This window comes from Tumebacillus permanentifrigoris, assembly GCF_003148565.1.
GTDB classification, from domain to species: Bacteria; Bacillota; Bacilli; order Tumebacillales; family Tumebacillaceae; genus Tumebacillus; species Tumebacillus permanentifrigoris.
On sequence record NZ_QGGL01000009.1, the window covers coordinates 56,808 to 112,254 of the forward strand.

The window sequence follows — 55,447 nt, forward strand, 5'->3', positions numbered from 1 at the left end:
TTGTTGAAGTTGTCAGCATGCAAAGTGACGACAGGCTTCATCTTGGCTAGTTGATCGGCACGAGCACTTTGCAACGGAGTTTGACCCCCGGTGAGCGGGTTGCCCAGCAGTTGCGAGCCGTCGAGAGTATCCCCTGCCTGTGCTTGCTGTTGAACGGGTTGGTCGCTCGCCAGTAGGGCTGCGGTCAACACGGATGCTTGCATCTGTGTGCCCGTCAACTGCGCGGTAGTTGTGTCAACTTGTGTTGATGTGCTCAAGACTTGGAGACTGTGCGCGGTGAGCGTCGTGGCTTGCAACTTTCCGAACAAAGGTTGCTTGTGCGTGCCTGCTCCCGGAACGTCCTGCGTCTCGCTCGAAGCTGCTGGTTCCTGGGTCCCTTCCGGTTGCAGGAGTTGGGCGAAGAGGGCTTCTACCAAGGTGGCCGCCTTCGGGCTCAAGGCGAGTTGTTGCGGGTTCTGCGTCACTTGCGTGACCAGGTTCGTCAGCGCCTGCCCGAAGTCGTTTAGCAGCTCCGGATGCCCAGCCAGCGTTTGTGCCAGCTGTTGATCTGGATGCTCCTGCAAGACCCCCAAAAGGCGTGCGGACGCTCCGAAGTTCTGTAGCAAAGCGGCCAAATCTCCATTGAGGAGGGACAAGCCATTTACTTGTACGGATAGCGTATTGATATCGAGCAGCGCGTTCCCAACTGGCGCCGTTTCCTTAGGACCATCTCCCGTTAGCACAGTCGGCGTCTGCTGGAGAGCCAGCGGATTGAAACCGCCTGCGAGTGCTGCGAGAAGCGTTGCCAAGGGATCTGTGCCTTGCTTTTTGTCAGCGTCGAGCGCTTGTCCGCCGAGGGTTTGCAAAAGCGTACCGAACGGAGACTTGCCACCATCTGCTTTACCGCTTTTCTGTCCTGCCGCGTTGGTAGTGGTTCCATTCGCGGAAGAAGTGGTTGTAGCTTGGATTTCCATTGTCTTTCACCTCCTTTCAAAGGATCAAGAGGACAGGATTTTGCTGGCGATGGCAGGGTCCATTTTTTCTAAAATGGCTGCCTTTTGCTCGTTGCTCATCTTGGCCAAGATACGTTTCGCTTCAGTAACAGACAATTGACCGATGATCAAAGCTGCCTTGGTAGCGTTCATCTGCGAATAGACTTGCGCCTGTTGCACATAGGGATCGACCGCCGTTGTAGCGGTATTGTCCTTTTGAGCATCAGGTTTTTTCTTGAGGTCTTCGATCTGCTTTTTCAGGCTCTCGATCTCCGAGTCCTTTTTCACCAAGTCGGTCTCGAGTTGTTTTTTCGAGCTCTCCAAGGATTGAACTTGGTCTTGAGCGTCTTGCAGTTGTTTTGCAGGATCAACTGCGGTCTTGTCTGCGTCAGCCACCGTTGGGTCGGCCGGCAGGATCTTGTTGATCACCGGTAACGAACGGGTGGCATGACCAATTTTGCCCGTGATGTCATAGCCTAGAAATTGCAGGATGATTCCGACGAGCAGAGCGGTGAACAGCATCGGGAGGATGATGATGTAAAACACCCATTCCAACCCACTGTAGCGACGTTCCGTCTCTTGCATGCTGTCTGTCACCCCTTTATACGTTGATGTCGGGTCACAGCGATCTCGTCTAGTGCCTCTTGCCCAATCTTGTTCAGAAAGACTTGATGTTCCTCTAGACGACGACCTTGGAGTTTCACCCACTTTTGCTCCTCCAGATAACTTTCCGTCATCTCTTGTCGCTTTTCGGTGCACTCCGACCTTTTTCCTTCTAATAGATGGTTTTGCCGCTCAATCTGGTTGCGTTGGGACAGCATAAACTGCAACCAATCTTGCAACTCCTGTGAGGTGGCACCATCCATCGTCAAGCTATGCAATTCACCAATCGATTGGTCGTGCGAATGCAGCAGCTCTTGGAGTTTCTGTTGCTCGGTCTCCAAACTTCGCAACGATTCACTGTACCGCCAATTCGCTTGCTGGGTTAGGCGGTTTTTGAGCCCGGTGATCTTGTGCAAGGATTCCATTCGAATGCTCATGCGTCAATTCCTCCGAACGTTTCGATCAGCATTGATTGGGTATGTTCCAAGTCCATTTTCTCGTGAACGTCTTGGGTGGTGAACGATTCGATGGTCGAGGCAAACTGAATTGCACGATCGATCTGCAGATTGCTCCCGCGTTGGTACGCCCCGATGTTGATCAAGTCTTCCGATTCCTTGTAGATCGAGGAGAGCTTTTTGACCGTGTTCGCTGCTCGGCGGTGTTCAGGCGTGACCAACTCGTTCATCACGCGACTGACAGAGGCCAACACGTCGATAGCGGGAAAGTGCCCCCGGTTTGCCAACGAACGCGAGAGCACGATATGACCGTCGAGGATCCCACGCACTGCGTCTGCGACAGGCTCATTCATGTCATCCCCATCGACGAGAACCGTGTAAAAAGCGGTGATCGTACCGCTATGACCAGTGCCCGCACGCTCTAAGAGGCGAGGCAACAAAGCGAAAACCGATGGCGTATATCCACGCGTGGTTGGCGGCTCACCGACAGCGAGACCGACTTCGCGCTGGGCCATCGCAAAACGTGTGACAGAGTCCATCATCAGCACCACGTCTTGGCCTTGATCTCGAAAGTACTCGGCGATCGAAGTGGCAACCATCGCCCCTTTGATGCGCACGAGCGGCGGTTGATCGGAGGTGGCGACGACGAGGACAGAGCGTTTCAGTCCTTCTTCGCCCAAGTCTTTCTCGATAAACTCGCGCACCTCGCGCCCCCGCTCCCCGATCAATGCGATGACGTTGATGTCTGCCGTGGTATTGCGGGCCATCATTCCGAGCAACGTAGACTTGCCGACTCCCGAACCAGCAAAGAGACCGACGCGCTGTCCACGACCGACGGTGAGCAAACCGTCGATACAACGAACACCCACGCTGAGCGGTTCCAAGATCCGCTTGCGAGTTAAAGGGTTTGGCGGCTGTTGCATGGCGCTGACATGTTCACGGCAATCAAGCGGCCCCTTGCCGTCGATCGGCTCACCCAGACCGTTCAAAACACGGCCTAGCAGGTGCGGTCCAACTGGAATCTGCAAGGAGCTACCTGTCGCCACGACATCGTGACCTGGGCCGATTGCACCGAGTTCACCGAGCGGCATGAGCAGTACGTTGTTCTCGCGGAACCCGACCACCTCTGCGTAGATCGAGGGGGCACCTTCCGACTCGATCGTACAGACATCGCCGATCGTGGCGACAGGGCCTTTGGATTCGATCGTCAGCCCGATGACTTTGGAGACTTTTCCGTTAACTTTTATCGTGCGAGTGCGATCGAGACGTCTGAGGTAGCGTTCGAGTTTCAGCGGTTGGCTCATGCTTCCAGGTTTGCAGCGACATCCTGCAAAGCCTTCCTCACCTCTTCCAACTGAGTGTCAATGCGGGCGTCGATGTTGCCAAAAGCAGTGTGCAGGACACAACCGCCTGCCGCAACCGCACGGTCGGGGATGATGACGAGGTCAGTCTGACCCGGAACGACCTTGCGCAAGACATCCCGGTTGTCGCGAACGAATTCGAAATCGTCTGGATGAACGCGAACTTCGACCTTGCCAGAATCGTGGATCTCTTCCAAAGCAGCTCGTACCACTTCGAGCACCCACGAACGATCAGTCTCGGATTCACGCCGCATGATCTTGTCAGCGATGGAACAGGCTAGGTTTACAATCATCGGTTCAGAAGCGTCGAGGTAGTGTCGACGATCCTCTTCCGCCAGTTGGTAGAGAGTTTGCACTTGGGCAAAAGCGTTCGCGTATTCCTGCGCGACCGTCTCTTGCGCAACCGTGTACCCTTCGTTGTACCCAACCCGTTTCGCCGCCTCTATTTCATTGTGCAAGATCATCTCCACGCGCGTCCGTTCTGCTTCCAAGAGACCTTGCGCCTGTTGTTCAGCCGCGAGGATGATCTGTTCTGCATCACGACGCGCCGCTTCCCGGATCCCTTGTGCCTCTTGCAAGGCTTCGAACTTGAGCTCGTCGAGTTCCGGATCGACTGACTGATGTGCTTCCCGGATCGGCTGGACATGGACGAAGTATGCGCCCTGAGTGACTTGAGCTTGGGAAGCCTTGAGAACCTTAGACAATGATATCGTCTCCTCCGCCGCGAGCGATTACGATCTCGCCGCTCTCTTCGAGACGACGGATGATGCCCACGATGCGTTGCTGTGCTTCTTCGACATCGCGAAGTCGAACAGGGCCCATGAATTCCATGTCTTGCTTGAAGGTTTCCACCATCCGCTTGGACATGTTGCGGAAGATGACTTCCTGCACTTCCTCGCTGGAGACTTTGAGCGCCAGGGCGAGGTCTTGGGTTTCGACATCGCGGATGACACGCTGGATGGAACGGTTGTCGATGTTGACGATGTCTTCGAAGACGAACATGCGTTTCTTGATCTCTTCCGCCAATTCCGGGTCTTGCAATTCGAGCGACTCGAGGATCGTCTTCTCCGTCGAACGGTCGACGCCGTTGAGGACTTGTACGATCGCATCGATGCCACCGCCTGTAGAAAAGTCGTGCATCGACATCTGGGAAAGTTTATTCTCCAGCACGCGCTCAACTTGGTTGATGACTTCTGGTGAAGTTCGGTCCATCAGCGCGATACGACGCGCAACATCTGCTTGGTTGTCTTGCGGTAGGGCAGATAGAATCATCGCAGCCTGTTGTGGATCAAGGTAGGAGAGCACCAGCGCGATCGTTTGCGGATGCTCGTTTTGAATAAAGTTCAAGATCTGGTTCGGGTCGGCTTTGCGCGCGAAGTCGAACGGTCTGACTTGGAGCGATGCGGTCAGGCGATTGATGACTTCGAGCGCCTTTTGCGAACCGAGCGCTTTTTCCAAGACGTCCTTGGCGTACTCGATCCCGCCTTGGGCGATGTATTCTTGGGCCTGGACGATTGAGTGAAATTCTTCCAATACGTCCTCGCGCTGTTCGAACTCAATCTTGCGAACGTTCGCGATCTCTAGTGTCAGTTGCTCAATTTCATCTTCACGTAAGTGTTTGAATACTTTCGAGGCAATTTCGGGACCCAAAGAGACCAGCAGCACGGCGGCCTTTTGACGACCAGATAGTTTCTGTTGTCGTGCCACAAGCAAGTCACTCCTACTCTTCTACCAACCAGGTACGCAACAGGTTGACAAATTCTTCCGGTTTTTGTCCAGCCAGTTTCTCCAGCTGTTTTTTCATCTTCATGTTCTCGGTCTCTTCTACGACTGTGCCCACATCGGTGATGCGCGGTCGATCGAGTACCGGGACCTCTGCCACTTTGCGTCGACGAGAGAATGCGTACACGCCGCCGCCCAGCAACACGAGCGCCGCTGCCATTGCACCAAGGAACCACGGTTGCTTGTAGAAACTTGTGGTGGTTGTGAACGGGTTCGCTGGGGTTTGGAAGGTTCCACCTGCAATGGTGATCGTGTTGGTTGCACCATCGTTGGTATCCCCGATCGCGGTCGAGACGAACTTGCGGATGTCTTCTTGCTTTTGATCGACGAGCGCCTGGTCCCCAATCAGTACGGAGACGGTGTACGAATCGACTTGGTATGGTGCCGATTGACCATTCTCATCGTAGGTATCAAAGTCACGGTTGGTTGTGGATTCCTTTTTCGACGAGGAGTTGTTGCCATTCGCCGCTGAAACGTTTGCCGGGACTTGACCAGGATTGTTGGTCTGCGTTCCCGTCACACCCGTTGCGCCGGTCGTACCTTGACTTTCCTCGTTGATCACGTGATCAGAGATCACGGCCCCGGTCGGATTGTCTTTTGGCGGCTCGACTTTATGGTTCTTCCAAGTGCGTTGATCGAAGTTCAGTTTCGCATGTACGACAACTTCTACATTGCCTTGACCCGCTAAACGCTCCAGTGAATTACGAATTCTATTCTTGGCTTCGGTCTCCACTTGGTTTTGAATCACTTGTTGCTTGGTCAGTTGCGGGTTGGTGGAACCGTCCGCAATCGCTTGTCCCGTCTCATCGAGCAGGCGGACACCATTCTGGTCCACGAGCGAGATGCCCTGCGGTGTCAATCCCGGTACCGAATGCGCGACCAATTGTTGGATCCCGGTGATCTGATCGGTCGAGAGCTTCACTCCATTATCGAGCAAGACGACGACGGAAGCCTTGGCATTGTCCTGCTGTTGGGAGACGAAGAGTTTCTTCTCCGGCAACACGAGGTTGACTCGTGCTTCGCGAACCCCTTTGAGCGTGAGAATCGAGTTCTGAATCTGCATCTCCGTAGCTTGCTTGTTGCGGACACTGAATTCGTTCTCGGTCATTCCCAAGTTCATGCTGCTGCTGTCAAACACGGAGTACCCGGAGTTGGTTGTGTTCGGCAAGTTTGCCATCGCCAACTTCATCCGCGCTTCGTCTTGGTATTGCTCTGGCACGGAAAGCGTATCGCCGCCAGTTTTATAGGGAATTTTGAGTTCGTCCAGCTTGGTGGTCACTTCGCCAAGCGAGGCAGGCGATTGATTGAACAAGATGGTAGTGTAATTCGGTCGCAATGCGAACCAGCTCAGAAAGGCCACCGTAAGAACGAACAATCCAGCGACGATGAGTAAATTGCGGCGCTGGTGCTTCTGGAGGTTTTTCCAGTAACCTGTGAGTTTTTCGAATATTGCTTTGATCTGTTGGTTCACAATGTCACCCCGTCATCACTTCTTACTCCCTATCATTACATCTGCATTCTCATGATCTCTTGGTAAGCTTCCATTGCTTTGTTGCGGATCTGAACGCCGAGTTGGAACGACATCGTCGCTTTCTCAGAGGCGATCATCACGCTGTGCAAGTCGGGAGCTTTGCCAGCGGCCATCAGTTCTGTCAGCTTGTCCGCTTCCACCTGCTGCGTGTTCACTTGTTGAATCGCGGAGTTAAGAAATTGAGAGAAGGAAGGCCCTTGGGTTTTCTTGCTATCTGTCGGTTGAAGTGCTTGTGCACTGCCCGTCCCATTGATCGGGAGAAGACTTGCAACGGAGTTAATCATTTAACGGGCTCCCTTCTATCTACCGATTTCGAGCGCCTTCATGGCCATCGATTTGGCTGAATTGATCGCGGTGATGTTGGCTTCATAAGAACGAGATGCCGAAATCATGTCGACCATCTCTGTCGAAATGTCGACATTAGGCATCTGGACGTACCCGTACATCGGCGAACTCGGGTTCTTCTCCGCATCTGGATGGCTCGGGTCATACATCAACTTGAAGGGAGCTTCATCACGGGTGATCTGCGTCACGCGCACACCTTGACTTGGTGCTTGTTGCAGTTGATCGTTCAGCGCGTCTTGAAAACTCGGAGCGACGCGTTCGCCGAACGTGACTAACTGGCGACGATAAGGCTGACCGTCCACGCCCCGTGTGGTGTTGGCATTCGAGATGTTGGAGGAAACGACATCAAGACGCAACCGCTGCGCAGTCAAACCTGATGCAGATATATTAATGCTGTCGAACATCCCCATGACTATCGCTTCCCTTCGTTAATCGCGTATTTCAGCAACCCGAATTTCGCATTGATCTGTTGTGTCATCGCATTATAGAGGATCTGGTTCTCCGCGAGGTTGGTCATCTCCACGTCAACATCGACGTTGTTGCCGTCGAGACGCAGTGTGGTGGTGTCTTCCTTAAACACCGACGGGCGCACATCCTCAAGCTTCGAAGAACCAATCTGCATGTGGCGGGCATCGGTCGTGCGACCTGCTAAGGTATCGCCGGACATCGCATCTTGCAAAGCCTCTTGAAACGAGACATCACTGCGTTTGAAGTTCGGTGTGTCGATATTGGCAATGTTGTTGGACAACACTTTTTGGCGCAGACTGGACGCGTCGAGTGAACGCTCCAGCAAGGAGATCGAACGGGATTCCATCAGAGACATTCATCATCACCCTTACTGTTGTAGATTTTATCGTATTTCACTTCGTTACGATACACGAAAATCCTGCATATTACGACAAACCGTTCAAACCAACATTCACCATTTTATTCCCCTATAGCCCATTTTACTAGGGACTTTCGCCCTGACTCGACAGTTTCCTGCCGTAAATATCATATTTTTACATAAAAAATATAAAAAAGAAGCCCGCCAATCGGCGAGCTTCCTTTTTTTGCGTGATAAAAAATACAAACTTTATACTAGCGAGACTTGATCGCTTCCAGCATTGGCATTAATTTTTCATTCAAAATCTTGATATGTGTGCCTTTCATGCCAAGCGATCTAGCTTCGACAACACCCGCGCTTTCCAACTTGCGCAACGCGTTGACGATCACCGAGCGGGTGATGCCCGCACGATCAGCGATTCGACTGGCCACCAGCAAGCCCTCACGACCGTTCAGTTCGGCAAAAATGTGGTCCACCGCTTCCAATTCGCTGTAGGAAAGCGAGGAGACCGCCATCTGAACGACAGATCGATCACGACCCTCTTGCATCTGACGGTCTACCGTCTTGCGCATCATCTCCATGCCGAGCACAGTTGCGCTGTACTCGGCCAGCACGATGTCTTCCTCGATAAACTCTCCGCTATGGCGGGTCAGAAGCAGCATCCCCATGCGGTCGTGACTCCCGTTGATCGGGACCATCGTCCAGCACCCTGCCTCGGTGCTCACCGCGCAAAACGGGGTGGCCTCCCGGATGTTTATGAGCGTGTGGTCTTCGCGCAGCAAGCGCCCCACGAAGTCTCGCGGAGCCATCGGCACACCCGACAGGTCGCGCGGCAGTTGGACGCTATCATACGTCTCCGCCAGCGCGTGTCCGAGCACCGCTCCTTCAGGATTGATCAGAAATACGTTGCAGTACAGGATGTCGCGCAACGTGCTGACCAAATCCCCATAACTTACTCGCATCCCATCAGCTCGTTGCAACAACCTGTTGATCACCCGCGTTTTGCTTAACAGTTCCATGACAGCCTGGTACCTCCTGTATACGCTACAGGATAAACTGGCTGAGATCCTTGTTCTTGACGATTCCCTCCAACTTCTCGAGCACGTAGGCTGGCGTGATGACGACTTTCTCCAGCAGGACGTCCGAAGCTTCGAACGAGAGGTCTTCCAACAACTTCTCCAGCAGGGTGTGCAATCGGCGCGCCCCGATGTTGTCCGTTTCTTGGTTGACCGTCGTCGCCAATTCGGCGAGTTTTTGAATCGCTTCCTCGGTGAACTCGACTTTGATGCCCTCGGTTTCAAGCAATGCAATGTACTGCTTGAGCAAGGCGTTTTGCGGTTCGGTGAGGATGCGGCGGAAATCGTCCGCAGTGAGGCTGGTCAGTTCGACACGGATCGGGAAGCGTCCTTGCAGCTCCGGGATCAGGTCGCTCGGTTTGGAGATGTGGAAGGCCCCTGCGGCGACAAACAGGATGTGGTCGGTCTTGACCGGTCCATACTTGGTGGTTACGGTCGAGCCTTCCACGATCGGCAGGATGTCGCGCTGTACCCCTTCACGGGATACGTCGGGACCACCCCCGCGCTCCTTGCCCGCGATCTTATCGATCTCGTCGATGAAGATGATGCCCGATTGTTCGGCGCGGTAGACCGCTTCAGTCGTCACGTCGTCCATGTCGATCAGCTTTTGGGCTTCTTCTTGTGCGAGCAGCTTGCGGGCTTCCCGGACTTGGACTTTGCGCTTCTTGCGACGCTTGGGCATCATGTTGCCAAGCATCTCCTGCAAGTTGTTCACCCCAAGCCCTTCGAGTCCAGGCATATCCATCATGCCAGGGCTGTTGTCCTCGACTTCCACTTCAACGAGCTGATCTTCCAACTCGCCACGCTCCAACTGTTGACGCACCTCATTGCGCTTTTGGCGGATCTCATAAGTTTCCTGTGCGCTTTCGTCTTGTTGAATACCAGCATTGCCACTAAAGAGCATTTCTAACGGGTTTTTGAAATTTTTTGTTTTTGCTGGATCCGGTACCAAGACGCTGACGAGGCGTTCTTCAGCCAGACGGCTGGCTTTTTCCTTGACCGCTTCCATGCGATCCTGTTTGACGATCCGAATCGCAGTCTCCACGAGGTCGCGCACCATCGATTCGACGTCACGGCCAACGTAGCCGACTTCGGTGAACTTGGTGGCTTCGACTTTGATAAAGGGAGCACCGACCAATTTCGCCAGACGGCGGGCGATCTCCGTCTTCCCAACCCCGGTCGGACCGATCATCAAGATGTTTTTCGGCGTGACTTCATCGCGAATGTCATCTGCGAGCAACGAACGACGGTAGCGGTTGCGCAAAGCGACGGCAACCGCTTTTTTGGCAGGCTTTTGACCGACGATGTAGCGGTCGAGTTCCTCTACGATCCGACGCGGTGTCAAGGCACTTTTCATCACAGGCTGTCTCCTCCGATCTCTTCTACAATGATGTTGTCGTTGGTGTAGACGCAGATGTCCGCCGCGATCTGCAAGGCATTGCGCGCCACGTCACGGGCCGATAAGTCCGTATGTTGCATCAAGGCACGACCTGCCGCCAACGCGAAACTGCCACCAGAACCGATCGCGATCAAGTCGTCGTCTGGCTCGATCACTTCTCCGTTGCCAGAGACGAGCAACAGCGTATCGCTGTTCATGACGATCAGCATCGCTTCAAGGTTGCGCATCATCTTGTTCATCCGCCATTCCTTGGCGAGTTCGACAGCTGCGCGTTGCAGGTTGCCGTGGTATTCCTCCAATTTCGATTCAAACTTCTCAAAAAGGGTAAAAGCGTCCGCGACTGCGCCGGCGAACCCAGCGACCACTTCGCCCCGGTAGAGGCGGCGGACTTTTTTCGCTCCGTTTTTCATGACCATATTCTGTCCAAACGTCACTTGACCATCACCCGCCATCGCTGCTTGCCCGTTACGGCGGCAGGCGAAGATCGTTGTGGAATGGAATTGACTTGCACTCATCTTGGGTTGCTCCTCTCTCTTACGCCCGCGGATGGGCATTGGTATACACGCGTTCGAGGTGTTCACGCGCTGTGTGGGTATAGATCTGCGTGCTCGATAGCGAACTGTGTCCTAGCAGTTCTTGGATGGCGCGCAAATCGGCACCGTTGTCGAGCAGGTGCGTGGCGAACGTGTGCCGCAGGGTGTGTGGGCTGATGTGTTGCAGGCCCGCACATAGTAGTACGTATTTATCGAGAATTCGTCGCACACTGCGGTCAGATAATCGCGTGCCATTTTTGTTCAAAAAAACGGCGTGTCCAGCGACGCCTCCGCCTTGTTGCCAAAGCGTGGGGCGACCGTAGGCAAAATACGCTTGCAACGCTTGCAAGGCTTGACTGCCAAGCAGGACGAGCCGCTCCTTCGATCCCTTCCCGAACACCAGCGCCATCCCTTGGCTCACGTCGAGGTCAGGGACGTCCAACGCCACCAATTCACCCACCCGCACGCCGGACGCATACAGAACTTCTAGCAGTGCCTTGTCGCGCAGTCCCAACGGCGTCGTGGTGTCAGGCGCGCTCAACAAGCGTTCGATGGCGTCTTGGTAGAGAAAGTTCGGGAGCTTTTTCTCCAACCTTGGCGACTGTACCGCTTTGGCGGGGTTTTTCTCCACCCATCCTTCGCGGCGTAAAAACTCATACAAGGAGCGCAACGCCGAGAGCTTGCGTGCGATCGTGCGCTTTTCCCGGTCACGGCTGAGCCGCCCCATGAAGGTGCGGACATCCACATGGGTGATGGTGGCAAAATCCTGAATTCGTTCGGCCAGCATGAACTGAATGAATTGCTCGATGTCAGAAAAGTAATGGTCGAGCGTGTGTTCGGACACGCGCTTCTCGACGGCAAGGTACTGCATGTACAAGTCCACTTGGTGTTCGATGTGGGCCGGCCAGTGTTGCTCTTCCTCCATCGGCGCTCCCCTGCCTTTCCTGCATCCCTATGTATAAAAACGTACCCGTATGCAAGTACGCGAAAAGGCGTTTCGTTCGTTTATGAACTCGAAACACCTTTTCGCTTTTCCTGCGTTTAGACTTCGTGTGTAGTCGTAAAATCAGCCAGAGCAGCGAGGGCGCGCTCCGAGATTTTTTCGTTTTTCTCCACTTTGTTGCGGATCTTTTGCCCCAGCGGTGGTAACAGGCCGAACGTGGCGTTCATCGGCTGGAAGTTTTTCGCGCTGGTGTGCGTGATGTAGTGCGCGAGCGAACCGATCGCAGTTAGGTGCGGGAAGACCAGCGGCTCCTTGCCCTCAAGCAACCGACTGGCGTTGATCCCCGCGATCAGACCGGCAGCAGCAGATTCGACATACCCTTCCACACCTGTGATCTGCCCGGCGAAGAACAGGTTGTCCCGGTTCTTGGTCTGGTAGGTCGGGCGCAGGAAATTCGGCGAGTTGATGTAGGTGTTGCGATGCATCACGCCAAAGCGCACGATCTCCGCGTTCTCCAAGCCAGGAATCATCTTGAACACTCGCGACTGATCGCCCCATTTCAGGTGGGTCTGGAACCCGACCATGTTGTAGAGCGTTGCAGCCGCATTGTCTTGGCGCAGTTGCACGACCGCATATGGCGTCTTGCCCGTGCGCGGGTCAGGCAATCCGACCGGCTTCAGCGGGCCGAACAACATCGTCTGCAGACCACGCTTCGCCATGACTTCGATCGGCATACAGCCTTCAAAGAAAACTTCCTTCTCAAATTCCTTGAGCTGCACCACTTCGGCGGTGATCAACGCTTCATAGAAGGCGTTGAACTCTTCCTCCGTCATCGGGCAGTTGATGTACGCTGCTTCGCCTTTGTCATAGCGAGACGCCACCCATACTTTATCGAAATCAATCGTGTCCTTGGAGATGATCGGAGCCGCCGCGTCATAGAAATACAGGTACTCCTCACCGGTCAGTTCAGCGATCGCCTGTGAGAGCGCGGGCGAGGTCAACGGACCGGAGGCGATGATCACGATGCCGTCCTGCGGGATCTCCGTCAATTCTTCGCGGATCACGTTGATGTTCGGGTGATTGTTGACACGCGACGTGACGTTTTCGGAAAACGTGTCACGGTCAACAGCTAACGCACCACCAGCCGGAACGGCCGTCTGATCAGCGGAGGTGATGATCACCGAATCGAGTCGGCGCATCTCTTCCTTCAGGAGGCCGACAGCGTTGGTGAGCGATGCCCCACGCAAAGAGTTCGAGCAGACCAGCTCGGCGAAGTTTTCGGTTTTGTGTGCATCCGTTTTGCGAACCGGGCGCATCTCATAGAGGTTGACTTGGTGTCCGCGTTGGGCGATCTGCCAAGCCGCTTCTGTTCCGGCAAGACCTGCTCCGATTACGGTTATCGGTTTTGTCATGAGGTTTGTACACCCTTCCTTCTTCAGAAAAAAGCACAGGGCTGCGATCAGCCCTGTTTGCTTTCAACAACTTCAATTTCTTCCTTGTGACTGCATTCAGCAGAGGAGCAGGCTAGCGTTTCCTTGCCTTCGCCGCCCTTGCCCGAACGCTTGATCACCAACGGTTGGGAGCACTCCGGGCAGTCCTTGCCAGCCGGACGATCCCAGATGATAAAGTCGCACTCCGGATAGCGGTCGCAGCCATAGAAGACACGACGACGCTTGCCACGCCGCTCGACGAGCTGCCCTTCCTTGCACTTCGGGCACCCCACACCAATCTCTTTGAGGATCGGCTTGGTGTTCCGGCAATCCGGGAACCCCGGACAGGCGAGGAATTTGCCAAAACGGCCGTGCTTGTAAACCATCAGGCGACTGCACTTTTCGCACTCGATGTCAGACACTTCGTCTTCGAGCACGACGTGTTTCATCTCTTCCTCAGCGATCTTCAGATGTCCTTCGAAGTCCCCGTAGAACTCCTTGAGCACCTTCACCCAGTCGATGTCGCCCTCCTCGACTTCGTCGAGGTTGTGCTCCATGTTCGCCGTGAAGTCGACGTCGATGATCTGTGGGAAGAACTCTTCCATCATCTCATGGACGATTTCACCGAGTTCGGTCGGGACGAAACGCTTCTCCTCAAGCAAGACATAGCCGCGCTTCTGGATCGTCTCCAGCGTTGGCGCATAGGTGGACGGACGGCCGATGCCGATCTCCTCCATCGTCTTGACGAGGCGTGCTTCGGTGAAGCGCGGTGGCGGTTGCGTGAAGTGTTGCTTGGGATCGAGTGCAGGTACTTTCAGCACTTGGCCCTCTTCCAACGGAGGGAGGAATTTCTCGTCCTCATCCTTGCCTTCCTTGCCTTCGTCGTTTCCTTCAATATATAAGGTCATAAACCCAGGGAACTTGATCTTCGAGCCTGTCGCCCGGAGCTTGACGTCACCTGCGGCGATATCAACGGTCATCGTATCGAGCACCGCGGACGACATCTGCGAGGCGACGAAACGGTCCCAGATCAGTTTGTAGAGACGGAACTGGTCACGGCTCAGGAATTCCTTGACCTTGTCCGGGTGGCGAGTCACGGAGGTCGGACGGACCGCCTCATGCGCTTCCTGCGCCCCTTTGGACTTGGTGCTGTAGTTGCGGGTCTCCGCCGGGTAGTAGTCAGCGCCGTACTCTTCGACGATGTACTCGCGGGCTTCTTCCTGTGCGACTGGCGAGATCCGAACGGAGTCGGTACGCATGTACGTGATCAAACCGACCGTTCCTTCGCCCCCGATGTCAATCCCCTCGTACAGCTGTTGGGCGACCGACATGGTTTTCGCAGCACGGTAGTTCAACTTGCGCGCCGCTTCCTGTTGCAGGGTGGAGGTCGTGAACGGTGCCGATGGGTTGCGACGGCGTTCCGTCTGCTTGACGCTCTGCACGCGGTACTCGACGTTCTCCATCAACCGCAAGACTTCCTGTACATCCGCTTCCGACTTGAGTTCTCGTTTGTCGTCGCCAACTCCGTGGAAACGGGCTTCGAACTTGGATTTGTCCGTCTGGAAGTTCGCCGTCAAGGTCCAGTACTCTTCTGGAGTAAACTCGCGAATCTCGTTCTCCCGGTCGATAATCAGGCGACAAGCGACCGACTGCACCCGACCAGCGGAGAGACCTTTTTTGACTTTCTTCCATAATAATGGACTGATTTGATAACCTACGAGGCGGTCGAGAATCCGACGTGCCTGTTGGGCGTTAACCAAATTCATGTTGATCGAACGCGGGTGCTTGAACGCATCCTTCACCGCATCCTTGGTGATCTCGTTAAAAACAACCCGGCACTTACCGCCGGTGTCCACATCCAAAATATGCGCCAGGTGCCATGCGATAGCTTCGCCTTCGCGATCCGGGTCAGCCGCCAGAAAGACTTGTTTGACTTTCTTGCGTGCGTCACGAAGCTCTTTGAGCACATCGCCTTTGCCACGAATGGTTATATATTTCGGAGAGAAGTCGCTCTCCACATCGACACCAATTTGAGACTTGGGCAGGTCGCGAACATGGCCCATTGATGCCTTGACCACATACTTTTTGCCTAAATACTTCCCGATGGTTTTTGCCTTTGCCGGAGACTCGACGATGACCAAATAGTCAGCAGCCACGACTCTCTCCCCCTTTCTATATCGTCTTGTAAGCAATATGTACCAATATATAATACCTTATCCACATTTGTCACGGAGTTTGTACGCCCTTGCCTAACACTTTATTCGTTTTCGTTCGCAATTTCAAGATGGGGCGTTCGAGATGTACCGACCCCCCGGTCGGGCGGTGATCAGCCCTAGCAACTGCAAGCGCAACAAATGAGCATGCAAAAGACCCGCCGAAAATCCAGTGCTGGCGAGCAGTTCGTCGAGGTGTCGTTCAAAGGGGCCAAGGATTTGGAGGATGTGACGAGCTTCTGGAGTCAGGTCGGTTGGTGTCTCTCGTGAGGAGACAGAAACAGCGGTGAGGTGATAGTCTTCGAGGATGTCTTGCGCGGTGCGGATCAGCTTGGCACCCTGTTGGATCAGGCGGTTGGTGCCATCGCTTTGCGTGGAGGTGATCATGCCAGGGATGGCGTAGACATCGCGCCCTTGTTCCAGCGCGAGATCGGCGGTGATCAGCGAGCCGCTACGCTCCCCCGCTTCGATGACGAGCACCGCTCGGGACAGCGCGGAGATCAGGCGATTGCGGGCTGGAAAGTTACCAGGGAGGGCGTCCATCAGCGGGTGGTGTTCGGAGAGCAAGCATCCATGACCCTCCGCGATGGCACGGGCAAGCGGGGTGTTTTCACGCGGGTAGAGTTTGAGAAGTCCACTGCCGAGGACGGCGACCGTCTGTCCGCCAGCTGCGAGAGCGGCCCTGTGCGCGACGGTGTCGATGCCTCGCGCGAAGCCAGAAACGATCGTCAATCCGTGTGCAGCGAGCTCGCCGACGAGCTTTTTCGCAACGGTTGTGCCGTAGGAAGTCGGCGTTCGAGAGCCGACCACGGCGAGTCCATTGTCTCCTGTGGGCGGAAGGTCGCCATAAAGAAAGAGTCCGACTGGCGGATCATAGATCGTGTGGAGCGAGGCAGGGTACGCTGGGTCAAGCACGCTGAGAAATCGGATGCCCTCAGGTTCAAACTGCCTGCGAATCGCCACCGGATCAAACGACGCACGCGACTTCGCGAGTGCCGTTGCAATGTTTTTGCGCAGCCCCGCTCCCCGTACCATCTCTTGTGGATCAGCCGCCCAGACCGCTCGCCAATCCCCGAAATAGTCTTGCAATGCCCGTGCAGACAGGCTTCCCACGCCTTGTGTGGTGCTCAACCAGAGCAGAATCTCTTGTTCCCGCACATACGTTCCCCCTCTCGCGTTTGAAAAAAGAGGCTCCCTCGAGAGGAGCCCCTTGCCTACTGTTGCTTATGTTACTTATTTCTTAACGAGAACTTTGTCGTACAGACCCTTTTCCTTCAACAGTGCCACCATCGTGGAACCGAGGTCAGACGGGGTCGGAGCGACGCGGATACCCGCTGCTTCCATCGCTGCGAACTTTTCAGCCGCCGTGCCTTTGCCGCCGGAGATGATTGCACCCGCATGGCCCATCCGCTTGCCCGGAGGTGCGGTAGCGCCTGCGATGAAGCCGACAACCGGCTTCGTGCAGTGTTCTTTGACCCAAGCAGCCGCTTCTTCCTCAGCCGTACCGCCGATTTCGCCGATCATGATGATCGCGTCGGTGTCCGGATCGTTTTGGAACAGTTCCAGAACGTCGATGAAGTTGGTGCCGTTGATCGGGTCGCCGCCGATGCCGACTGCGGTCGATTGGCCGATGTTCTCAACGGTGAGTTGGTACACAGCTTCATAGGTGAGGGTACCAGAACGGGAGACAACACCTACGCGACCCGGGGTGTGGATGTAGCCCGGCATGATGCCGATCTTGCACTCGCCCGGCGTGATGACGCCCGGGCAGTTCGGACCGACGAGACGGGTACGCTTGCCTTCCATGTACTTGCGAACGCGAACCATGTCATACACCGGGATGCCCTCGGTGATGCAGATCGCGAGGTCGAGGTCAGCATCGACCGCCTCCATGATCGCGTCAGCTGCGAAAGCCGGCGGAACATAGATGACCGAAACGTTTGCGCCCGTTGCTGCTTTCGCTTCTGCGACGGTATCGAATACCGGAATGCCTTCGATCTCGGTGCCGCCCTTACCCGGGGTGACGCCTGCGACCATTTGCGTGCCGTACTCGACTGCTTGCTTGGTGTGGAACAGACCGGTCGCCCCAGTGATGCCTTGGGTCATGACCTTGGTATCTTTGTTAATCAGGATCGCCATTGTATTTTCCTCCTCTTCCCGTTATTTCACGAGCGCAACGATCTTCTGCGCTGCGTCTGCGAGGCTATCAGCCGCGACGATGTTCAGGCCGGACTCGTTGAGCATCGCTTTGCCTTTGTCGACGTTGGTACCTTCAAGGCGAACGACGAGCGGCTTGTCCAGACCGACTTCCTTCGCAGCCGCGATAACGCCTTCTGCGATGGTGTCGCACTTCATGATCCCGCCAAAGATGTTGACGAGGATCCCTTTGACGTTCGCATCGGAGAGGATGATTTTGAACGCTGCGGTAACTTTCTCAGTCGTTGCACCGCCCCCTACGTCGAGGAAGTTTGCAGGTGTGCCGCCGAAGTGGTTGATGGTATCCATCGTCGCCATCGCCAGACCAGCACCGTTGACCATACAACCGATGGTGCCATCGAGTGCAATATAGGTCAGGTCAAACTTGGAAGCTTCGACTTCACGCGGATCTTCTTCTTCGAGATCGCGCAGTTCCACGATGTCCTTGCGACGATACAGCGCGTTGGAGTCAAAGTTCAGCTTCGCGTCGAGCGCGACAACTTTGCCGTCGCCAGTGACGACGAGCGGGTTGATTTCCGCGATGGAGCAGTCGTTTTCCACGAAAGCGGTGTACAGAGCCGTCATGAATTTGACCGCTTGGTTGACCAGTTCCTTCGGGATGTTGATTGCATACGCGAGCTTGCGAGCTTGGAAAGCTTGCAGGCCGACAGACGGATCGATCGCTTCTTTAAAGATCTTCTCCGGGGTCTTTTCTGCTACTTCCTCGATCTCGGTGCCGCCCTCTTCGGAAGCCATCATGACGACGCGCTGGGTTTCACGGTCGACAACCAAGCCGATGTAGTATTCCTTTTTGATATCGGTCAGTTCTTCGATCAGGAGGCGTTTTACTACTTTGCCTTCCGGGCCGGTTTGGTGGGTGACCAACGTCATCCCCAAGATTTGTTCAGCATATGTACGAACTTCGTCAAGGGTTTTTGCGACTTTTACGCCGCCAGCTTTCCCGCGACCGCCAGCATGAATTTGCGCTTTAACAACGCCTCTGCCGCCGAGTTCTTCTGCGATTGCAACAGCCTCATCTACAGTGAAAGCTACACGGCCATTCGGAACCGCGACGCCATACTTTTTCAAGACGGCTTTGCCTTGATACTCGTGAATGTTCATTCCGCTTCCTCCTCCACGTTCTATGCATTTCTACATGCGAAACAATAATGTTGGTGAACACCAAAACTGTATATTCGACTCCATTCGTCACTTCCCTGCAAGCTCGACAATAGTCGCAATACTCACTTAAACTTCTGCTCACTGTCGAACTGCACGCGAGCTTTGCAAGCCTCGCAGACATGAACGGGGGCATCTGCATATTTAGCCTGATTCAGTTCCTGAACCGCCGAGGGTTCGACATCTGCTGTCGTGCCGCAGATCGTGCAACGAAGCGTATACTCGTTTGCCATTGGTGGTCACTCCTTGTTGTCAAAGAATCCTCACACACCTGCAACCTAGTATGTCCGAACTACACGCCCCGTCATCCCTGTAGATGGCCTAATGGTTGACCTTCTTGACTCCGCGTTCTGCCAAGTCGGACTTGTCGCTCTCCCAGTTTTCATCGGTGTCGTCCATGATATCGAGGATGCGCGCGACAACCTCCGCGATCGTGTCCTGGCCGTATAATTCATCGCCCAGTTCCGCTTCCATCGCGTTCATCACGTCGATCACAAATTGTTCGTCGAGATAGAGTTCCTTCGAAACTTTTTGAACAACCATCTCGCGGACGGCAGACTTATCCATGTACAATGCCTCCCCCAAAATCACGAACTCCATTTCCTATCATAATTCAGTTGTTTGGAAAATACAAACCCGTTCAGATTGCCACAAAATCCTGCAGCCCTCCTTCACCGAACCGTTGGGTGGCACAATCAAATCATCGTGGAAATCCAGACCCTCACCTTCTATGCGATGTCCGTATACTCGAACCAATTTTATCAGCCACCGCATAGAAACTCTGTGCGAACTGAGAATACAATTACATAGAATACACCTGTTCTCAGGGAGGAGTTGGCGTCCGTGAATGTCATCGAAGCGATCCAGAACCGACGCAACGTCAAGCAGTTCAAGCCCGACTCCATCGCGCGGGAAAAAGTGCTCGAGTGGCTGCAAGCAGCCGCCTGCGCACCAAACCACCGCCTGACAGAGCCGTGGGAGATTCTCTGGATTGGCCCTGAAACTCGCGCCCAGATTCCGCACAAAAATAACTTTGGCGGTGCGCCCGTGCTGCTCGCCATCCTCTCCACACCGGCCCTCAACCAGATCGACCGCAACGAACACTACGCCGCTGTCTCCTGCTTCATCCAGAATTTCTTGCTCGCCGCACATGCCGATGGTGTGGCGACGGGCTGGTCCTCTGCCGGCGCCGGCAAAAAAGTACAGGAACTGCTCGGCGTACCACCTGGCTACGAAGTGGTCGGAATTCTCCCCGTCGGCTACCCGGCCGCTGTTCCCGCTCCGAAGCCGCGCACACCGATCGAGCAAAAACTGCGCGACCTGCCGTAACGAAAAAAGAAGTCACCTCAACGCTTGTTGAGGTGACTTCTTTTTGCGATCCCGAAACTCACTACTCCGGTTTGATCGGTTCGTAGGTCTTATCCGGTGCTCCGTCTAACTGATACCACGTCCCGCTGTATTCAATGCGGTCATTGAAGATGTTGATAATCCGCTTGCCCGACGGCGTGTCACCAATCAACGTGAGCATCGCGGGTGCTTTGACCGGCTCCTTGATGTCGAGTTTGGTGGCGCTCTTGAGCACCGGAACGACCTTCGCCGCCCGGTCTTTGGCTTCCTGACCTTGCCAGATCCAGTTCTTGGGCAAGTCGGAACTCGCCTTGGTGATCATTTCCAATCTAGAGACGGTCAGCAGGTCATCGAAGCTGACCGCCGTCTGGGATTGTTGCTGTCCGGTCGTGCCGGAGGGCGTGCCTGGCTGCGGTGCGCAACCCGCGAGGAGGAGCATCGAGGCTCCGAAGAGTGGTATCCAAACATGACGCATGCGGTGGTTCCTCCGTTCACTTGTTGAGACTCCTTCTAACTGTCGCTCTGTGCAAACGAGTTGTCAAGCCGTTTTTACCCGTTCAGGACGCGGTTCAGGCACGACGAACTTCAGCCAGACCGCGTTGATCAGCAGGAAGGTAAACGAGACAAAAAACAACGTTGAGATCCCATAATGCCCACCGATGAACCCACCCACGTTCGGTCCGCATAGATTGCCGATGAACATCGCGGAAGTGCTGTAGCCAAAGATTCGGCCTTGCATCTCCGTGGGAGCATAGGTGCGCAACAGCGAGTTGACCTGTGGCAACAGGCCGCCCATACACATGCCGAGTCCGAAGCGGCAGATCATCAATTGCCACGGAGCGGTCACGAACGCTTGCGGCAGGTACATCAGCGCGGCACCGCATAGCGCGATCAACAACACGCGCTTGTACCCGATGCGGTCCCCGAGTTTGCCGAGGCGCGGCGAGAACAGGATGTTGGCAATCCCTGTCGATGCGGTGACCATCCCGGCCAGCAGCGCAACGTTTTGGGACGCAGGTGCCAATTGCGAGACATAGACTGACATCAGCGGGTCGATCATCATCATCGAGAACGTGATCAGGAAAGCGACGACAAACATCGGCCAGACCGGTTTGAGCGCGCGCAATTCGTCACTCCAACGCTTTTTGTTTGAAATCGCTCCGGCGGCTTTGGGCTCCGGTTTCTTGAACTCTTCCTTCACGAGCACGAAGACGATCACCGTGGCGGCCAGCAGCAACCCTGATGTGACGAGGAAGACATGGCGGAATCCGAGGAAGTTGGCAAGCACCCCGCCCAGCAGCGGGCCGATGATCTGACCGGAGACTCCGCCGGTTGCGAGTGTGCCCAACGCATAGCCGACATGGTCCTTGGGCGTGTTCGTCGCCACTAGCGACACGGCCGCCGGGATGAATCCCGAGACGACGCCCATCGCCAAGCGCAGGAAAAACAATTGCGAGACATGTGAGGTGAAGCCCATCAGCGCCATGACGATCGCCATGCCCAGTGCCGAGCGGATCAGCATGATTTTGCGCCCTGTGCGGTCAGACAATGCACCCCAAATCGGGGCAAAGATCGCCGACGTCATGAACGTCCCGCTGAACACCAGCCCGGCCCACTTCGTCAACTCAGCCGGGTCGGTCACGCCTAAATCCTTGATGTAGAGAGGCAAGAACGGCATGACCAAACTCATCCCCGCCATCACGGTGAAATTGGCAAACCAGAGGACTAGTAGATTTCGTTTCCAAAGTTGCATGGACTTTCCTTCTTTCTATGTTGTACAATCACCTCAAGACAAACCGATTCTCAGGCAGGTGAGCGTAAAAATGACACAGACCCGCGAGTTTCACGTAGCGGTGCGCGGCCTCGTCGCAACGGAAGCAGACTTGCAATATTCTGACTTTGTGAGCGGTAAACTCGGTCCGCATGTTGATGTTACCCCCATTGTACCGCAGTTTACGGGAATTGCGACCCCGTTTTCTTCGCTTCTCGAAATGATAGCGCCCACGCAGGATGGCACACACGTTATTTTTCACGCCAGCGACGAATTTCAAGCGACGATCCCCCTGCACGAGCTGAATGACGCGTTGCTTCTGTTCCAATTGGACGATCAACCGTTAAAAAAGGGGTTCCCCGTCCGCCTGATCGTCCCGAACGGATCGAGCGAATGCCTAAATGTCAAAGCGGTCGTGAAAATTGAAGTTGTGCGCCATGCACAGCCCGCTCAGCACGCGACGTTCGGTTTTAAAAACCTCGTCCCGCCGACCGAACTGTAAGCAAAAAAACCCCGCTGGTGACGCGGGGGGTCAGTATGGTACATTTGGTACAAAGGTCTACCTCATGTCTAGGAAAGGGTGGTGCCCGATGACCCAAAAGGACTTTTGCTGCGGACTCACAATGATCGGACTCCTTCGGAGCATCTACTCGGAAGGCGGAGTGCTCGTTCATGACGTCCCGATGCTCGTCTGCCCTACGTGTCACAAGAGCCACATCATACCGGACCTCGAGTTCGACTACATCATGCTCACCCACTACTGTGAGAGCGACCGCGTGAAGGTCACTTCGTTGCGCGATGCGATCGGCGAGCGCAAGATCCTCGATGCGCTGGCCAAGTACCCTGAGGATGAACGCATCCGCACGGGACGCCGCGTCCTGCCCCAACAGATCGATGCCGTACTCGACTTGATCAACGTCGCCAAAGGCATGGATGACGAGCAGTGGCACAACGAATTGCTCGACCAGCTCAAAAAATTCTCGTCCTACCAGCAGATCAAATCTCGTTAAAGTCACCTGCGATGTAATTGTGGTGGTAATTGCGCAGGTGGTTTTTGTACAGCACCAAGTTGTGCTTTTTGCAAAACTCTTCAAACTCCTCGTCTGTCATGTCTTTTTGCACGATGGCGCTGTTTTTCGGATAAAAGCCATCCATCGTCTTGTCATGCTGCATCATGTGGTGGAAGGCATCGTTGTACAATTGGACTTTGAACATGGACGGGCCTCCTCTAGTTGCAAAGTACCTCTAGCATATGTCATCTGGACAAAACGTAACGCCCCCAACTTCTACCGTCGGGGGCGTTTATGTTTGAGTATCGATCTCAGCACTACAGGCCACGTTGAGCATGACTGTCTCCTTGTTCCTCTGTCGATTTAGAACCTTCACAGGATTCGCATCGGTTTTGGGAGCGGCGGATTTCGTCACCCTCGAAGAAACCACCACAATCGAGGCACACGTATTCCAACCTTTTCACCTCCTTCTCTTTCTTTTCTACACTTTCATTATAAACGAAAGTCCTCACTTGTGGAACATCCCCTCCTTCAATTAGATAAATTGTCACAGATTTTCTCAGTGCCAATCTTCCCGTTACTCTATTCTATGCTGAAATTGATTATTATGTACTATACTTTCCCTATTTTGGTGAAAAAGCGCGAAATTTGCTCCCCGCTACTTCGTGATGTAGGGAAAAAGCCTGCTGTGGCAAGGCTTTTCACGTTTTGACCAGCTGTGCGGATGTTGACTTTTTTCGTGTATTTTTGGGAGCTATTTGGGTGATTTTGGAGGCTTGATTGGCTTTTTTTGCTGTTTCCAGCAGCGTTCAACTGCCTGTTCTCAGACAGGTGGAACTGAATTTTTCTGAGCCTTAGCAGACGTTACCGAATCGGAGGTTTTCTCAGGATGTATGCACAAGTGAACTCGTTGGCGTTGTATGGGTTGCATGGAACGGTGGTACAAGTGGAAATTGACATCGCGAGTGGATTGCCAGCCTTTGAAATTGTTGGTTTGCCAGATAACTCGGTGCGCGAGGCGAAGGATCGGGTGCGGGCGGCGATGCGCAACGCTGGGTTGGAATTTCCGTTGCGCCGGATCACCGCCAATCTCGCCCCCGCCCACCTGCGCAAGGAGGGGTCGGGTTTCGATCTGTGTCTGGCGCTCGGCATCCTCGTCGCAGAGGAACAGATCCCAGCCGTGCGATTGCATGGTGTGGCGGTGGTGGGCGAGTTGGCGTTGGATGGCTCCGTGCGACCGGTGCGCGGGATGTTGTCGCTGGCGCTCGGGGCGAAAGAACATGGTTTTCACACGTTGATCGTCGCCGCGAAAAGTGCGCAGGAGGCGGCGTTGGTGGAAGGGTTGCAGGTGATTGCGGTGGAGTCGCTGACAGAGGCGGTTCGGTATCTGACTGGGACGTACCCTTTGCAGCCAGTGGTGGTGGAACGAATAGCCTCGACAACTGCCCGCGCAGGTGGAGAGGATTTTTCCGAGATCAAGGGACAGCCGCATGTGAAGCGGGCGTTGGAGATCGCGGCGTCCGGCAATCACAATGTGCTGTTGATCGGCCCGCCGGGTAGCGGCAAGACAATGTTGGCGAAACGGATGCCGACGATCTTGCCACCGCTGACCACGCGAGAGTCGTTGGAAGTGACGCAGGTTCATAGCGTGGCCGGGACGCTTGCGGAGGATGTGGGGTTGTTGCATGACCGACCCTTTCGGACGCCGCACCATACGATCTCCAATGGGGGATTGATCGGTGGCGGGCAGATTCCACGGCCTGGGGAGGTGAGTTTGGCGCATGGGGGCGTGTTGTTTTTGGATGAATTGCCAGAGTTTAAAAAGTCGGTGCTGGAGGTGTTGCGCCAGCCGTTGGAGGACGCGCAGGTGACGATCTCGCGGACGCAGGCGACGTATATGTTTCCGAGTCGATTTCTGCTCGTGGCGGCGATGAATCCGTGTCCCTGTGGGTTTTATGGGTCAAATTACAAGCCTTGTACGTGTACGCCGCCCCAGATCGCGAGGTACCAGAGCAAGTTATCAGGTCCGTTGCTCGATCGGATCGACCTGCACATCGATGTCCCGCGCGTGACCTATCAAGATATCGTCAACCCCGTACCCGATGAATCCTCGCAAGTGATCCTCCAACGCGTGCTGCGTGCTCGCCAGATCCAAGCCGACCGCTTCCCCGATCGGCCCTTCCCCTACAATGCCAACATGACCCCTGTCGATACCCGCCACTTTTGTGCCCTCGCGCCTGCTGCCCATGCCTTGCTCCATGAAGCGTTTGACTTGCTAGGTCTGTCCGCCCGCGCCTATGAGCGGATCTTAAAAGTCGCCCGCACGATTGCGGATCTGCAAGACTGTCCGACGATTGGCGAGATGCATATCGCGGAGGCGATTCAGTATCGCACGTTAGATCGGAAACTTGAGAGCTGACCACTCTCCTATACAACATTTGTGCGTTGTGATTCTCTCGCTCGTCCCTGTAAAGTAGTAGGGTACGAGACTCGTAACTTCGAGAGAGGAGCATACGCCATGAGAACGTGGTCTTTGTTGTTGTCCGTGCTGCTGGCTCTGGTTCTTCTGCTCCCTGCTCATCCGCAGGCGGTTGTGGCCGCGATGGAGCCCACTCTTTCGATCGTACCGGACAAGACGGTCACGTTGACCTTCGACGACGGGCCGGACCCGCGCTATACGCCAGCCATTCTGGACATGCTGAAAAAACGCCACCTGCAGGCGACGTTTTTTATCGTTGGACGAAACGCGATCGAACACCCAGACCTCGTGCGCCGCATCGAGCGCGACGGGCACACGATCGCCAACCATACCCTCACCCATCCGCACTTGGAACAACTGACCCTCACGCAAGTAAACGCAGAACTGCAAGGCGGCGATGCCGCACTGACGTCTGTGCTCGGGCCAACTTTCCCAATCCCACACTTCTTCCGTCCCCCGCGTGGCAATGTCAGCCAAGCAATCCTCGAAACCACCGAAAACATGCACAAGCAACTGATCCTCTGGAATGTCTGTGTAGAGAACCACAGCACCACCACACCCGACCAAGTGGAAGCCCGCGTCATGGATCTGATCCGCGAGCGTCATGGCGGAATCTTGCTCGCTCACGACGGCGAACTGGACCGCTCGCTGACGGTACAGTCCTTGCCGCGCATCCTCGACGATCTCCAACGAGAAGGCTATCACATCGTCACGCTTCAAGAGTATCTAGATCGGCAAACGACCAAGGAAGCTCGCTAGACTCGCGCTTTTTGTAAACGAAGCGGAGCCTCAAGCGAGCTTTTTTATCGGGCGTAGGATCTACCGCCAACGCCCGCGCGGACGACGCCCCGAGGACTTGGGTGGCTTGCTTCCCATCGCGCCAACCAGTTTGCCGATCCCGAACCCAACGGCGAGACCGACCGCCAACCAGAGCAGAGATGCGGCGATCGAGAGGGTTTGGACCGCACGGGTTGCGCAACTGCCGAGCAGGACGGTCAGCAACAACAACAGCGGCGCGAACACCAACCACGGCTGGCGACGCATCCGCATCTTGAGTTTCCATAGGGGAGATCCGATCTTCATCGTAGGCTCGCCTCCTTCTCTCTATCTATATGCCACTGGTTGTCTACCTATTTCGTGATTGTCCTCCGCAGCTGCCGTGAGCCTGTCTCCTGCCGTTGCATATCCTGAAGGAGAGAACAACGTCCTCTACGAAAGGAGGTATCTCCCCAATGAACTCCCGCTACAATGCATCAAATTGTCGCCAATACATGGGTCAGATGGTACGCCTGCACACCCATGACGGCCAAGTCCATCACGGTGTCGTCGACGGTGTGACCGCCAATGGGCTCTATCTGCGCCGCTCGGCTGCTCACGTCACAGGTGAAGTGATCCGCGACGCGATGACTGCTGACGGTTCCGGGTCTGTCGAAGCGACCCCTGTCTACTTTGGCGGATACGGCTATGGGTATGGCTATCCCTATTACGGGTACGGCTATGGCTATGGAGCACGCGCCTTCATTCCGTTCCTAAGCATTCTGGCGCTGTCCAGCCTGCTGTATTGGTAACAAAAAACGGCATGTCCTGCACTAGCGCAGGCATGCCGTTTTGTTTTTTATTTTTTCGTCGGAGCTTTGCTCGGTTGTTTCTTCGCGGGTGCTTTGGATTTCGATTGGTTCTGGTTGGCATTTTTCATGCGGCGTTGGATCTGAGCCAGTTGTTTCTGGTTCAAGTTCATGCCCATGCCTTTTGCCATCGTCGCGATCTCCGCGTCGGACATCGTCATGTTCTGCATCTTGTTGCGCAGGTAGTACACGCCGCCGAGTGCGCCCAGAACGAGGCCGAGGATGAAGGTACCAATTGCTGTGAGAGTTATTGCCATTGAAAGTTTGCCCCCTACTTGTCTAATCCTTATCAGTATACATCATAGGTTATACTAGGTGCTAGTAGATTATTCCTACTGCATCTCGTGCAGTATTCCCCGATCAGCAATGGTTTATCCTGCACGCAGATACCCCTAGTTACTTGCAGCGCATAGAATTGAAGAAGAAAGTACAATTGAGTAAAGCCCGTCGATCGCAAATCATGATCGACGGGCTTTTCTATTTTATTGACAACGCAAAAGAATGGCAATTCTAAAGCGGAGATGACTACACAACAAACTCCCTACCCTACAAAAGCAACACCAGTTCTATACAGAACTGGTGTTGGCCCCATTCAAACTAGCAGGTGAGCGAGCACAAAACCGTGTAAGAAGATTCCCACCATTCAACTTTTGCGGTGGGCTTTACTTGAACGTCGAGATCGAACATTGCTTCCATTGGAATCAACCTCCTATTAATATAGTTGAGTAAAGATTTGTAAAAGAAACTTTCAACAAATCATCCTCAAAAACATTATTGCATAGATATAGACTATAATTCAATATAAAATTCTAATTTCAATGTATTATTTGAAAGTCCACTTACTAAACCATCAACGTTTCAGCACAGAAGTAGGAATGGCCCGTTCAACCTACGAATCTCACCCCCTCCACCTAAAAAAGCTCACCGACCCTATATTCCAGGGGTCGGTGAGCATCATGCGTTCTTTTTTCAGCCTACAACTTCTCTTCCGTTTGATTCCACTCTGGCTCACGGTTGTTGTATTGGTCATGCAATTCCTCCCAGCGGCTCCACGGCCACTTGATCGGCTGACCGATCAGCGCAGTGGTGAGCACTTCGAGGTGCACCTGCCAACCGGCGAGCATGGAAGGCAGTGGGTCTGGGAGCGTGAGTCTGTGGGTCAACACGAGCAAGCACCCCGCCGCGTCATGCTGCAATTCCCAGCGCACCACTGAATTTTCCGCGCCTGGGCTGTTCCAGATGAACTCGAATACTGTCGGCGCGATCACTTCTCGGACTCGTCCGATGATCACGCTATCGGTGTTGTCAAAGCGCAGTTCGAACTTGCCCCCCTCCACCAACTCGATCTCCGCTCGTGCCAACCACTGCACCAGCTGCTCCGGCTCCGTGATCGCGGCCCAAACCTTCTCTACGGGATGCTTCAAGTGACACTCAAAACGAATCACATATCCCCCGTCGATTCTCTGTACAGTTCCTTCCATCGCTTACTCCTCCTTCTCAAGGTGTCGTTCTAGCGCATCGAGATGGCGGGACCAGAACCGCCTGTACGGTGCTAACCAACTGTCGATCTCGACGAGCGGTAAAGCGATTGTCCAAATCTCATCGCGACAGGTATGATAGAGGAAACAAATGGGAGAGGGTTGCGGTATGGGACTAACTATTCGCGTGGTACGCGCATCGGATGCAGAGCGCATTTATGAGATGGGATTGCAGGAGAACGTATTGCCCTATGTTTCGTATTCGCCCAGCATGCGGTTGGAGACGATTCAGGAACAGTACAACCAACCGAATCCTCATCAGCATCAATTTGTTGCTGAACTCGATGGCGTTGTGGTCGGGTTGATCGGACTGACGACTTTCACAGGACGTCGCGCACACATCGGATACCTCTATCTCTATGTCGATCAAGCGTGTCATGGCCAAGGAGTTGGCTCGGCGATGTTTACGAAAATCATCGACCTCGCCGACAATTGGTTGCGACTGGAGCGCTTGGAGTTGGTCGTGCTTTCGAGCAACCCACACGCGCAAGCCCTGTATGAACGATTCGGATTCGGCGTGGAGGGACGCAAAGTGGCGGCAAACTTTGTGCAAGGCAAGTTTGAGGACGAGATTCTCATGGCCCGCTTCCGTCCAGCTGGCGAACTAAGCCACAACCAGACGACATAGAAAAAAGCGCCCGTGTCTGGGGCGCTTTTTTTGCTTAAAAGGCATGCTCAAGGTGTTGCAAGGTCCGCACGCGCTGTGTTGAGCGCTCCACGTAGACGGTGACCACGTCGAATCGGAGTTCGCGGAAATAGGTGCTTGGCGCCATTTCGCTCAGATATTGTGCGGCGATCTTGCGCACTTGACGTTGCTTGCGCCCATCCACAGACTCTTCGGCTGTGCCATGCGTTCGCGTGGAACGGGTGCGCACCTCCACAAAAACCAACGCTTGACCGATCTGCACCACGAGGTCCAACTCCCCACCCCGGCGTCGCCAGTTGCGGTCGAGGATCGTGTAGCCGTGCTGCAACAAATAATCGGCCGCCACCTGCTCCCCGAAGTCGCCAAGTTGCTTGCGATGGTCTCTCGATTGCTTGCTTCTGTCCGTTCGTGTTTGAATTGTCATGAGGTGGCACCTCTATTCAGTTGTGTATGAAGTTGTGGGTTTGAGTGAGAGGTTTCATTTAGCGATCCCGCTTGTCGAGGCGTTGGACGAAGGCGAGGACTTCTGCCACGACTTGGTAGAGTTCAGCGGGGATCTCCTTGCCGATCTCGAAGGCGAGCAGGGTTTCGACGAGCGCTCGGTCTTCGTGCATCGGAATGCCCGATTCCCCGGCGATGGCGAGGATATTTTCCGCCACCGCGCCTCGCCCTGAAGCGATAATGCGCGGCGCGGTGTCTTTTTCGTGGTCGTAGTGCAGGGCGACCGCTTTTTTCGGTGGTGTGGGTTTCTTGTCATCTGAACTCATGCTCGTCACTCCCCCCTCCTCTCGCTACATGCGCAGGTCAAAATGACCCTGCGTCAACAGCGGTGGCAACAGCGGCAGGCGCTGGCCTTCCTGTGGAGGTTGTTTCTCTTCACTCTTCATCACGCCGAGGTGGAACCCGACCCCTTGCAACTTGTCGCGCAATTCGCGTTGGTCGGCGGCTTCGATCTGCACCGCATCTTTGTCTTCGGCGACAAATCGCACGCCGACCACCCGGTCGACGATGTGCAAGTGGATATCCAGCGGCCCCAAGTTCGGCATGTCGAGTCGGAACAGGATGTAGCAATTCGCCGGGTCGAGGCTTTTCTGCCCGGGTCCCTTGCGCGACATGACATGCAATTCCACCGTCTGCTCGCGTCCGTTCAGTTGTAACGGCACGGCGGCGAACTGGTAGAAGAGATCAGACCGTTGCGCCGTCTGTCCCGGTGTGCTCATCAATTGTTGGCCGGTCAGGTTGTTTAGCAACGTGCTGACATCGTCTGCCAGCGCCGCATGTCCAGCCGCGGTGAGCTCCGATGCGGAATTCTGGACGTTGAGCAGCGCTTCCTTCAGCCCAGCACCTTGCGTTTCGGCGGCAAAGTTGCGCAGCGCATGCTGTACCGCATCACGCACCGTCGCCGGGTCGCTGTCTGCGGGAAGTCGGCGCAGCGCGGCCCCGAGGCGTTCCTCCAAGGCAAGCCCGAGTTGCTTGGCTTTGTCACGCAGCGCATCAGCGCTCCCATCCCCTTGGGAAACAAGTTCATGTACCGCCTTCGCCAATTGACGAAGTGGTTCACGGGCCTGTTCTGGAAGTGACGGCTGTGCTTCGACAGCATTCCCCGCCTGCGTTGTCGGGAGCGGTCGAGGAATCTCATTTCTCGGGAAAAGTGACTCTGACCGCGCCGGCGCGGAGAGTCCGTCCGGTTGAGATGCGCGGGCCGATGGCACATCAGGAGTTTGAGCAGACGACGAAGTTGCCGGTAGCGCGTTACCAGCAAGGGTTCGAGCGGTTGGGGAGGTGTCCGCCGAAGTGGGAACGGCTTGGCCTGATGCGCGAAGCACATTCTGCTGGGTGCTCTGGTTTAGTGTGCTCTGGCTCGCGGGACTTGCGGACTGTGCCGGGCTTCCCGCTCCCGCTGCGTCAGATGGAGTTCCTGTCAGGGGAATTCCCACCCTCGCCGTCGTCTGTTGAGCAGCGGACGCGGATGCGCCGCTTTTTCCCCCATCGGCCAGTTCTGGCAACAGGTCTTGTAACTTCGCCGCCACGCTCTCCAAGAGTTGGTGCAACTTCGGCCCGTTGTCGAGGGTGTTCAGCGCTTGGAACGTCGCGGGAGTTAGCGGGATGCCGAGCTCGACCATCTTGCCAAGCGTGGCGACCTGAGCAGGTGTCGCCGTGCTGCCTTGGGCCCGCAACACCTGTGCGGCTCCCTTCAACGCCTCTGGCGTCAATGGCAGGTTGCGCCCGACAAATTCTTGGACGAGAGCTTTCATTTCCTCTCCGTCCGGCAGTTGCAACGCCTGTAAAATCCCTGCGAGGTCCAACGGCATCGCCCGTCCCGTCTCACCGCGCACGGGCTGCCCGATCAATTTCAACTCCATCGCTCCGCGCTTCTGCTCACCGGTCACCAGCAACTCCAACTGATCGCCCGGTTGCAGATTCGCATCGACTTGTGCGCGAACCTTGGCGTTGCCAATCTGCAACAGCGCGTTCGACTTGCTGTCGAGAAATTCCAGCAACGTCGCTTTGACCACAGTGCCGACTTTCAACTCCAGCTGTCCTCCGACGTCCTTTGCCCCTTGGAGCGTTTGCATGATGATCTTGGCCATCTGCCCGGTGCTGATGCGCATCCCGATCTCCCCCTCTGCGCCCTCGCGGCGCTAGAACTCAAACCCGTCGAACAACGAACCTTGGAGTTGCAACTTCTGTGCCACCGGCGCAAACGAGGTCCGGTGGAGCGGGCATGGCCCATGCTCCTCCAGCGCTGCCAGATGATCCGGGCTGCCGTAGCCTTTGTTGCGAGCAAATCCATACTGCGGATACTGTGCCGCATACTCGACCATCAGCCGATCTCGCGTCACCTTCGCCAAGATCGACGCCGCTGCGATGGAGTACGAACTGGAGTCGCCCTTCACAATCGCTTCATACGGTTGCGTCACACCAGGGATCTTCAAGAAATCGGTCAACAGATAGTCTGGAACCAAGCCAAACTGTGCTTCGAGTTGGGCGAGCGCTCGACGTGACGCTTCGAATGTGCCTTGCAAGATGTTGTGACGATCTATATAATCCACGTCCACGATGCCTACGCCATAGGCAACCGCTTGTGCGCAGATCAGGTCGTAGAGCTGATCGCGGACGTTTTCTTTGACTTGTTTGGAATCGTTGAGGCCAGGCAGGTCGATCTGCTCTGGCAGGATCACCGCCGCTGCGACAACAGGTCCAGCTAACGGTCCGCGTCCCGCTTCGTCGATGCCGGCGACCCGCAGAAACCCTTGCTCGCCGGCGCGTCGTTCATAGCTCCACATCCGCTCTTGGCGCGCCGCTTCCACGGTGAGCCGCTTCTGCTCGCGGAGGTAGCTCTCGATCAACTTGCGCACACCGGCGCGCTCATCCTGACTGATCGTCTTGATCTGGCGCGTGGACGGTGTATTCGTCTGGAGCCAGTCACGGACGTCCCCGATGGTCATGGTGTGAAACTCGATTTTCTTGCGAGACATCCTGACATTCTCCCTTCACTCACTGTTCCTATTCCATTCGCCAATCAGCAGTCGAATCCTGTCAAACAACAAAAAACCACCGCGTTACTCCACGGTGGTAGTTTCTGCAAGTTTCACTTCAACTTCAGGTGTTGCCGCTTCACCAGCAGGTGTCTCATCCGTAGAGGAAGACTCAACGCCCGCAAGAGCAGACTCTTTACCTGCAAGATCCGCCTCTTGTGCAACGGGGGTAGTCTGTTCCACTTTTGCGGAGACCTTGACCGCTGGCTCTGCTTGCACTTCCTCGACCGGCAAGTCCTGCGGATTCTCCAAGGAGATCCGCCCGTACTGCCCGCCACGGAATTCACGGATCAGCAACTTCCACGTCGCTTCTAAGTCCACGATGTTGCCGTGGCGCAGGAAGCCGCGCTTTCGACCGATCACTTCAATCGCCTCACGCGGGTTCTCCGGCAACGATTCGATGTTGTAGCGGGTTTCCAGCACGTTTTTGTAGCGCGAGTTCATCAGGTTGACGATGTAGATCGCCACCGGCTCGGTGTCAAGGATCTCCTCCTTGATCGCGCCAGTCGAGGCCAGACGCAGGCCGACTTGCGGGTCTTCAAACTTCGGCCAGAGAATCCCCGGCGTATCGAGCAGTTCGAAGTCCTTGCCCACCTTGATCCACTGCTGGGCTTGCGTGACGCCTGGACGGTCGCCCGTTTTGGCGATCGTTTTTTTCGCCATCCGATTGATCAGCGACGACTTCCCGACGTTCGGGATGCCGAGGATCATCGCACGGGTTGCACGAGGGCGGATGCCCTTTTTCATCATCGCTTCCATCTTGGGCCCGAACAGGCGCTTCGCTTCTGCCGCAGCCTTGGGCAAACCTTCACCCTTGATCGCGTTGATCGGCAAAGCATCGAGTCCCTTGGAGCGGAAGTACTTCACCCACAGCTCGGTGATCCGCGGATCGGCCAGATCGGCCTTGTTCAGCAGCACCAAGCGCGGTTTGTGTTGCACGAGCTCATCCATCATCGGATTGCGGCTGGAGAGCGGGAGTCTCGCGTCGACGAGCTCCATGACGATGTCCACCAGCTTGAGCTTCTCCGTGACTTCCCGGCGTGCCTTGGCCATATGGCCGGGGAACCATTGAATGGTAGTCATGCGGACGTTCCCCCTATGTGGTTAAATTTTGCGGAAGTTGCCAAACGGCCACCAGACGATCTCAGCGCGGCCGATGATTTCCTCGTCCTTCACGTAGCCCACTTGCGGGTCACGGCTGTCCTTGGAATAATTGCGGTTGTCACCCATGACAAAAATCATTCCGTCCGGCACGGCGAAGGTCTTTTCCGTCGGACCCGTCGGTTCAGCGATGAACGACTCGTCCAACTCCTGACCGTTGCGGAAGACTTTGAAATCACGGATCTCGATCTTGTCTCCGGGAAGGCCGATGACGCGCTTGATGAAGTCCTTGCTCTCATCGGAAGGGTATTTGAATACGAGGATGTCGTTGTACTCCGGCTTATGTAAATGATAGACCAGCTTGTTGACAACCAAACGCTCGCGGTCTTGCAAGGTCGGCACCATCGATTGTCCGTCGACCATAAAGATCGCAAACAAAAATTGACGGATCAAGAGAGCCAACACAAAGGCGATCAACAACGACTTGATCCACTCCCATGTCTCGTTGCGCTTCTTGACTGGCTTGGTGTCAGGCGTGGTCGTTCCCTGTACGTGCTCACTCATTAGCGTACCCTCCTGCGCGATGACAGATACAAAAGATACAAAGAAGGGACTTGCAACGAGTCACAAGTCCCTGGTCTTTGTTGATTAACGGATCTCTTTAATACGCGCAGCTTTACCGGTGAGGTTACGCAGGTAGTACAGTTTCGCACGACGTACGCGGCCACGGCGCATCACTTCGATCTTTTCGAACTTCGGGGTATGGAGCGGGAAAGTACGCTCTACGCCTACGCCGTAAGAAATCTTACGAACGGTGAAAGTAGCAGAGATGCCACCACCACGACGCTTGATAACTACGCCTTCGAAGACCTGGATACGTTCACGAGTACCCTCTTTTACTTTCACGTGTACGCGAACAGTGTCGCCTGGCTTGAAAGTCGGGATATCGGTGCGGATTTGTTCCGCAGTGATTTGAGCCAAAAGGTTTTGGTTCATGGTATTACCTCCTCCCTGCAGGCGTTCGTGTCATGGGCCTTCAGGCACCAGATAGCGGACCGCCTTGATGTCACAAAAACGATTATAACACAGGGTTGGAGGGCTTGGCAACGGTTCTCAGGGGAAACTTGTTACTTGATCACTCGTTTGCCATACAAGAAGTTTTTGGTCCAGTAGCTGGACGTGGTGAACTTCGTGATCGTAACCCCGGTGCGCGGGATCGTATGCAACATCTGCCCATTGCCGATGTAGACACCGACGTGACCGATCCGACCGTCCGAGTAGCGTTCCGGATATTTGAAGAAGATCAGATCCCCCGGTTGCAACTGCGATTTCAGCACTTTCGTCCCGATCGCACCTTGTTGGCGAGAATCTCGCGGCAGTGCGATCCCTTGGGATTTAAAAATGTACTGCATGAACGACGAGCAGTCCATCAGACGCGGTGCATCGGTGGTTTTCGCCCCGAACTTGTACGGCACGCCCATGTACTTTTTGCCGAGCGTGATGATGGCTTGTGCCTTGGCTGCGGCACTCGGAGACAAGGTCGCGGTCGGCGTCGCAGCTTCCGGGGTTGTTCCTTCTGGCGCTTGCGTTGGCGCGGTGCCTTGTGGCGTCGATTCCATCTCGCGCTTTTGGTCCTCTGCCGGCAAGCGCAACACTTGACCTGGCATCAACAAGTCAGACTTCAACCCGTTCGACGACCGTACAGCTGTCGCGGTGGTGTGATGCGCTTGAGCGATTGTGAACAGCGAGTCTCCAGCTTGCACTTTATAGGTCATGGCTGGCATCTGAACGCGAATCGACCCATCCGGTGGGTTGAAGTACGTGAAGGTGTTGAACACCGCACTCACCGCATCGAGGCTCAAATAGGTAGTGCCGTTGATAAACTTCGGCGCGGGGATGATCAAGGTCTCATCACCCTTGCGTGCTTGTGTGCCGCCGATCGTCACGCGCACGGTGACAGAACCATCTGTTGCGCTGTACGTCTTGGTGCCGGTGTTGTAGCTGATCGAGTCGTAATCCAACACATGTGCGATGTCTTTAAATGGCACATAATAGACCCCGCTGATCAGAATCGGGTTGATCGCCGCCTTGGCGGTGCCATTGATCAGGACACCTGCGCGAGCGACGCTCGAATAACTGAGACTTGGGACGGCGGGCTGGACCGTGCTCGCGGACTGCGCATCTGTGGTCAGTGCATTGACAGCGGTGGGCAACGGCATCAAAGCGAACAGGGCGACAAGTGCTAAAGCCATGCGTTTGTTCTTCCGATTGTTCATCTCTATCACCTCAGCTACAAGATTTCGGACCTCAGGGCTATTGTTTGTGGGTACGAAGTTTTGCAGTCTGAGCAATAGATGGTAGAAAAGCCAAGAGACCCGCCGCGAGGACGGGTCTCTTTTTCAGCAAGGACGGAGGTTACGCGCGCAAAAACGCGATCTCTTCCTTGTACTTTCCTTCCGGTGTTTCCAAAATCAGCGGCTTGTCCTTCGCCAGTTCGTGATGCACGATCCGCTTGATCGCTTCAGCGCCTATCGTGCCTTCACCGATGTTGGCGTGACGGTCCTTGCGCGAGTTGAACTCGGTCTTGGAATCGTTGATGTGCCAAACTTTTAGGCGGTCGAGTCCGACGGTGTCGTCAAACTTCTGCATCACGCCGTCAAAGTCGTTCACGATGTCATAGCCTGCCGACCACAAGTGGCACGTGTCGAGGCAGACGGCGAGCTTGTCCCGGTGCTTGACGAGCGAGATGATCTCCGCCAATTCCTCGAAGTTGGAACCGACTTTGGAACCGTCTCCTGCCATCAGTTCCAGGCAGACGTTGATCGTCTCCTCGCCGGTCAGGATCAAGTCAAGCCCTTCGGCGATGCGCTTGATGCCGTATTCGACCCCAGCCCCCGTGTGCGAGCCTGGGTGGAAGACGATGTGCTGGATGCCGAGATATGTAGTGCGTTCGATGTCTTCGCGCAGGAGGTTGACACCATATTCGAACGTCTCTTCCTTATTAGAAGCAAGATTGACGAGGTACGGCGCATGGACGACCGGATCGCTGAGTTTGTGCTCTTGCATCAGCTCATAAGCTTTCTCACGGTTGAACAGGGTGATGTCCTTGGCCTTGCCTCCGCGGTTGGAGCGGGTGTAGATCATATAGGTGTCAGCTTCATAGCCAATCGATTCCTGAACGGCTGCGAGCAGACCGTGTTTGGCGATGGAAACGTTCGCGCCCAATTTCGGCATCTGGGTCAATCCGCCCTCTCTATGGTAGTCTTTCGAAAGTGTAGCATAGGTTCCCCGCACAGGCAAACGCGCATACGCTGTGGAAAAAAGGAGGAGATTTCACCTATGGCGACCAGCATCCGCATCTCGCTTGGCAAGCGCCAACTCACGCTGCTCCAAGACGGCAAGACCGTGCGCACCTACCCTGTCGGCGTTGGCAAAATCGCCACGAAGACCCCGACCGGCACCTTCAAAATTATCAACAAAGTTCAAGACCCTGAACGCCGCCCGGGCGGACCACGCTCGGTCTACGGCGACTTTTGGATGGGGCTGTCCAAAAAAGGCTACGGAATCCATGGCACGAACAACGAGTCCTCAATCGGCAAGTTTGTCTCACACGGCTGCATCCGCATGCACAATCGGGATGTGCTCGATCTCGCCAAACGTGTGGCGATCGGGACGGTGGTGCAGATTGTGCCCTAATGAAAAAAAGCATCTCTCCGCGAACGGAGAGATGCTTGGTTGGTACTAGGTTGGTGCGGGTGGCCGGACTCGAACCGGCACGGGAAACCCGACAGATTTTAAGTCTGTTGTGTCTGCCATTCCACCACACCCGCAAGGACAGTATATAGCATAACATAGAGAAAGAATTTTGGCAATAAAAAAATCGGACGTTTGTATCCGACATGGTAACGCGTTATGGAGGTGGCACCCGGATTTGAACCGGGGATCAAGGTTTTGCAGACCTACGCCTTACCACTTGGCTATGCCACCAGAACATAAAAATGGAGCGGAAGATGGGATTCGAACCCACGACCCTCGCCTTGGCAAGGCGATGCTCTACCCCTGAGCCACTTCCGCATGAGGTATTGAGTAAAATTGGTGACTCGTACGGGATTCGAACCCGTGAATGTCGCCTTGAAAGGGCGATGAGTTAAGCCGCTTCTCCAACGAGCCAAGCAAATATGGTGCCTTTTACCGGAATCGAACCGATGACCTCATCCTTACCATGGATGCGCTCTACCTACTGAGCTAAAAAGGCGTGGCTCCCCGAGCAAGACTCGAACTTGCGACCATCCGATTAACAGTCGGGCGCTCTACCAACTGAGCTATCGAGGAATAAAAATGGTGGAGAGTAGCGGATTCGAACCGCTGACCCCCTGCTTGCAAGGCAGGTGCTCTACCAACTGAGCTAACCCCCCAAAGGGTGAAAATGTGGTGCCGGAGAAGGGACTCGAACCCCCACGGTTTCCCGGTCGATTTTGAGTCGACTGCGTCTGCCATTCCGCCACTCCGGCGTGTGTGTATGTGGCTGGGGAGGAAGGGATCGAACCTTCGCATGACAGAGTCAAAGTCTGTTGCCTTACCGCTTGGCGACTCCCCAACGTTTGTATCGGTGACGAGAATTAGGATAACACATCCTCGAATCGATGTCAACCACTCGTTCGTGTGAAGCAGAACCTCTCGCGGCGACAAGACAAATATAACACGGACCTCCTGAGGAGGACAAGTCCCACTAGGGTTATTTTCGCGCAAAATTCGTGATTACATCGCTCATGCTCATGAAAAAAGCCCCGATCGTCACCGAACGGGGCTTTTTTTACCGCGAGATGCCCTCTTCCCGCTTCACTTCGTCGAGGAGTTTGCGATCTTCCTTGGTCAGTTCAAGCGATTGCAGCAGGTCCGGGCGGCGTAGCAGGGTGCGGCGCAGCGATTCCTTGCGCCGCCAGCGCTCTACGTTGCCATGATGCCCAGAGAGCAACACATCGGGCACCGACCAGCCACGAAACGCTGCTGGGCGGGTGTAATGCGGGTATTCGAGCAAGCCTTCGCGAAACGAATCGAGCACGGCCGATGTGTTATTCCCCAACACGCCTGGCAACAACCGCGTCACGCTGTCCACGATCACCATCGCGGGCAACTCGCCCCCGGTCAACACATAATCACCAACGGAGATCTCGTCGGTGACCAAGTACTCCCGGATGCGCTCGTCATAGCCTTCATAGTGACCGGCGATGATCACCAAGTGCTCCTCAGAGGCGAAATCGAGCGCTTTGGCTTGCGAATAGACCTCGCCCTGCGGACAGGTCAAGATCACGCGCGGGCGGCGCTTGTCCTGCTGTGCAGAGGCTTGACCAGCCTCTGGTGGCTCTGTAAGCGCCTCCACAGCGGCGAAGATCGGCTCGGGCTTGAGCACCATGCCGCCGCCGCCCCCATACGGGGTATCGTCGACGGTGTTGTGCTTGTTCGGCGAGTAGGCGCGGAAGTCGATCAAGTTGATCTCGACCAGCCCCTCACGGCGCGCTCGTCCCAGAATCGAACTGTTGATCACGCCTTCAAACATTTCTGGAAAGATGGTTACGATGTCAATACGCAATGCTGTCGCCTCCAACCATCGATCAGTCCAGCAGGCCCGGCAAGATATGTACCAGAACTTTTTTGTTGACTACATCCACATCCAACACACACTCCGGAATCACCGGCAGCAGGATGTCCTTGCCCTTGGGCGGTTTCACGACATACACGTCGTTCGCCCCTGGTTGGAGCACGTCCCGGAGGACGCCGAGCTCCTGTCCCTCATCCGACACGACTTGGCAGCCAATCAATTGGTAGATAAAGTACGTATTCTCCGGCAGCTCGACCAGTTCGGTCTCAGGGACCATCAAGTCGCCACCCTTGTACTTTTCCACATCGTCGATGTTAAAATGCCCCTCGAATGTCAGCAGGATGAATTGTTTATGTGGTCGGGACGAAGCAACTTTCAACTTAATTGGCTTGGGGTGATTCGGATGCACGAGCAACAGCTGCGAGCCGGTCTCGAAACGGACATCATCGAAGTCTGTTCGCGAGACAACTCGTACTTCACCGCGCACCCCTTGGGTGTTCACCAAGTGGCCGACGAGGATCAGTTTCTTTTCACTCAAACAGCATCACCCGCACGACGAATTTCCACGACCACGCCATCCTTGAGCACGATCTCGGTGCCTTGAACGGTTTCTTCCCAGATGTCGCCAACGCTCACGTTCACGGAAGATTCCACTTGGCCGCCGGGGATTTCCGAGTTGATCGGCGATTGTTGAATCTGTACGAGTTGTTGCATCAGTTGCTCACGACGCTCCATGCGAGCGCCGCGCTCTTGGTTGATGCGGGCGGTCAGGCCTTGAACAGCTTCCGGGCCATGTTGCTCAGCGTCTGCCAGTGCTTTGCGCGCTTGGAATTCGATCTGTTCCAGCTCATGCTGGATCTGTTGGATCGCTTGGTTGATTTCACCGGTGATGCCCTGCTTGGTCTGTTCGGTCAGAATCAATTTAATCCCGACGGGTACTTTTACAGTCAACAATGAAATTCACACTCCTTTGGTATGTGCCTTATTATACCACAAAAAAGCTAGGAAGCATCCGCTTCCTAGCTTTCGTTGTGTTACACGATTTCGATCGTGACTTTTTCGGACTGTCCCGTAGCGGCGGCCGCGACGACTGTGCGCAGCGCCTTCGCTACTCGACCTTGCTTGCCGATGATCTTGCCCATATCAGAGGGAAAGACGGACAGTTCGTACACGATCGCGTCCTCCGTGATCCGTTCGGTGACCCGAACTTGATCCGGTTGGTCGACAAGTGCCTTCGCAATGGTTTCCACCAGTTGCTTCATGCTTACTTGCCTGCTTTCGCTTCGTGTACCTTCTTGAGGATGCCGGTCTTAGAGAAAAGGTTCTTCACGGTGTCGGACGGTTGTGCGCCCTGGTTCAGCCATGCGAGTGCTTTTTCTTCGTCGATGTTGATCTGAGCCGGTTGGGTAACCGGGTTATAGGTACCGATCTCCTCGATAAAACGGCCATCACGCGGAGAGCGGGAATCTGCGACTACCAAACGGTAGAACGGAGCTTTCTTTTGACCCATGCGTTTCAGACGAATCTTAACTGCCATTGTAATTTCACCTCCACAGAATCAAAATCATATCATAACTTCCGTTCCAATGGAACAGAAAACTTGAAAACTCGTGAATTTTTTCGGGGATTAGGGCATGAACGGCAATTTGAAGCCTTTGCCCTTCTTGCCTTTCATCTTTTTCGCCATACCGGAGAACTGTTTCATCATCTTCTGCATCTCTTCGAATTGCTTCAAGAGGCGATTGACTTCCTGAACCGATGTGCCACTCCCGGCAGCGATGCGCTTGCGGCGGCTGGAGTTGATCACGCCCGGCTCCGTGCGCTCCGTCGGGGTCATCGAGCGAATGATCGCTTCGATGCGGCCAATCTGCTTGTCATCGACGTTGGCGTTCTGCAACCCTTTGACCTTGTTCATGCCTGGCAGCATGCCCATGATCTGGTCGAGCGGACCCAGTTGCTTAACTTGCTGCAACTGGTCGAGGAAGTCATCGAGCGTGAAGTCGGCATTGCGCATCTTCCGTTCAAGGTCGATCGCTTTGTCCTTGTCAATGCTCGCTTGGGCTTTCTCGATCAACGTGAGCACGTCGCCCATCCCGAGAATTCGGGAGGCCATCCGGTCTGGGTGGAAGGGTTCGATCGCATCGATCTTCTCCCCGGTGCCGGCGAACTTGATTTGCGTGCCTGTTACGGCACGAATCGAGAGCGCTGCACCACCGCGTGTATCCCCGTCGAGCTTGGTGAGGATCGCACCCGTCACGTCGAGCTGAGTATTGAAGCTCTCGGCGACGTTGACGGCATCTTGACCGGTCATCGCGTCGACGACGAGCAGGATCTCGTTCGGTTGTACCGTTTCCTTGATCTGCTTCAGTTCGTCCATCAACGCTTCATCGATATGCAAACGGCCTGCGGTGTCGATCAGGACATAATCGTGACCATACGACTTGGCATGCTCCAGCGCTTGGCGGGCGATCTCGACCGGGCTGACCTCGTTGCCGAGGGAGAACACCGGTACGTCGAGCTGTTCGCCGAGAACTTGGAGCTGCTTGATCGCGGCCGGACGATAGATGTCACAGGCGACAAGCAACGGTTTCTTGTGGTCTTTCTGCAGAAGACGCGCCAACTTGCCGGTGTGGGTGGTTTTACCCGCGCCTTGCAATCCGACCATCATATATACGGTCGGGGCTTTCGGGCTGATGGCGAGCTTCGATTGAGCACCGCCCATCAACTCGGTAAGTTCCTCGTTGACGATCTTGATGACGTGTTGTCCCGGGGTTAGGCTTTGCAGGACTTCCTGTCCAACTGCACGTTCCTTGACCTTCGCCACAAAGTCTTTGACGACTTTGAAATTGACGTCGGCTTCCAGCAACGCCAGCCGCACTTCCCGCATGGCTTCTGCGACGTCCGATTCACTCAGTTTGCCCTTGCCCCGCAGACGGTTGAAGGTATCCTGCAATCGGTTCGCTAATCCTTCGAAGACCATAGCCATCCTCCCTTGTCGGTTATTCCTCGATCAACTCGCACACCAGACTTGCGATCTGGGCGCTTTCCTGTTGGTACGGGCTGTTCTCGAGGAGCGACAACACCCGACTTCCGACTTCGCGGCGGCGTTCAAACCGCTCGACCAAGTGCAACTTCGCCTCATAATCGAGCAATTGTGCGCTCGCTCGGCGGATGTTGTCGTGCACAGCCTGTCGACTGATCTCAAACTGTTCAGCGATCTCCGCCAAACTGAGGTCATCCAGGTAGTACAGTTCCACAAATTCTCGCTGCTTCTCGGTGAGCATAACCCCGTAGAAGTCGTATAACAGGTTCATCTGGGTGGTCTTTTCGAGCATGTCCGACGCCCCTCTGCCTGTCAAGTCGATTTGCTTTACAGACGTATATTACTGAAAAGCGAACGTGTTGTCAACTCTCTCATAAAAATTCTTTTTATTCGTGTTCTTCCTGCTCTCCAGAGAACAGTGCAGCCACGAATTCCTGTGGTACAAACGGTTGCAGGTCGTCGATCTTCTCGCCGAGTCCGACGAATTTCACGGGTATTTCCAGCTCTTTGCGGATCGCGATCACGATTCCGCCCTTCGCCGTGCCATCGAGTTTGGACAGCACGATGCCGGTGACGCCAGCGGTGGCGCCGAACAATTTCGCTTGTTGCAACGCATTTTGGCCGGTGGTGGCATCGAGAACGAGCAGGACTTCATGCGGAGCATCCGGCAGTTCGCGCTTGATGACGCGGTAGACTTTGTTCAATTCGTCCATCAGGTTGGATTTGTTCTGGAGGCGTCCTGCCGTGTCGCAGAGCAGCACATCCGCTTTGCGAGCGCGTGCGGCGGCGAGACCGTCATAGATGACAGCCGCCGGGTCAGAACCTGCCGATTGCTTGATCACGTCGACCCCCGCCCGCTGACCCCAGACTTCGAGTTGCTCAATCGCCCCAGCGCGGAACGTATCGCCCGCAGCGAGGATGACTTTCTTGCCTTCGGATTTGAACTTATGCGCCAATTTGCCGATCGTCGTGGTTTTGCCGACGCCGTTGACGCCGACGAACAGGATGACGGTCAGCTGGTCGTTCGGAGCCATGCGCAGACCTTCTTGCTCCTCGCTTCCCATGAGATCTGCGAGCTTCTCTTGGAGGACAGGGCGCAACTCTTCGGCTTGCGAGAGTTTGCGCTTTTTGACCTCGACACGCAGTTCGTCCATGATCTCCATGACGGTGTTGACGCCGACGTCCGCCATGATCAGCGCTTCCTCTAATTCCTCGTAAAACTCTTCATCAATTTTGCGACCGAACGTGATGATCGATTCGACCTTGCCCAAGAAGGCATCGCGCGTCTTGGAGAGACCTTCCTTGATCTTGCTGAAAAAACCCATGCCAACTACTCCCTTCTCCTATAAAAAGGCGACTCCGTCACCTAGGTTGCCAATTCCATCGCTTGATCGACCAATCGCACAGAGACGACCTTGGAGACGCCCGATTCTTGCATCGTAATACCATAGAGGACATCAGCGCCCTCCATCGTGCCTTTGCGGTGCGTCACGACGATGAACTGCGTCTGCTTGGAAAAATCTCGCAGGTACATCGAATAACGCGCCACATTGGCATCGTCGAGCGCCGCTTCAACTTCGTCGAGGACACAGAACGGCACCGGCTTGATGCGCAGGATGGCAAAAAGCAACGCCAGCGCAGCCAGTGCGCGTTCTCCGCCAGAGAGCAGTTGCAGGTTCTGCAACTTTTTGCCCGGTGGCTGAGCAACCACGTCGATGCCGGTGGTTAGCGGCTTCTCAGGATCGGTGAGGGTCAAGTCTGCACGTCCACCGCCAAACAGCGCAACGAACACGTCAGAAAACTGCTCGCGAATCGCGTAGAACGTCTCATTGAAGCGCTTCGACATCTCATCCTCGATCTCGCGAATCACTTCATACAGTTGTTCGACTGCCGTGGTCAGATCGTTGCGTTGCTCGGTCAGATAGGCGTGACGTTCCTGCATCCGGGCATACTCCTCGATCGCACCATAGTTGACGTCGCCTAAGCGCTCGATCTCTCGACGGAACTCTTGAACTTTGCGCTTGGTGATCGCCAGTTCCTCAGGCATCGGGTAGCGTTCCTTGGCCAGTTCAAATGAGATGTGGTACTCCTCGGCGAGCTTGGTCAGCGAGTTGTTCAACTCGACGTCGAGGCGGTTGACTTTGACCTCGTTGTGGTGAACGAGTTGTTCGAGGTTTTTCAATTGCAGACGAGCTTCGCGAAGTTGTGCCTCCATCTGTCTCATGCGACTGGCGAGACCCAGTTTAGCCTCACGATGCAAATCCAGTTTGGTTTCCGCTTCCTTGCGGTGTTCCTCGAAGTTGGCGTACAGCGATTCAGCCGCGAGGAGCTCCTGTGCAGTCTCCTCGAGACGCTGGGTTAGACCTTGACGTTCGCGCTCCCGCTCTTCGATCTCTTCGGCCAACTCCGCGAGGCGTGCCTGCAGGCGCAGGACATTGTTCATGACGCTCGCCTGTTCCTGCTCGACGCCTGCCAGTTTGACTTTGAACGCGGTGACTTCCTCGTTCACATCGGCAGCGACCGTCTGCTGTTCCCTGAGCACGGACTGCAACTCATCGACCAGCCGTTGTAACGAGATCGTTTCAGACTCCAACACAACCAAGGAGTTGCGCACTTGATCTTGTTTGGAGCGATTGTCCTGCTCCTCTAGTCTGTACTGCCCCAATTCCAGTGTCACCAGTTCAAGGCGTTCTTCAACCCCACGAAGTTGCGCGGTGAGTTCACGAATTTGTGCGTCGTAGCTGTACATCGACCCACGTTGTTGCTCACTGCGCTCCGACAAGCGGCGGATCTCATCCTTCGCTTGGACGAGTTGTGCTTCTTTTTGTTCATAGACAGATTGGGCGTCGGCGATTTTCGTGTTCATCGCCTTCAGCTTGTCCTCCATCTCCTCGATCTCACGGGTACGACCGAGCAGGGATGTGCCCTTTTTCTGCACAGATCCTCCGCTCATCGAACCTCCAGGATTGACGACATCTCCATCGAGGGTGACGATGCGCACTCGGTATTGCAACAGCCGAGCGAGCGCGTTGGCATCAGCGATCGCGCGGGCGACGACAACGGAGCCGAGCAGGTTGTCCACGATGTTTTGGTACTGAGCATCGCTTTTCACCAACTCAGAGCCGATGCCGACGAATCCGCTGTGGCCTTGGATCGCCATGCGCTCCGACTTGCCGAGGGGTCGACCCTTGATGACATCCAGTGGCAAAAACGTCGCACGACCTCCGCCGCTGCTTTTCAAAAAATGAATGGCATCGCGAGCTGCTTTCTCATCGCGCACGACGACGCTCTGCATCGCGCCACCCAGTGCAGTCTCCATCGCCAGTTCGTACTCGCGCGGCACCTGCATCAATTCAGCGACGGCTCCGTGCACGCCTTGAACATTCCCTCGTGTAGCTGCTTGCAAGACGTTGCGGACACCGACTTGGTAGCCACCGTACTGGGACTCCATATCGCGCAACAGTTCTAGGCGGGAACGGTGCGAGGTCTGATCAGTTTGCCATTGGCGCAAGATCCCACTGCGCTTTTCTTGGTCGCGCGTTTCGGCGTCGACTTTTTGGCGCAGGCTTTGCAGCATGTCGGTGACTTCTGCTTCCTGGACGCCTTCCTCACCGCGCTGCTTGTTCGCTTCGTCCAACGCCACGCGCAGTTGGGTGACGCGCTGGGTGAAGTCACGCTCCTCCTCGACTTGGCGAGCGATGCGGCGCTCCAGAATTTCGAGCGCGGATTCGAGATTTTTTAACTCGTTGCGCTTGGAGGCGCTGTCGTTGAGCTTCTCAATCAAGTCGGACTTCAAGCTCTCCACTTCACCCTCGCGTTCGGCGCGGTCGAGAAAGCCTTTGGCGAGGTTCAACTTTTCCTCGAGATCGCGTTTTAACGATTCGATATGGGCGTGTAGTGCATCGGCCTTGGACTGCTCCTCGACGCGCATCGCGGTGTGCTGCTGATGCTCGCGGGTCAGTTTTTCCAACACGGAGTCGAGGTCGGTGTGGCTGGCCTGCAGGTTTTGTTGCCGCTCCTGCAGGAGCTTGCGGCGGCCTTCCGACTTTTCGTGCTCTTGGACAACCTCGACGAGTGCCTTTTGTGCCGCTTCGATCGATTGCTCGATCTGGGCGAGTTCCCAGCGCAGTTTTTCGTAATCCGCTTCTTGGAGGTTGACTTGTGCAGAACGATCGAGGTGATCGGCCGAGAGCTTTTCGCCCTCGCCGCTGCCTTCCTTCCAGCGCTGGTGCAGGTCTTCGATGTCGTGGACGTAGAGCGCGACTTCGTAACGTTCGAGCTGCTGGCGAAGTTCTCGTGCTTCCTTGGCAACTTCGGCTTGGAAGCCCATCGGTTCCATCGACGCATCGAGTTCACCGATCACGTCCGCGATGCGGATCAGGTTGGCGGTGGTTTCGTCTAGTTTTTTCTCGGCTTCTTTTTTGCGGGATTTGTACTTGACGATCCCTGCTGCTTCCTCAAAAATCCCTCGTCGATCCTCCGACTTGTTGGACAGGATCTCGTCGATGCGGCCTTGGCCGATGATCGAGTAGGCTTCCTTGCCGAGGCCGGTGTCCATGAACAGTTCGGAGATGTCCTTCAAGCGACAAGTTTGCTTGTTGATCATATATTCGGAGTCGCCCGAACGGTATACCCGGCGGGTGACAGTGACTTCGTTGTAGTCGAGGTCTAGTTCACGATTGCTGTTGTCCAGCGTCAGAGAGACTTCGCAAAAGTTGACGGCCTTGCGACCATCAGACCCTGCAAAAATCACGTCCTCCATTTTCGAACCGCGCAAGGACTTAGCGCTTTGTTCGCCGAGCACCCAACGGATCGCGTCGGAGATGTTTGATTTGCCCGAACCGTTCGGGCCGACGACAGCCGTCACGCCCGGCACGAATTCCAGCTCCGTGCGGTCGGCGAACGACTTGAACCCGATCGCCTCTATTCGTTTCAGATACAACCTGTTCCCCTCCAGAGCTTTAGATGGGCTTTCAACTAATCTATTCTATCACAGTGGTTCACTTCCTGTGCAGATGCACAAATAATCAAAAGGAAACGATTCCTTCACACGCCCTTCATGGTCGTGGGGTACGATAGAGGTGTTGGAAAAAACTTCTCCTGAGGAGGAACACCGTGATGAAAAAGGTGGCAAAGCTGCTGGAAGCGCTTTTTACCTTGCATCAGATGGATCGTGATTACGAGATGTACCGTGCGAATTCTTTGCAATCTGTACGGTAAATCGTGCAGACATGCAAACTTTTATATGATTTCCCCTTAATTGGACGGCCAGTTTCGCGCTGGCGGTCTTTTTTTGTGCGTATTTTGCAGATGCTAGGGATGTGTGGGTACGGATTTTGACATGCATCTCAAAGGAGGTTTTCTATTTGTTCGAACGTTACGAGTTGCAACCGATGGGTGATGGAGGTTTCACGATTGTGTTGCATCTGAAGCGCAACTTAGAAGAGTTTGCACAGGAGCCAGGTCGCCGTTTGGATGGGAAAAAGCGGCATCAGTTGGAGCAGAACGTCAACGAGTACGTGAAGGAACGCTTCCCGAACTCGAAGATCACCCGTGCGAAAGTGATGATGGGGACGGCCCTGCTGGCGACGATCCCACTTGTGGGGGCCGCCGCTGCACCGGCGGCATTTGCGACCGGAGATACTGGTGGGACAACGACCGGCACAACAGGCGCAGGCACGACCGCTGGGGAAACAGGAACGACGACCACGACGGAAACAGGTACAGGGACTGGCTCTACGACCGGGACTGGCACTGGAACCGGGACGGAAACGGGTGCTGGGACTAGCACTACGACTACGACGGAAACGGGTACAGGGACTGGCACAACGACTGGGACCGGGACGGAAACTGGCACTTCAACCGGGACTGGCACAGGGACGGAAACTGGCACTACAACCGGGACTGGTACAGGGACGGAAACCGGCACTACAACTGGTGGGACTGACACTGGCACTCCGGCTGGCGGTACCGACACTGGCACGACAACGGGTGGGACAGACACTGGCACTCCGGCTGGTGACACCACCCCACCTGGGGGTACGGACACCGGTGGCATTGACGCGGGTGGCACGACCACGCCTTAGCAAAAAAGAAATCCCCTACACGTTTCCGTGTGGGGGATTTTTTCGCAACATATCCTTGACATGTTAAATGGGTTTGTGGTTAAAATAGTACGAACGTTCCCCTGCACACCCTCTCATACTTCCTCGTAAGGAGACCTCACTGTGATGCCGAACAAAAAACTCTTGCTCGACCTGTACCGTCTGCACCCTGAACGCAGTGCCGTTCAGGAAGGAGTTCTGCCAGAGATGATGAAGTCGATCGGCAAACTCTTGCTCTTCCTCACCAATTCCTCCCTCCGTCGCTCCGTCCCCCTGATCCTCTGGCACGAATTCTGGCTCGAACGCAACCAATACCCGGAAAACCACACCCGCTACAAGCGAGGGCGGCTGATCTACGCTGACCTCGGTGCCTACAACATCGGCTCCGAAACCTCCTATCGCCACCCCTGCCTACTCCTCTTCGAAGGCCGCAACTGGGCCTTGATCGCCCCGATGACCAGCAAAAAGTACGGCGATGCGATCGCCCTCCACTACGACCTCCCTCACCATTACCCACTCGACGCTCCCTCTACCCTGCAACTAGATGCCATCAAAGTGATCGACAAGCGGCGCATCCTCGGTTACTTCCTCACCCGACAATGGCACCAACAACAAGAAGACCAGACCGGACAGGGCGAACCCATCATGCTCGACAAAAAAGACCTGGACGCCGTTGACGAGCTGATCGCTCGCCACTTTGCACCAGGTCTGCACAAAATGTTTTTGCATGCACGCTATCGCCAACACCAGTTAGAGATCGAAAACCAAATGCTCCGCCATCAGCTCGCCACTTTACGTGCGCTCCATTCGGAGCTGGAAAGCATCCCCTGAACCTAGAAGGCTTCCTCAAGCGATCAAGCTAGTTCCTGCTTGATGCTTTTTTCCCTGATCGCTCCAGGAAGCCCCCCGCTCAGATCTTCCCGAGCATCATCATCGTCATCTGGGCCGCATGTTGTTCGGCTTCTTTTTTCGAACGCCCCATCCCTTCGCCCATCGACTTGTGGTCAAGCAAAACCTGTGCCACGAACTCACGATTGTGCGCCGGGCCACGCTCTTCCAAAATTTGATAGGACAAAGCTCCAAGACCTTCGCGTTGCACATGTTCTTGTAGCATCGTCTTGTAATCGGTCAAGAGCGGTGCGTTGACGTCTGTCAGTTCCGAGACGACAAAGCGGTGGAGAAACTCTTTGACCGCAGCCAAGCCTTGGTCAAGGTAATACGCGCCTACGAACGCTTCAAAAACGTCCGCCAACAGCGCTGGTCGCTTGCGTCCGCCGGAGATCTCCTCGCCGCGTCCCAAACGAATGTACTTGTCGAAGTTCAACTTGGTCGCAAATCGTACCAGTGAAGGTTCACACACGATCGTCGCGCGCAGGCGAGTCAATTCACCCTCCGGCATCTTCGTGAACTTGAGGAACAGATACTCGCTGACGAGCAATTCCAACACTGCATCTCCCAAGAATTCCAATCGTTCGTTGTCCTGTCCGATCTCCGTTCGATGCTCGTTGCGGTAGGAAGCATGCGTAAACGCTTGCTTCAGCAACTTGCGGTTCTGAAACTGAATCCCGAGGTCGGACAACAATTTATCAAATTGAATGACCACCACTACTTCACCTGACCCTACAGAAATGGAGATACCCTGGCAACCGAAACTCCGGTTCCCAGGGACAAAGCGTACTTTCGTGTATGTCGTTACTCGGTGTACTTCTTCAAAATGATCGTTGCGTTATGACCACCGAATCCAAACGAGTTCGACATGCAATAGTCTACGTCAGCCGAGCGTGCTTCATTCGGTACGTAGTCCAGATCGCAACCTTCGTCCGGGTTGTCGAGGTTGATCGTTGGCGGGAGAATGCTGTCGCGCATCGCTTCCACACAGGCAATCGCCTCGATTGCACCGGCTGCCCCGAGCAGATGGCCGGTCATCGACTTGGTCGAAGATACCGCCAATTTGTACGCATGATCGCCGTACACCGTTTTGATCGCTGTCGTCTCAATCACGTCAGCACCTGTCCCAGTACCATGTGCGTTGATGTACTGGATCTTGTTGGCTTCAATTCCCGCATCGCGGAGTGCATCGCGCATCGCACGTGCAGCCCCTTCACCCTCCGGCGCCGGTGCCGTGATGTGATAAGCATCGCCGCTCATGCCGTAGCCGATGACTTCAGCGAGAATCTTCGCGCCGCGCTTCTTAGCGTGCTCAAGTTCTTCAAGCACGAGAATGCCAGAACCTTCGGAGAGGACGAATCCGTCACGGTCTTTGTCAAAGGGACGGCTGGCCTTTTCCGGGGTATCGTTGAAAGCGGTTGACATCGCTTTCGCAGAGTTGAACCCAGCGACCGGCAACGGCAGAACCGCTGCTTCCGAACCACCGCAGACCATGACATCTGCTGCACCGCGCTCAATGATCTTGTACGCGTCCCCGATTGCGTTGGTGCCTGTTGCACAAGCAGAGATCGGCGACGAGTTCGGGCCTTTGGCACCGATCAGGATGGAGACTTGACCAGAAGCCATGTCTCCGATGATCATCGGGACGAAGAACGGGGAGACACGTCGCGGTCCTTTTTCACTCAGTACATCGTGTTGTTCGCATAGCGTTTCGATACCGCCGATGCCGGAACCTATGTATACACCGACACGTTCAGCAATTTCATCATTGATGTCGAGATCGGCGTTCTTGATAGCTTGCAGAGAGGCTGCAATCGCATAATGGACGAAACGGTCCATTTTACGTGCTTCCTTTTTATCGATAAAGTCCTCCGCGTTGAAGTCGACGACTAACCCAGCGATGGTGGTCGCGAAGCCTGTGGTGTCGAAGCGGTCAATCGGCCGGATTCCGGATCTTCCGTTTTTCAAGTTGTTCCAAAACGTTTCTACGTCGTTCCCAACGGGGGAAACAACACCCATACCGGTGATCACTACACGCCTTTTCATGTTGGTTCACCTTCGCTTTATCCTAGGGTTCGGGTACCACACAGTAAGGAGAAGCCCCAATTGCTAGTATGGAGCGGATTGGAGCTTCTCAACCATGTTCGGGTGGAGATTACTTGTGAGACGAGATGTAGTTGACCACATCACCTACGGTGTTGATCTTTTCTGCGTCTTCATCGGAAATTTCCATATCGAACTCGTCTTCGAGTTCCATCACCAATTCGACGACGTCGAGGGAGTCTGCACCGAGGTCTTCCTTGAAGGATGCTTCGAGGGTGACATCGTTGGCTTCAACACCCAGTCGGTCTACGACGATGTTTTTTACTTTTTCCAAGATTTCTACGGACATGCTGTTCACCTCCTCCCAAGTTGCTAGTATACTACATCACCATGCCACCGTCGACAGTCAGGACTTGACCGGTGATATAACCGGCGCGGTCCGACGCGAGGAAGGACACCGTGTGGGCAATATCCTCTGGACGACCCAGTCGTGCCAGCGGAATGGCCTCGAATAGCTTGCTTCTAACATCTTCAGTCAGCTTGTCCGTCATGTCCGTTTCGATGTAGCCTGGAGCGATTGCGTTGACTGTGATGCCACGCGACGCGAGTTCCTTGGCGTTCGATTTGGTCAAGCCGATCACGCCCGCTTTGGCGGAGACGTAGTTGGCTTGGCCTGCGTTGCCGATCAGACCGACAACAGACGTGATGTTGATGATCCGGCCTGCGCGTTGCTTCATCATCGGGCGGGCTACCGCTTTGGTCACGTTGAACACGCCTTTGAGGTTGGTGTTCAGCACGGAGTCCCACTCCTCTTCCTTCATGCGAATCAGGAGGTTATCACGGGTGATCCCAGCGTTGTTGACGACGATATCGACGCGACCGAACGTCTCGGTGGTCGCTGCGACGATTTTTTCGACATCTGCATAGCTTGCCACATCGCCTTGGACCGCGATCGCTTCCCCGCCATTTTCCTTGATCAGTGCGACGACTTCCTCCGCAGCAGATTGTGAGCCTGCGTAGTTCACAACCACCTTCGCGCCTTGCTCCGCCAATTCGAGGCAGATGGCGCGCCCGATGCCACGGGAGCCGCCTGTGACGAGTGCTACTTTGTCTTTAAGCATGGGTAGACTCCCCTCTGAGTGCAGTATCGACTTTTGCGAGCGTTTCGATGTCTTTGAAGAAGAGCGTAGGAATCTTGCGGTTGACCTTCTTGTTCAGGCCGGCCAAAACACTGCTGGAGCCGATCTCCAAGAACGCATCAACGCCGTACTCATCCAACATCAAGCGAGTCGTGTCTTCCCAGAGAACAGGAGCTACGACCTGAGTGATCAGCGCGTCGCGAATCTCCTGAGCGCTTTGCACCGGCTTGGCGGTGGCGTTGGCGATGACCGGAATCTTCGCATCGTGGATCTCAACTGTCTGTAGCACCTCGGCGAGACGGTCTGCCGCTGGAGCCATCAGCGAAGAGTGGAACGGGCCGCTGACGACGAGGGACTTGAATTTGCTCCCTGCTGCTGCAACCGCTTCCTCCGCTTTGGCGACTGCTTCCGCCTTGCCCGAGATCACGATCTGACCTGGACAGTTGATGTTGGCGAGTTCGACCGGACCGTGTTCCGCCGAGACGCGGGTACAGATGTCTTGCAACGCGTCGCGCTCCATCGCGATGATCGCACTCATTGCTCCCTGTCCCGCCGGCACCGCTTCGTTCATGAAACGGCCACGTGCGTGCACCAGTCGTACCGCATCCTCAAAAGACAGCGCTCCTGCTGCGACCAGCGCCGTATATTCGCCCAGCGAGTGACCCGCCGTACACACAAACTCAAAATCCGGGAACTCTTGCTGGAGCGCCCGGTAGAGCGCGATACTTGCGGTCAGGATCGCCGGTTGGGCGTTGTAGGTCAGGTTCAGGGTTTCCTGCGGACCTTCCCACATGATCTCAGAAAGGGAGAAGCCGAGCGCTTCGTCCGCTTGGCGGAACACATCTGCCGTCACCGGGTGTGTCGCCGCCAATTCGCGGCCCATACCGACGACTTGGGAACCTTGTCCTGGGAATACGAGAGCATACTTGGTCATCAGTTTGGTCCTCCCTGTTTCTATCGTTACCAGCGCAGTGTGGTCGCGCCCCACGTCAAACCTGCTCCGAAGCCGACGAGGACGAGCAGATCGTTCTCTTGGATCTTGCCCAGACGCACAGCTTCGTCGAGGGCGACCGGGATGGAAGCGGACGACATGTTGCCGTATTTGTGTAGGTTGACGTAGACCTTGTCCGGAGACAGCCCCAGACGGTTCACAGCCGAGTCGATGATGCGCGTATTGGCTTGGTGCGGGATCAGGAAGTCGATGTCCGCCTTGGTCAGGCCCGCTTTGTGCAGGGCTGCTTCCGAAGCGGAGCCGAGGATGCGGACGGCGAACTTGAAGACATCGTTGCCCGCCATCGAGATGAAATGTTCCCCCGCAAGGATCGTCTCCTGCGTCGCCGGGTTGCGAGAGCCGCCCGCTGCCTGCTTCAGCAACTCACCGCCAGAACCGTCTGCCCCCATCTCAAAGGATAGGAAGCCACGCCCTTCTGTGGTCGGGCCGAGAACGACAGCGCCTGCACCGTCACCGAACAGCACACAGGTGCTGCGATCGGTCATGTCGGTGATCTTGGACAGCGTTTCAACACCGATGACCAGCGTGTATTTGTACATACCGCTTTGCACCATCGGAACTGCACAGGAAAGCGCGTAGAGGAAGCCGCTACAACCAGCAGACAAGTCGAACGCCGCTGCCTTTTTCGCACCCAAGCGATCTTGGATCAGACACGCAGTCGCTGGGAACATGAAGTCCGGTGTGACCGTTGCACAGATCACGAGACCGATTTCTTCCGGCTTGATGCCTGCCGCTTCAATCGCTTTCTTGGCAGCTTCCACAGCGAGATCGGAACTCGCCATGCCTTCGTCCACAAAGCGACGTTCGCTGATCCCTGTGCGGGAGCGAATCCACTCGTCGGTGGTATCCACCATCTTCGCCATGTCTTCATTGGTCACCACTCGGCTCGGCAAAGCCGACCCGGTTCCGAGGATGCCGACTGGAATATTGGTCATACTGCTCTCCCCCTTATTGCTGCTGAACTTCCAAATCGCTACGGATCTGTTCAAGCACGCCCCCTGCGATAAAACGACGAGCTTGTTCGATCGCCATCTCAAAGGCACGAGCATTGGAGGAGCCGTGCGCCTTGATCACCGCACCATTGATTCCCAGCAACGGCGCACCGCCGTACTCGGAATAGTCAAACGTCTTTTTAAATTTGCGCAGACCTGGCTTCAAAACGAACGCCGCCAGCTTGGTCAACGTGCCGGCCATGAACACATCCCGCAAGCGATCAAACAGACCAAGACCAAACCCTTCGATCAGCTTCAACATGTTGTTGCCCGTGAAGCCATCCGCGACGAGCACGTCACACTTGTCATACATCGCCTCGCGCGCTTCGATGTTGCCAACGAAGTCGAACGAACCATTTTGCAGCAGTTCGAACGCTTCCTTGCGCAACTTATCCCCTTTGCCTGGCTCCGAGCCGATGTTAAGCAACCCGATGCGCGGCTTTTTGAGGTCAAATAGTTCCTTGGCGAAAGCGTTGGCCATCAATCCGTACTGGAAGAGATGGAGTGGCTCCGCATCCATATTCGCCCCAACGTCGAGCACCAGCATCGCTTTGCCGCAAAACGTTGGCCAGATCGACGCGAGCGCTGGACGTTCGATCGACGGGATGCGGCCTACGACCAGCAAGCCCGCTGTCATCAACGCGCCTGTGTTACCCGCGGAGACGAAGCCGTCTGCTTGTCCTTCCTTCACCATCCGCGCGGCCACCACCATCGATGAGTCCTTTTTG

At 55.3% G+C, this 55,447-nt stretch carries 61 protein-coding genes, 9 tRNA genes and 1 pseudogene (2 of these 71 only partly in view); 10 read left to right on the plus strand and 61 right to left on the minus strand.

Features of this window, described 5'->3' with window-relative positions; genetic code table 11:
* From C7459_RS11435 to C7459_RS11530, 21 genes are all read right to left on the minus strand, one after another.
* On the minus strand, window positions 1-953 hold the 5' portion of the coding sequence (locus C7459_RS11435; RefSeq protein WP_109689361.1) for a flagellar hook-length control protein FliK. The gene continues 475 nt to the left of window position 1, outside the view; only the first 953 of its 1,428 coding nucleotides appear in the window; its start codon is at window positions 951-953; its stop codon lies off the left edge, out of view.
* Between the two features lie 24 nt (window positions 954-977).
* Window positions 978-1,556, minus strand: a complete 579-nt coding sequence (locus tag C7459_RS11440; protein WP_109689363.1) for a magnesium transporter MgtE N-terminal domain-containing protein — start codon at window positions 1,554-1,556, stop codon at window positions 978-980.
* A gap of 8 nt (window positions 1,557-1,564) precedes the next feature.
* Window positions 1,565-2,011: a flagellar export protein FliJ gene (locus C7459_RS11445; protein ID WP_109689365.1), complete on the minus strand. Its 447-nt coding sequence runs from the start codon at window positions 2,009-2,011 to the stop codon at window positions 1,565-1,567.
* Window positions 2,008-3,333: a flagellar protein export ATPase FliI gene (gene fliI / locus C7459_RS11450; RefSeq protein WP_109689367.1), complete on the minus strand. Its 1,326-nt coding sequence runs from the start codon at window positions 3,331-3,333 to the stop codon at window positions 2,008-2,010. Before fliI ends, C7459_RS11445 begins: the two co-directional genes overlap by 4 nt.
* Entirely contained in the window at window positions 3,330-4,094 is a 765-nt protein-coding gene (locus C7459_RS11455; RefSeq protein WP_109689369.1) for a FliH/SctL family protein, read from the minus strand. Before C7459_RS11455 ends, fliI begins: the two co-directional genes overlap by 4 nt.
* Window positions 4,087-5,097, minus strand: a complete 1,011-nt coding sequence (gene fliG, locus C7459_RS11460; RefSeq protein ID WP_109689370.1) for a flagellar motor switch protein FliG — start codon at window positions 5,095-5,097, stop codon at window positions 4,087-4,089. The genes C7459_RS11455 and fliG overlap by 8 nt, the downstream gene beginning before the upstream one ends.
* 13 nt (window positions 5,098-5,110) lie before the next feature.
* Window positions 5,111-6,643 (minus strand): flagellar basal-body MS-ring/collar protein FliF, encoded by a 1,533-nt coding sequence (gene fliF, locus C7459_RS11465; RefSeq protein WP_170119424.1) that lies wholly within the window; start codon window positions 6,641-6,643, stop codon window positions 5,111-5,113.
* A gap of 35 nt (window positions 6,644-6,678) precedes the next feature.
* Entirely contained in the window at window positions 6,679-6,987 is a 309-nt protein-coding gene (gene fliE, locus C7459_RS11470; RefSeq protein WP_109689374.1) for a flagellar hook-basal body complex protein FliE, read from the minus strand.
* 15 nt (window positions 6,988-7,002) lie between these two features.
* Entirely contained in the window at window positions 7,003-7,458 is a 456-nt protein-coding gene (gene flgC, locus C7459_RS11475; protein ID WP_109689376.1) for a flagellar basal body rod protein FlgC, read from the minus strand.
* Between the two features lie 2 nt (window positions 7,459-7,460).
* A complete protein-coding gene (gene flgB, locus C7459_RS11480; protein WP_109689378.1) occupies window positions 7,461-7,871 on the minus strand; it encodes a flagellar basal body rod protein FlgB in 411 nt (136 codons plus the stop codon).
* A 257-nt stretch (window positions 7,872-8,128) separates the two neighbouring features.
* On the minus strand, window positions 8,129-8,893 hold the full coding sequence (gene codY, locus C7459_RS11485) for a GTP-sensing pleiotropic transcriptional regulator CodY (protein WP_109689380.1): 765 nt from the start codon (window positions 8,891-8,893) through the stop codon (window positions 8,129-8,131).
* A gap of 25 nt (window positions 8,894-8,918) precedes the next feature.
* Complete coding sequence (gene hslU / locus C7459_RS11490; protein ID WP_211320382.1) at window positions 8,919-10,307, minus strand: ATP-dependent protease ATPase subunit HslU; 1,389 nt, start codon at window positions 10,305-10,307, stop codon at window positions 8,919-8,921.
* A complete protein-coding gene (hslV, locus tag C7459_RS11495) occupies window positions 10,307-10,864 on the minus strand; it encodes an ATP-dependent protease subunit HslV (protein ID WP_109689384.1) in 558 nt (185 codons plus the stop codon). Before hslV ends, hslU begins: the two co-directional genes overlap by 1 nt.
* Window positions 10,865-10,883: 19 nt before the next feature.
* Entirely contained in the window at window positions 10,884-11,807 is a 924-nt protein-coding gene (xerC, locus tag C7459_RS11500; protein WP_109689386.1) for a tyrosine recombinase XerC, read from the minus strand.
* Between the two features lie 116 nt (window positions 11,808-11,923).
* Window positions 11,924-13,237, minus strand: coding sequence for an FADH(2)-oxidizing methylenetetrahydrofolate--tRNA-(uracil(54)-C(5))-methyltransferase TrmFO (gene trmFO, locus C7459_RS11505; protein ID WP_109689388.1), 1,314 nt, complete (start codon window positions 13,235-13,237; stop codon window positions 11,924-11,926).
* Between the two features lie 47 nt (window positions 13,238-13,284).
* Entirely contained in the window at window positions 13,285-15,411 is a 2,127-nt protein-coding gene (gene topA, locus C7459_RS11510) for a type I DNA topoisomerase (RefSeq protein ID WP_109689390.1), read from the minus strand.
* Between the two features lie 123 nt (window positions 15,412-15,534).
* Window positions 15,535-16,626: a DNA-processing protein DprA gene (gene dprA, locus C7459_RS11515; RefSeq protein ID WP_109689392.1), complete on the minus strand. Its 1,092-nt coding sequence runs from the start codon at window positions 16,624-16,626 to the stop codon at window positions 15,535-15,537.
* Window positions 16,627-16,701: 75 nt separating this feature from the next.
* Window positions 16,702-17,607, minus strand: a complete 906-nt coding sequence (gene sucD / locus C7459_RS11520; RefSeq protein ID WP_109689394.1) for a succinate--CoA ligase subunit alpha — start codon at window positions 17,605-17,607, stop codon at window positions 16,702-16,704.
* Window positions 17,608-17,628: 21 nt separating this feature from the next.
* Window positions 17,629-18,786: an ADP-forming succinate--CoA ligase subunit beta gene (sucC, locus tag C7459_RS11525; RefSeq protein ID WP_109689395.1), complete on the minus strand. Its 1,158-nt coding sequence runs from the start codon at window positions 18,784-18,786 to the stop codon at window positions 17,629-17,631.
* 122 nt (window positions 18,787-18,908) lie between these two features.
* On the minus strand, window positions 18,909-19,076 hold the full coding sequence (locus tag C7459_RS23320) for a hypothetical protein (RefSeq protein WP_170119425.1): 168 nt from the start codon (window positions 19,074-19,076) through the stop codon (window positions 18,909-18,911).
* A gap of 88 nt (window positions 19,077-19,164) precedes the next feature.
* On the minus strand, window positions 19,165-19,410 hold the full coding sequence (locus tag C7459_RS11530) for a hypothetical protein (protein ID WP_109689397.1): 246 nt from the start codon (window positions 19,408-19,410) through the stop codon (window positions 19,165-19,167).
* Between the two features lie 276 nt (window positions 19,411-19,686).
* Between C7459_RS11530 and C7459_RS11535 the strand changes: the two genes are divergently transcribed.
* Window positions 19,687-20,172 carry a nitroreductase family protein gene (locus tag C7459_RS11535; RefSeq protein ID WP_109689399.1) on the plus strand — a complete coding sequence of 162 codons (486 nt, stop codon included), beginning with the start codon at window positions 19,687-19,689 and terminating at the stop codon, window positions 20,170-20,172.
* Window positions 20,173-20,233: 61 nt separating this feature from the next.
* Here C7459_RS11535 and C7459_RS11540 read toward each other — a convergent pair whose 3' ends face one another.
* Window positions 20,234-20,665 carry a hypothetical protein gene (locus C7459_RS11540; protein ID WP_109689401.1) on the minus strand — a complete coding sequence of 144 codons (432 nt, stop codon included), beginning with the start codon at window positions 20,663-20,665 and terminating at the stop codon, window positions 20,234-20,236.
* 63 nt (window positions 20,666-20,728) lie between these two features.
* Window positions 20,729-21,943 carry a multidrug efflux MFS transporter gene (locus tag C7459_RS11545; protein ID WP_109689403.1) on the minus strand — a complete coding sequence of 405 codons (1,215 nt, stop codon included), beginning with the start codon at window positions 21,941-21,943 and terminating at the stop codon, window positions 20,729-20,731.
* 70 nt (window positions 21,944-22,013) lie between these two features.
* Between C7459_RS11545 and C7459_RS11550 the strand changes: the two genes are divergently transcribed.
* Both C7459_RS11550 and C7459_RS11555 read left to right on the plus strand, forming a co-directional pair.
* Entirely contained in the window at window positions 22,014-22,463 is a 450-nt protein-coding gene (locus tag C7459_RS11550; protein ID WP_170119426.1) for a molybdopterin-dependent oxidoreductase, read from the plus strand.
* An 88-nt stretch (window positions 22,464-22,551) separates the two neighbouring features.
* Window positions 22,552-22,971 (plus strand): hypothetical protein, encoded by a 420-nt coding sequence (locus C7459_RS11555; RefSeq protein WP_109689404.1) that lies wholly within the window; start codon window positions 22,552-22,554, stop codon window positions 22,969-22,971.
* Here the strand turns inward: C7459_RS11555 and C7459_RS11560 are convergent.
* Complete coding sequence (locus tag C7459_RS11560; protein ID WP_109689406.1) at window positions 22,958-23,176, minus strand: hypothetical protein; 219 nt, start codon at window positions 23,174-23,176, stop codon at window positions 22,958-22,960. The genes C7459_RS11555 and C7459_RS11560 overlap by 14 nt on opposite strands.
* Before the next feature lie 684 nt (window positions 23,177-23,860).
* On the opposite strand from C7459_RS11560, the gene C7459_RS11570 reads away from it, so the two are divergent.
* Entirely contained in the window at window positions 23,861-25,390 is a 1,530-nt protein-coding gene (locus tag C7459_RS11570) for a YifB family Mg chelatase-like AAA ATPase (protein ID WP_109689410.1), read from the plus strand.
* Window positions 25,391-25,489: 99 nt separating this feature from the next.
* Window positions 25,490-26,209 (plus strand): polysaccharide deacetylase family protein, encoded by a 720-nt coding sequence (locus C7459_RS11575; protein WP_109689411.1) that lies wholly within the window; start codon window positions 25,490-25,492, stop codon window positions 26,207-26,209.
* Between the two features lie 60 nt (window positions 26,210-26,269).
* On the opposite strand, the gene C7459_RS11580 is transcribed toward C7459_RS11575, so the two are convergent.
* Window positions 26,270-26,533 (minus strand): hypothetical protein, encoded by a 264-nt coding sequence (locus tag C7459_RS11580; RefSeq protein WP_109689413.1) that lies wholly within the window; start codon window positions 26,531-26,533, stop codon window positions 26,270-26,272.
* Between the two features lie 149 nt (window positions 26,534-26,682).
* On the opposite strand from C7459_RS11580, the gene C7459_RS11585 reads away from it, so the two are divergent.
* Entirely contained in the window at window positions 26,683-27,018 is a 336-nt protein-coding gene (locus C7459_RS11585; RefSeq protein ID WP_109689415.1) for a hypothetical protein, read from the plus strand.
* Between the two features lie 47 nt (window positions 27,019-27,065).
* Here the strand turns inward: C7459_RS11585 and C7459_RS11590 are convergent, their stop codons facing one another.
* Window positions 27,066-27,332 carry a YneF family protein gene (locus C7459_RS11590; protein WP_109689417.1) on the minus strand — a complete coding sequence of 89 codons (267 nt, stop codon included), beginning with the start codon at window positions 27,330-27,332 and terminating at the stop codon, window positions 27,066-27,068.
* A 717-nt stretch (window positions 27,333-28,049) separates the two neighbouring features.
* Window positions 28,050-28,556: an SRPBCC family protein gene (locus C7459_RS11595; RefSeq protein ID WP_109689419.1), complete on the minus strand. Its 507-nt coding sequence runs from the start codon at window positions 28,554-28,556 to the stop codon at window positions 28,050-28,052.
* A 166-nt stretch (window positions 28,557-28,722) separates the two neighbouring features.
* Here C7459_RS11595 and C7459_RS11605 point away from each other — a divergent pair, with 166 nt between their 5' ends.
* On the plus strand, window positions 28,723-29,241 hold the full coding sequence (locus C7459_RS11605) for a GNAT family N-acetyltransferase (protein WP_109689420.1): 519 nt from the start codon (window positions 28,723-28,725) through the stop codon (window positions 29,239-29,241).
* A 34-nt stretch (window positions 29,242-29,275) separates the two neighbouring features.
* Here C7459_RS11605 and C7459_RS11610 read toward each other — a convergent pair whose 3' ends face one another.
* From C7459_RS11610 to C7459_RS11650, 9 genes and pseudogenes are all read right to left on the minus strand, one after another.
* Window positions 29,276-29,683 (minus strand): YraN family protein, encoded by a 408-nt coding sequence (locus tag C7459_RS11610; protein WP_109689423.1) that lies wholly within the window; start codon window positions 29,681-29,683, stop codon window positions 29,276-29,278.
* A 58-nt stretch (window positions 29,684-29,741) separates the two neighbouring features.
* Complete coding sequence (locus tag C7459_RS11615) at window positions 29,742-30,026, minus strand: EscU/YscU/HrcU family type III secretion system export apparatus switch protein (protein ID WP_109689425.1); 285 nt, start codon at window positions 30,024-30,026, stop codon at window positions 29,742-29,744.
* 24 nt (window positions 30,027-30,050) lie between these two features.
* Window positions 30,051-31,871, minus strand: a complete 1,821-nt coding sequence (gene fliK / locus C7459_RS11620) for a flagellar hook-length control protein FliK (protein WP_109689427.1) — start codon at window positions 31,869-31,871, stop codon at window positions 30,051-30,053.
* Between the two features lie 30 nt (window positions 31,872-31,901).
* Complete coding sequence (locus C7459_RS11625; RefSeq protein WP_245884506.1) at window positions 31,902-32,738, minus strand: ribonuclease HII; 837 nt, start codon at window positions 32,736-32,738, stop codon at window positions 31,902-31,904.
* A gap of 273 nt (window positions 32,739-33,011) precedes the next feature.
* Window positions 33,012-33,881, minus strand: a pseudogene (gene ylqF, locus C7459_RS11630) (ribosome biogenesis GTPase YlqF); the annotation flags it as partial.
* Between the two features lie 21 nt (window positions 33,882-33,902).
* A complete protein-coding gene (gene lepB, locus C7459_RS11635; RefSeq protein ID WP_109689430.1) occupies window positions 33,903-34,463 on the minus strand; it encodes a signal peptidase I in 561 nt (186 codons plus the stop codon).
* An 84-nt stretch (window positions 34,464-34,547) separates the two neighbouring features.
* On the minus strand, window positions 34,548-34,895 hold the full coding sequence (gene rplS, locus C7459_RS11640; RefSeq protein WP_109689432.1) for a 50S ribosomal protein L19: 348 nt from the start codon (window positions 34,893-34,895) through the stop codon (window positions 34,548-34,550).
* Window positions 34,896-35,026: 131 nt separating this feature from the next.
* The gene (locus C7459_RS11645) at window positions 35,027-36,175 is read right to left on the minus strand and encodes a C40 family peptidase (RefSeq protein WP_109689434.1); all 1,149 of its coding nucleotides are present in this window, start codon (window positions 36,173-36,175) and stop codon (window positions 35,027-35,029) included.
* A gap of 139 nt (window positions 36,176-36,314) precedes the next feature.
* Complete coding sequence (locus tag C7459_RS11650) at window positions 36,315-37,133, minus strand: deoxyribonuclease IV (protein ID WP_109689436.1); 819 nt, start codon at window positions 37,131-37,133, stop codon at window positions 36,315-36,317.
* Between the two features lie 105 nt (window positions 37,134-37,238).
* Here C7459_RS11650 and C7459_RS11655 point away from each other — a divergent pair, with 105 nt between their 5' ends.
* On the plus strand, window positions 37,239-37,595 hold the full coding sequence (locus C7459_RS11655; protein ID WP_109689438.1) for a L,D-transpeptidase: 357 nt from the start codon (window positions 37,239-37,241) through the stop codon (window positions 37,593-37,595).
* Window positions 37,596-37,646: 51 nt separating this feature from the next.
* On the opposite strand, the gene C7459_RS11660 is transcribed toward C7459_RS11655, so the two are convergent.
* From C7459_RS11660 to smc, 18 genes are all read right to left on the minus strand, one after another.
* Window positions 37,647-37,729: transfer RNA gene (locus tag C7459_RS11660), tRNA-Leu, on the minus strand.
* A gap of 83 nt (window positions 37,730-37,812) precedes the next feature.
* A tRNA-Cys gene (locus C7459_RS11665) sits at window positions 37,813-37,886 on the minus strand.
* Between the two features lie 12 nt (window positions 37,887-37,898).
* Window positions 37,899-37,973, minus strand: a tRNA-Gly gene (locus tag C7459_RS11670).
* 19 nt (window positions 37,974-37,992) lie between these two features.
* Window positions 37,993-38,069 (minus strand) — tRNA-Glu (locus tag C7459_RS11675).
* 9 nt (window positions 38,070-38,078) lie between these two features.
* Window positions 38,079-38,154 (minus strand) — tRNA-Thr (locus C7459_RS11680).
* 1 nt (window position 38,155) lies between these two features.
* Window positions 38,156-38,231: transfer RNA gene (locus C7459_RS11685), tRNA-Asn, on the minus strand.
* A 7-nt stretch (window positions 38,232-38,238) separates the two neighbouring features.
* Window positions 38,239-38,314: transfer RNA gene (locus C7459_RS11690), tRNA-Ala, on the minus strand.
* A 14-nt stretch (window positions 38,315-38,328) separates the two neighbouring features.
* A tRNA-Leu gene (locus tag C7459_RS11695) sits at window positions 38,329-38,410 on the minus strand.
* Between the two features lie 11 nt (window positions 38,411-38,421).
* Window positions 38,422-38,496 (minus strand) — tRNA-Gln (locus C7459_RS11700).
* Between the two features lie 216 nt (window positions 38,497-38,712).
* On the minus strand, window positions 38,713-39,489 hold the full coding sequence (trmD, locus tag C7459_RS11705) for a tRNA (guanosine(37)-N1)-methyltransferase TrmD (protein WP_109689440.1): 777 nt from the start codon (window positions 39,487-39,489) through the stop codon (window positions 38,713-38,715).
* A 22-nt stretch (window positions 39,490-39,511) separates the two neighbouring features.
* A complete protein-coding gene (gene rimM / locus C7459_RS11710; RefSeq protein WP_109689442.1) occupies window positions 39,512-40,036 on the minus strand; it encodes a ribosome maturation factor RimM in 525 nt (174 codons plus the stop codon).
* Window positions 40,033-40,452, minus strand: a complete 420-nt coding sequence (locus C7459_RS11715; protein WP_170119427.1) for a YlqD family protein — start codon at window positions 40,450-40,452, stop codon at window positions 40,033-40,035. The genes rimM and C7459_RS11715 overlap by 4 nt, the downstream gene beginning before the upstream one ends.
* An 80-nt stretch (window positions 40,453-40,532) precedes the next feature.
* Window positions 40,533-40,760: a KH domain-containing protein gene (locus tag C7459_RS11720; protein WP_109689446.1), complete on the minus strand. Its 228-nt coding sequence runs from the start codon at window positions 40,758-40,760 to the stop codon at window positions 40,533-40,535.
* Between the two features lie 2 nt (window positions 40,761-40,762).
* Window positions 40,763-41,035, minus strand: coding sequence for a 30S ribosomal protein S16 (gene rpsP, locus C7459_RS11725; RefSeq protein WP_109689448.1), 273 nt, complete (start codon window positions 41,033-41,035; stop codon window positions 40,763-40,765).
* A gap of 90 nt (window positions 41,036-41,125) precedes the next feature.
* A complete protein-coding gene (gene ffh / locus C7459_RS11730; RefSeq protein ID WP_109689451.1) occupies window positions 41,126-42,478 on the minus strand; it encodes a signal recognition particle protein in 1,353 nt (450 codons plus the stop codon).
* A 19-nt stretch (window positions 42,479-42,497) separates the two neighbouring features.
* On the minus strand, window positions 42,498-42,833 hold the full coding sequence (locus C7459_RS11735) for a putative DNA-binding protein (protein ID WP_109689453.1): 336 nt from the start codon (window positions 42,831-42,833) through the stop codon (window positions 42,498-42,500).
* Window positions 42,834-42,927: 94 nt separating this feature from the next.
* On the minus strand, window positions 42,928-43,866 hold the full coding sequence (gene ftsY / locus C7459_RS11740; RefSeq protein ID WP_109689455.1) for a signal recognition particle-docking protein FtsY: 939 nt from the start codon (window positions 43,864-43,866) through the stop codon (window positions 42,928-42,930).
* A gap of 41 nt (window positions 43,867-43,907) precedes the next feature.
* Window positions 43,908-47,483, minus strand: a complete 3,576-nt coding sequence (gene smc, locus C7459_RS11745; protein ID WP_109689457.1) for a chromosome segregation protein SMC — start codon at window positions 47,481-47,483, stop codon at window positions 43,908-43,910.
* 424 nt (window positions 47,484-47,907) lie between these two features.
* Here smc and C7459_RS23670 point away from each other — a divergent pair, with 424 nt between their 5' ends.
* Both C7459_RS23670 and C7459_RS11755 read left to right on the plus strand, forming a co-directional pair.
* Window positions 47,908-48,627 (plus strand): hypothetical protein, encoded by a 720-nt coding sequence (locus C7459_RS23670; protein WP_211320383.1) that lies wholly within the window; start codon window positions 47,908-47,910, stop codon window positions 48,625-48,627.
* A 144-nt stretch (window positions 48,628-48,771) separates the two neighbouring features.
* Window positions 48,772-49,476: a type II toxin-antitoxin system PemK/MazF family toxin gene (locus C7459_RS11755; RefSeq protein WP_109689459.1), complete on the plus strand. Its 705-nt coding sequence runs from the start codon at window positions 48,772-48,774 to the stop codon at window positions 49,474-49,476.
* Window positions 49,477-49,555: 79 nt separating this feature from the next.
* Here the strand turns inward: C7459_RS11755 and rnc are convergent, their stop codons facing one another.
* From rnc to plsX, 7 genes are all read right to left on the minus strand, one after another.
* A complete protein-coding gene (gene rnc, locus C7459_RS11760) occupies window positions 49,556-50,248 on the minus strand; it encodes a ribonuclease III (protein WP_109689461.1) in 693 nt (230 codons plus the stop codon).
* 89 nt (window positions 50,249-50,337) lie between these two features.
* Window positions 50,338-51,579, minus strand: a complete 1,242-nt coding sequence (fabF, locus tag C7459_RS11765; RefSeq protein ID WP_109689463.1) for a beta-ketoacyl-ACP synthase II — start codon at window positions 51,577-51,579, stop codon at window positions 50,338-50,340.
* Window positions 51,580-51,688: 109 nt separating this feature from the next.
* Complete coding sequence (gene acpP, locus C7459_RS11770) at window positions 51,689-51,925, minus strand: acyl carrier protein (protein WP_109689465.1); 237 nt, start codon at window positions 51,923-51,925, stop codon at window positions 51,689-51,691.
* Between the two features lie 31 nt (window positions 51,926-51,956).
* Complete coding sequence (gene fabG / locus C7459_RS11775) at window positions 51,957-52,697, minus strand: 3-oxoacyl-[acyl-carrier-protein] reductase (RefSeq protein WP_109689467.1); 741 nt, start codon at window positions 52,695-52,697, stop codon at window positions 51,957-51,959.
* Window positions 52,690-53,649, minus strand: a complete 960-nt coding sequence (gene fabD / locus C7459_RS11780; protein ID WP_109689469.1) for an ACP S-malonyltransferase — start codon at window positions 53,647-53,649, stop codon at window positions 52,690-52,692. Before fabD ends, fabG begins: the two co-directional genes overlap by 8 nt.
* 26 nt (window positions 53,650-53,675) lie before the next feature.
* Window positions 53,676-54,662 (minus strand): beta-ketoacyl-ACP synthase III, encoded by a 987-nt coding sequence (locus C7459_RS11785; RefSeq protein WP_109689471.1) that lies wholly within the window; start codon window positions 54,660-54,662, stop codon window positions 53,676-53,678.
* Between the two features lie 13 nt (window positions 54,663-54,675).
* Window positions 54,676-55,447, minus strand: partial view of a phosphate acyltransferase PlsX gene (gene plsX, locus C7459_RS11790; RefSeq protein ID WP_109689473.1) — the 3' portion only. Its footprint extends 224 nt past the window's final position; only the last 772 of its 996 coding nucleotides appear in the window; its start codon lies off the right edge, out of view; its stop codon occupies window positions 54,676-54,678.

Excerpts from the sequence above, each read along its gene's own strand:
- C7459_RS11440 (WP_109689363.1), bottom strand. The coding sequence starts at position 1,556 with ATGCAAGAGACGGAACGTCGCTACAGTGGGTTGGAATGGGTGTTTTAC.
- C7459_RS11445 (WP_109689365.1), bottom strand. The coding sequence starts at position 2,011 with ATGAGCATTCGAATGGAATCCTTGCACAAGATCACCGGGCTCAAAAAC.
- fliI (WP_109689367.1), bottom strand. The coding sequence starts at position 3,333 with ATGAGCCAACCGCTGAAACTCGAACGCTACCTCAGACGTCTCGATCGC.
- fliE (WP_109689374.1), bottom strand. The coding sequence starts at position 6,987 with ATGATTAACTCCGTTGCAAGTCTTCTCCCGATCAATGGGACGGGCAGT.
- flgC (WP_109689376.1), bottom strand. The coding sequence starts at position 7,458 with ATGGGGATGTTCGACAGCATTAATATATCTGCATCAGGTTTGACTGCG.
- flgB (WP_109689378.1), bottom strand. The coding sequence starts at position 7,871 with ATGTCTCTGATGGAATCCCGTTCGATCTCCTTGCTGGAGCGTTCACTC.
- codY (WP_109689380.1), bottom strand. The coding sequence starts at position 8,893 with ATGGAACTGTTAAGCAAAACGCGGGTGATCAACAGGTTGTTGCAACGA.
- hslU (WP_211320382.1), bottom strand. The coding sequence starts at position 10,307 with ATGAAAAGTGCCTTGACACCGCGTCGGATCGTAGAGGAACTCGACCGC.
- hslV (WP_109689384.1), bottom strand. The coding sequence starts at position 10,864 with ATGAGTGCAAGTCAATTCCATTCCACAACGATCTTCGCCTGCCGCCGT.
- xerC (WP_109689386.1), bottom strand. The coding sequence starts at position 11,807 with ATGGAGGAAGAGCAACACTGGCCGGCCCACATCGAACACCAAGTGGAC.
- trmFO (WP_109689388.1), bottom strand. The coding sequence starts at position 13,237 with ATGACAAAACCGATAACCGTAATCGGAGCAGGTCTTGCCGGAACAGAA.
- sucD (WP_109689394.1), bottom strand. The coding sequence starts at position 17,607 with ATGGCGATCCTGATTAACAAAGATACCAAGGTCATGACCCAAGGCATC.
- sucC (WP_109689395.1), bottom strand. The coding sequence starts at position 18,786 with ATGAACATTCACGAGTATCAAGGCAAAGCCGTCTTGAAAAAGTATGGC.
- C7459_RS23320 (WP_170119425.1), bottom strand. The coding sequence starts at position 19,076 with ATGGCAAACGAGTATACGCTTCGTTGCACGATCTGCGGCACGACAGCA.
- C7459_RS11530 (WP_109689397.1), bottom strand. The coding sequence starts at position 19,410 with ATGGATAAGTCTGCCGTCCGCGAGATGGTTGTTCAAAAAGTTTCGAAG.
- C7459_RS11540 (WP_109689401.1), bottom strand. The coding sequence starts at position 20,665 with ATGCGTCATGTTTGGATACCACTCTTCGGAGCCTCGATGCTCCTCCTC.
- C7459_RS11545 (WP_109689403.1), bottom strand. The coding sequence starts at position 21,943 with ATGCAACTTTGGAAACGAAATCTACTAGTCCTCTGGTTTGCCAATTTC.
- C7459_RS11550 (WP_170119426.1), top strand. The coding sequence starts at position 22,014 with ATGACACAGACCCGCGAGTTTCACGTAGCGGTGCGCGGCCTCGTCGCA.
- C7459_RS11555 (WP_109689404.1), top strand. The coding sequence starts at position 22,552 with ATGACCCAAAAGGACTTTTGCTGCGGACTCACAATGATCGGACTCCTT.
- C7459_RS11560 (WP_109689406.1), bottom strand. The coding sequence starts at position 23,176 with ATGTTCAAAGTCCAATTGTACAACGATGCCTTCCACCACATGATGCAG.
- C7459_RS11570 (WP_109689410.1), top strand. The coding sequence starts at position 23,861 with ATGTATGCACAAGTGAACTCGTTGGCGTTGTATGGGTTGCATGGAACG.
- C7459_RS11575 (WP_109689411.1), top strand. The coding sequence starts at position 25,490 with ATGAGAACGTGGTCTTTGTTGTTGTCCGTGCTGCTGGCTCTGGTTCTT.
- C7459_RS11580 (WP_109689413.1), bottom strand. The coding sequence starts at position 26,533 with ATGAAGATCGGATCTCCCCTATGGAAACTCAAGATGCGGATGCGTCGC.
- C7459_RS11585 (WP_109689415.1), top strand. The coding sequence starts at position 26,683 with ATGAACTCCCGCTACAATGCATCAAATTGTCGCCAATACATGGGTCAG.
- C7459_RS11590 (WP_109689417.1), bottom strand. The coding sequence starts at position 27,332 with ATGGCAATAACTCTCACAGCAATTGGTACCTTCATCCTCGGCCTCGTT.
- C7459_RS11595 (WP_109689419.1), bottom strand. The coding sequence starts at position 28,556 with ATGGAAGGAACTGTACAGAGAATCGACGGGGGATATGTGATTCGTTTT.
- C7459_RS11605 (WP_109689420.1), top strand. The coding sequence starts at position 28,723 with ATGGGACTAACTATTCGCGTGGTACGCGCATCGGATGCAGAGCGCATT.
- C7459_RS11610 (WP_109689423.1), bottom strand. The coding sequence starts at position 29,683 with ATGACAATTCAAACACGAACGGACAGAAGCAAGCAATCGAGAGACCAT.
- C7459_RS11615 (WP_109689425.1), bottom strand. The coding sequence starts at position 30,026 with ATGAGTTCAGATGACAAGAAACCCACACCACCGAAAAAAGCGGTCGCC.
- fliK (WP_109689427.1), bottom strand. The coding sequence starts at position 31,871 with ATGCGCATCAGCACCGGGCAGATGGCCAAGATCATCATGCAAACGCTC.
- C7459_RS11625 (WP_245884506.1), bottom strand. The coding sequence starts at position 32,738 with ATGTCTCGCAAGAAAATCGAGTTTCACACCATGACCATCGGGGACGTC.
- lepB (WP_109689430.1), bottom strand. The coding sequence starts at position 34,463 with ATGAGTGAGCACGTACAGGGAACGACCACGCCTGACACCAAGCCAGTC.
- rplS (WP_109689432.1), bottom strand. The coding sequence starts at position 34,895 with ATGAACCAAAACCTTTTGGCTCAAATCACTGCGGAACAAATCCGCACC.
- C7459_RS11645 (WP_109689434.1), bottom strand. The coding sequence starts at position 36,175 with ATGAACAATCGGAAGAACAAACGCATGGCTTTAGCACTTGTCGCCCTG.
- C7459_RS11650 (WP_109689436.1), bottom strand. The coding sequence starts at position 37,133 with ATGCCGAAATTGGGCGCGAACGTTTCCATCGCCAAACACGGTCTGCTC.
- C7459_RS11655 (WP_109689438.1), top strand. The coding sequence starts at position 37,239 with ATGGCGACCAGCATCCGCATCTCGCTTGGCAAGCGCCAACTCACGCTG.
- C7459_RS11720 (WP_109689446.1), bottom strand. The coding sequence starts at position 40,760 with ATGAAGCAACTGGTGGAAACCATTGCGAAGGCACTTGTCGACCAACCG.
- rpsP (WP_109689448.1), bottom strand. The coding sequence starts at position 41,035 with ATGGCAGTTAAGATTCGTCTGAAACGCATGGGTCAAAAGAAAGCTCCG.
- ffh (WP_109689451.1), bottom strand. The coding sequence starts at position 42,478 with ATGGTCTTCGAAGGATTAGCGAACCGATTGCAGGATACCTTCAACCGT.
- C7459_RS11735 (WP_109689453.1), bottom strand. The coding sequence starts at position 42,833 with ATGCTCGAAAAGACCACCCAGATGAACCTGTTATACGACTTCTACGGG.
- ftsY (WP_109689455.1), bottom strand. The coding sequence starts at position 43,866 with ATGGGTTTTTTCAGCAAGATCAAGGAAGGTCTCTCCAAGACGCGCGAT.
- C7459_RS11755 (WP_109689459.1), top strand. The coding sequence starts at position 48,772 with ATGCCGAACAAAAAACTCTTGCTCGACCTGTACCGTCTGCACCCTGAA.
- fabF (WP_109689463.1), bottom strand. The coding sequence starts at position 51,579 with ATGAAAAGGCGTGTAGTGATCACCGGTATGGGTGTTGTTTCCCCCGTT.
- acpP (WP_109689465.1), bottom strand. The coding sequence starts at position 51,925 with ATGTCCGTAGAAATCTTGGAAAAAGTAAAAAACATCGTCGTAGACCGA.
- fabG (WP_109689467.1), bottom strand. The coding sequence starts at position 52,697 with ATGCTTAAAGACAAAGTAGCACTCGTCACAGGCGGCTCCCGTGGCATC.
- fabD (WP_109689469.1), bottom strand. The coding sequence starts at position 53,649 with ATGACCAAGTATGCTCTCGTATTCCCAGGACAAGGTTCCCAAGTCGTC.
- C7459_RS11785 (WP_109689471.1), bottom strand. The coding sequence starts at position 54,662 with ATGACCAATATTCCAGTCGGCATCCTCGGAACCGGGTCGGCTTTGCCG.